This window comes from Bradyrhizobium sp. CB3481 (assembly GCF_029714305.1).
Lineage (GTDB): Bacteria > Pseudomonadota > Alphaproteobacteria > Rhizobiales > Xanthobacteraceae > Bradyrhizobium.
On record NZ_CP121647.1, the window covers coordinates 1 to 57,671 of the forward strand.

The 57,671-nt window shown below is 64.2% G+C and carries 50 protein-coding genes and 2 pseudogenes (1 of these 52 running past the window's edge); 36 read left to right on the top strand and 16 right to left on the bottom strand.

Features of this window, described 5'->3' with window-relative positions; all coding sequences use genetic code 11:
• The 7 genes from dnaA (at position 1) to QA643_RS00035 (ending at position 10,311) form a co-directional block, all read left to right on the top strand.
• The gene (gene dnaA, locus QA643_RS00005) at positions 1-1,431 is read left to right on the top strand and encodes a chromosomal replication initiator protein DnaA (protein WP_283031185.1); all 1,431 of its coding nucleotides are present in this window, start codon (positions 1-3) and stop codon (positions 1,429-1,431) included.
• A gap of 370 nt (positions 1,432-1,801) precedes the next feature.
• Positions 1,802-2,920, top strand: coding sequence for a DNA polymerase III subunit beta (gene dnaN / locus QA643_RS00010; protein WP_283031186.1), 1,119 nt, complete (start codon positions 1,802-1,804; stop codon positions 2,918-2,920).
• 219 nt (positions 2,921-3,139) lie between these two features.
• Positions 3,140-4,279, top strand: a complete 1,140-nt coding sequence (gene recF, locus QA643_RS00015; RefSeq protein ID WP_283031187.1) for a DNA replication/repair protein RecF — start codon at positions 3,140-3,142, stop codon at positions 4,277-4,279.
• Positions 4,280-4,529: 250 nt separating this feature from the next.
• Complete coding sequence (gene gyrB, locus QA643_RS00020; RefSeq protein ID WP_283031188.1) at positions 4,530-6,965, top strand: DNA topoisomerase (ATP-hydrolyzing) subunit B; 2,436 nt, start codon at positions 4,530-4,532, stop codon at positions 6,963-6,965.
• 14 nt (positions 6,966-6,979) lie between these two features.
• The gene (murA, locus tag QA643_RS00025) at positions 6,980-8,278 is read left to right on the top strand and encodes a UDP-N-acetylglucosamine 1-carboxyvinyltransferase (protein WP_283031189.1); all 1,299 of its coding nucleotides are present in this window, start codon (positions 6,980-6,982) and stop codon (positions 8,276-8,278) included.
• A gap of 156 nt (positions 8,279-8,434) precedes the next feature.
• A complete protein-coding gene (locus QA643_RS00030) occupies positions 8,435-9,841 on the top strand; it encodes an MATE family efflux transporter (protein ID WP_283031190.1) in 1,407 nt (468 codons plus the stop codon).
• A complete protein-coding gene (locus QA643_RS00035; RefSeq protein WP_283031191.1) occupies positions 9,838-10,311 on the top strand; it encodes a DUF2867 domain-containing protein in 474 nt (157 codons plus the stop codon). The genes QA643_RS00030 and QA643_RS00035 overlap by 4 nt, the downstream gene beginning before the upstream one ends.
• Positions 10,312-10,370: 59 nt before the next feature.
• On the opposite strand, the gene QA643_RS00040 is transcribed toward QA643_RS00035, so the two are convergent.
• Positions 10,371-11,474, bottom strand: a complete 1,104-nt coding sequence (locus QA643_RS00040; RefSeq protein WP_283035067.1) for an FUSC family protein — start codon at positions 11,472-11,474, stop codon at positions 10,371-10,373.
• Between the two features lie 134 nt (positions 11,475-11,608).
• On the opposite strand from QA643_RS00040, the gene QA643_RS00045 reads away from it, so the two are divergent.
• The gene (locus tag QA643_RS00045) at positions 11,609-12,979 is read left to right on the top strand and encodes an MmgE/PrpD family protein (RefSeq protein WP_283031192.1); all 1,371 of its coding nucleotides are present in this window, start codon (positions 11,609-11,611) and stop codon (positions 12,977-12,979) included.
• A gap of 2 nt (positions 12,980-12,981) precedes the next feature.
• Here the strand turns inward: QA643_RS00045 and QA643_RS00050 are convergent, their stop codons facing one another.
• Both QA643_RS00050 and QA643_RS00055 read right to left on the bottom strand, forming a co-directional pair.
• Complete coding sequence (locus QA643_RS00050) at positions 12,982-13,272, bottom strand: DUF1330 domain-containing protein (protein WP_283031193.1); 291 nt, start codon at positions 13,270-13,272, stop codon at positions 12,982-12,984.
• 37 nt (positions 13,273-13,309) lie between these two features.
• On the bottom strand, positions 13,310-13,606 hold the full coding sequence (locus QA643_RS00055; protein WP_283031194.1) for a DUF1127 domain-containing protein: 297 nt from the start codon (positions 13,604-13,606) through the stop codon (positions 13,310-13,312).
• Between the two features lie 117 nt (positions 13,607-13,723).
• Here QA643_RS00055 and QA643_RS00060 point away from each other — a divergent pair, with 117 nt between their 5' ends.
• A complete protein-coding gene (locus QA643_RS00060) occupies positions 13,724-14,593 on the top strand; it encodes a LysR family transcriptional regulator (protein WP_283031195.1) in 870 nt (289 codons plus the stop codon).
• 22 nt (positions 14,594-14,615) lie between these two features.
• On the opposite strand, the gene QA643_RS00065 is transcribed toward QA643_RS00060, so the two are convergent.
• Both QA643_RS00065 and QA643_RS00070 read right to left on the bottom strand, forming a co-directional pair.
• Positions 14,616-16,046: a serine hydrolase gene (locus QA643_RS00065; RefSeq protein ID WP_283031196.1), complete on the bottom strand. Its 1,431-nt coding sequence runs from the start codon at positions 16,044-16,046 to the stop codon at positions 14,616-14,618.
• 150 nt (positions 16,047-16,196) lie between these two features.
• Complete coding sequence (locus QA643_RS00070) at positions 16,197-17,315, bottom strand: helix-turn-helix domain-containing protein (RefSeq protein WP_283031197.1); 1,119 nt, start codon at positions 17,313-17,315, stop codon at positions 16,197-16,199.
• 241 nt (positions 17,316-17,556) lie between these two features.
• On the opposite strand from QA643_RS00070, the gene QA643_RS00075 reads away from it, so the two are divergent.
• From QA643_RS00075 to QA643_RS00085, 3 genes are all read left to right on the top strand, one after another.
• Complete coding sequence (locus QA643_RS00075) at positions 17,557-18,474, top strand: pirin family protein (protein WP_283031198.1); 918 nt, start codon at positions 17,557-17,559, stop codon at positions 18,472-18,474.
• 69 nt (positions 18,475-18,543) lie between these two features.
• Positions 18,544-19,458 (top strand): phosphoribosylaminoimidazolesuccinocarboxamide synthase, encoded by a 915-nt coding sequence (locus tag QA643_RS00080; RefSeq protein ID WP_283031199.1) that lies wholly within the window; start codon positions 18,544-18,546, stop codon positions 19,456-19,458.
• A 193-nt stretch (positions 19,459-19,651) separates the two neighbouring features.
• Positions 19,652-20,455, top strand: a complete 804-nt coding sequence (locus QA643_RS00085) for a crotonase/enoyl-CoA hydratase family protein (RefSeq protein ID WP_283031200.1) — start codon at positions 19,652-19,654, stop codon at positions 20,453-20,455.
• Positions 20,456-20,610: 155 nt separating this feature from the next.
• On the opposite strand, the gene QA643_RS00090 is transcribed toward QA643_RS00085, so the two are convergent.
• Both QA643_RS00090 and QA643_RS00095 read right to left on the bottom strand, forming a co-directional pair.
• Positions 20,611-22,104 carry an NAD-dependent succinate-semialdehyde dehydrogenase gene (locus QA643_RS00090; RefSeq protein ID WP_283031201.1) on the bottom strand — a complete coding sequence of 498 codons (1,494 nt, stop codon included), beginning with the start codon at positions 22,102-22,104 and terminating at the stop codon, positions 20,611-20,613.
• Between the two features lie 206 nt (positions 22,105-22,310).
• Positions 22,311-22,631: a hypothetical protein gene (locus tag QA643_RS00095; protein ID WP_283031202.1), complete on the bottom strand. Its 321-nt coding sequence runs from the start codon at positions 22,629-22,631 to the stop codon at positions 22,311-22,313.
• A 354-nt stretch (positions 22,632-22,985) separates the two neighbouring features.
• On the opposite strand from QA643_RS00095, the gene QA643_RS00100 reads away from it, so the two are divergent.
• Positions 22,986-24,179, top strand: a complete 1,194-nt coding sequence (locus QA643_RS00100; RefSeq protein ID WP_283031203.1) for a serine hydrolase domain-containing protein — start codon at positions 22,986-22,988, stop codon at positions 24,177-24,179.
• A gap of 382 nt (positions 24,180-24,561) precedes the next feature.
• Positions 24,562-26,256 (top strand): AMP-binding protein, encoded by a 1,695-nt coding sequence (locus QA643_RS00105; RefSeq protein ID WP_283031204.1) that lies wholly within the window; start codon positions 24,562-24,564, stop codon positions 26,254-26,256.
• Positions 26,257-26,703: 447 nt separating this feature from the next.
• On the opposite strand, the gene QA643_RS00110 is transcribed toward QA643_RS00105, so the two are convergent.
• Positions 26,704-26,868: a hypothetical protein gene (locus QA643_RS00110; RefSeq protein ID WP_283031205.1), complete on the bottom strand. Its 165-nt coding sequence runs from the start codon at positions 26,866-26,868 to the stop codon at positions 26,704-26,706.
• A gap of 220 nt (positions 26,869-27,088) precedes the next feature.
• Here QA643_RS00110 and QA643_RS00115 point away from each other — a divergent pair, with 220 nt between their 5' ends.
• Positions 27,089-27,349, top strand: a complete 261-nt coding sequence (locus QA643_RS00115; RefSeq protein WP_283035068.1) for a hypothetical protein — start codon at positions 27,089-27,091, stop codon at positions 27,347-27,349.
• 141 nt (positions 27,350-27,490) lie between these two features.
• On the opposite strand, the gene QA643_RS00120 is transcribed toward QA643_RS00115, so the two are convergent.
• Positions 27,491-28,492 (bottom strand): adenosine kinase, encoded by a 1,002-nt coding sequence (locus tag QA643_RS00120; protein ID WP_283031206.1) that lies wholly within the window; start codon positions 28,490-28,492, stop codon positions 27,491-27,493.
• 288 nt (positions 28,493-28,780) lie between these two features.
• On the opposite strand from QA643_RS00120, the gene murJ reads away from it, so the two are divergent.
• From murJ to QA643_RS00165, 9 genes and pseudogenes are all read left to right on the top strand, one after another.
• Positions 28,781-30,340, top strand: a complete 1,560-nt coding sequence (murJ, locus tag QA643_RS00125) for a murein biosynthesis integral membrane protein MurJ (protein ID WP_283035069.1) — start codon at positions 28,781-28,783, stop codon at positions 30,338-30,340.
• A 203-nt stretch (positions 30,341-30,543) separates the two neighbouring features.
• Positions 30,544-31,596: a tryptophan--tRNA ligase gene (trpS, locus tag QA643_RS00130; RefSeq protein WP_283031207.1), complete on the top strand. Its 1,053-nt coding sequence runs from the start codon at positions 30,544-30,546 to the stop codon at positions 31,594-31,596.
• 491 nt (positions 31,597-32,087) lie between these two features.
• The gene (locus tag QA643_RS00135) at positions 32,088-32,582 is read left to right on the top strand and encodes a universal stress protein (protein WP_283031208.1); all 495 of its coding nucleotides are present in this window, start codon (positions 32,088-32,090) and stop codon (positions 32,580-32,582) included.
• A 116-nt stretch (positions 32,583-32,698) separates the two neighbouring features.
• Complete coding sequence (locus QA643_RS00140; protein WP_283031209.1) at positions 32,699-33,268, top strand: NifU family protein; 570 nt, start codon at positions 32,699-32,701, stop codon at positions 33,266-33,268.
• A gap of 151 nt (positions 33,269-33,419) precedes the next feature.
• A complete protein-coding gene (gene tsaB / locus QA643_RS00145) occupies positions 33,420-34,112 on the top strand; it encodes a tRNA (adenosine(37)-N6)-threonylcarbamoyltransferase complex dimerization subunit type 1 TsaB (protein ID WP_283031210.1) in 693 nt (230 codons plus the stop codon).
• The gene (gene rimI / locus QA643_RS00150) at positions 34,112-34,594 is read left to right on the top strand and encodes a ribosomal protein S18-alanine N-acetyltransferase (protein WP_283035070.1); all 483 of its coding nucleotides are present in this window, start codon (positions 34,112-34,114) and stop codon (positions 34,592-34,594) included. Before tsaB ends, rimI begins: the two co-directional genes overlap by 1 nt.
• A gap of 50 nt (positions 34,595-34,644) precedes the next feature.
• A pseudogene (locus QA643_RS00155) lies at positions 34,645-35,090 on the top strand (Fur family transcriptional regulator).
• A 19-nt stretch (positions 35,091-35,109) separates the two neighbouring features.
• Positions 35,110-35,784: an HAD family hydrolase gene (locus QA643_RS00160; protein WP_283031211.1), complete on the top strand. Its 675-nt coding sequence runs from the start codon at positions 35,110-35,112 to the stop codon at positions 35,782-35,784.
• A 297-nt stretch (positions 35,785-36,081) separates the two neighbouring features.
• The gene (locus QA643_RS00165) at positions 36,082-37,995 is read left to right on the top strand and encodes a glycosyltransferase family 39 protein (RefSeq protein WP_283031212.1); all 1,914 of its coding nucleotides are present in this window, start codon (positions 36,082-36,084) and stop codon (positions 37,993-37,995) included.
• Between the two features lie 209 nt (positions 37,996-38,204).
• On the opposite strand, the pseudogene QA643_RS00170 reads toward QA643_RS00165, so the two are convergent.
• Both QA643_RS00170 and QA643_RS00175 read right to left on the bottom strand, forming a co-directional pair.
• Positions 38,205-38,619, bottom strand: a pseudogene (locus QA643_RS00170) (hypothetical protein).
• Positions 38,616-38,867: a type II toxin-antitoxin system prevent-host-death family antitoxin gene (locus QA643_RS00175; protein ID WP_283031213.1), complete on the bottom strand. Its 252-nt coding sequence runs from the start codon at positions 38,865-38,867 to the stop codon at positions 38,616-38,618. The pseudogene QA643_RS00170 and the gene QA643_RS00175 overlap by 4 nt, the downstream one beginning before the upstream one ends.
• 271 nt (positions 38,868-39,138) lie before the next feature.
• Here QA643_RS00175 and miaB point away from each other — a divergent pair, with 271 nt between their 5' ends.
• From miaB to QA643_RS00225, 10 genes are all read left to right on the top strand, one after another.
• Positions 39,139-40,545 (top strand): tRNA (N6-isopentenyl adenosine(37)-C2)-methylthiotransferase MiaB, encoded by a 1,407-nt coding sequence (miaB, locus tag QA643_RS00180; protein WP_283031214.1) that lies wholly within the window; start codon positions 39,139-39,141, stop codon positions 40,543-40,545.
• Positions 40,546-40,609: 64 nt separating this feature from the next.
• A complete protein-coding gene (locus QA643_RS00185) occupies positions 40,610-41,605 on the top strand; it encodes a PhoH family protein (RefSeq protein WP_283031215.1) in 996 nt (331 codons plus the stop codon).
• A gap of 62 nt (positions 41,606-41,667) precedes the next feature.
• A complete protein-coding gene (ybeY, locus tag QA643_RS00190) occupies positions 41,668-42,192 on the top strand; it encodes an rRNA maturation RNase YbeY (protein WP_283035071.1) in 525 nt (174 codons plus the stop codon).
• 2 nt (positions 42,193-42,194) lie between these two features.
• On the top strand, positions 42,195-43,313 hold the full coding sequence (locus QA643_RS00195; RefSeq protein WP_283031216.1) for a hemolysin family protein: 1,119 nt from the start codon (positions 42,195-42,197) through the stop codon (positions 43,311-43,313).
• Positions 43,310-44,920 (top strand): apolipoprotein N-acyltransferase, encoded by a 1,611-nt coding sequence (gene lnt / locus QA643_RS00200; protein ID WP_283031217.1) that lies wholly within the window; start codon positions 43,310-43,312, stop codon positions 44,918-44,920. The genes QA643_RS00195 and lnt overlap by 4 nt, the downstream gene beginning before the upstream one ends.
• Positions 44,921-45,166: 246 nt before the next feature.
• Positions 45,167-45,583, top strand: coding sequence for a helix-turn-helix domain-containing protein (locus QA643_RS00205; RefSeq protein ID WP_283031218.1), 417 nt, complete (start codon positions 45,167-45,169; stop codon positions 45,581-45,583).
• Between the two features lie 136 nt (positions 45,584-45,719).
• Positions 45,720-46,847: a M20 family metallopeptidase gene (locus QA643_RS00210; protein ID WP_283031219.1), complete on the top strand. Its 1,128-nt coding sequence runs from the start codon at positions 45,720-45,722 to the stop codon at positions 46,845-46,847.
• Complete coding sequence (gene trmB, locus QA643_RS00215) at positions 46,844-47,587, top strand: tRNA (guanosine(46)-N7)-methyltransferase TrmB (RefSeq protein WP_283031220.1); 744 nt, start codon at positions 46,844-46,846, stop codon at positions 47,585-47,587. Before QA643_RS00210 ends, trmB begins: the two co-directional genes overlap by 4 nt.
• A gap of 293 nt (positions 47,588-47,880) precedes the next feature.
• The gene (locus QA643_RS00220) at positions 47,881-48,333 is read left to right on the top strand and encodes a (2Fe-2S)-binding protein (RefSeq protein ID WP_283031221.1); all 453 of its coding nucleotides are present in this window, start codon (positions 47,881-47,883) and stop codon (positions 48,331-48,333) included.
• Between the two features lie 2 nt (positions 48,334-48,335).
• Positions 48,336-50,654 (top strand): molybdopterin cofactor-binding domain-containing protein, encoded by a 2,319-nt coding sequence (locus tag QA643_RS00225; protein ID WP_283031222.1) that lies wholly within the window; start codon positions 48,336-48,338, stop codon positions 50,652-50,654.
• An 8-nt stretch (positions 50,655-50,662) separates the two neighbouring features.
• Here QA643_RS00225 and QA643_RS00230 read toward each other — a convergent pair whose 3' ends face one another.
• From QA643_RS00230 to QA643_RS00250, 5 genes are all read right to left on the bottom strand, one after another.
• Positions 50,663-50,968, bottom strand: a complete 306-nt coding sequence (locus QA643_RS00230; protein WP_283031223.1) for a hypothetical protein — start codon at positions 50,966-50,968, stop codon at positions 50,663-50,665.
• Between the two features lie 91 nt (positions 50,969-51,059).
• Complete coding sequence (locus tag QA643_RS00235; protein WP_283031224.1) at positions 51,060-52,790, bottom strand: methanol/ethanol family PQQ-dependent dehydrogenase; 1,731 nt, start codon at positions 52,788-52,790, stop codon at positions 51,060-51,062.
• A gap of 63 nt (positions 52,791-52,853) precedes the next feature.
• Positions 52,854-53,447, bottom strand: a complete 594-nt coding sequence (locus tag QA643_RS00240) for a Rieske (2Fe-2S) protein (protein WP_283035072.1) — start codon at positions 53,445-53,447, stop codon at positions 52,854-52,856.
• A 412-nt stretch (positions 53,448-53,859) separates the two neighbouring features.
• Positions 53,860-54,165, bottom strand: a complete 306-nt coding sequence (locus QA643_RS00245) for a hypothetical protein (protein WP_283031225.1) — start codon at positions 54,163-54,165, stop codon at positions 53,860-53,862.
• A gap of 35 nt (positions 54,166-54,200) precedes the next feature.
• The gene (locus QA643_RS00250; protein ID WP_283031226.1) at positions 54,201-55,271 is read right to left on the bottom strand and encodes a DUF2336 domain-containing protein; all 1,071 of its coding nucleotides are present in this window, start codon (positions 55,269-55,271) and stop codon (positions 54,201-54,203) included.
• A gap of 340 nt (positions 55,272-55,611) precedes the next feature.
• Here QA643_RS00250 and rimP point away from each other — a divergent pair, with 340 nt between their 5' ends.
• Both rimP and nusA read left to right on the top strand, forming a co-directional pair.
• The gene (gene rimP / locus QA643_RS00255; protein ID WP_283031227.1) at positions 55,612-56,376 is read left to right on the top strand and encodes a ribosome maturation factor RimP; all 765 of its coding nucleotides are present in this window, start codon (positions 55,612-55,614) and stop codon (positions 56,374-56,376) included.
• A gap of 3 nt (positions 56,377-56,379) precedes the next feature.
• Positions 56,380-57,671, top strand: the 5' portion of a protein-coding gene (nusA, locus tag QA643_RS00260; protein WP_283031228.1) for a transcription termination factor NusA. 319 nt of this gene lie beyond the right edge of the window; 1,292 of the gene's 1,611 nt are visible here — the first part of the coding sequence; its start codon is at positions 56,380-56,382; its stop codon lies off the right edge, out of view.

Below are 57,671 nucleotides of genomic sequence, written 5' to 3' on the forward strand. Positions count from 1 at the left end.
ATGACAAATACAGAACAGGATCGCTGGTCGCGCGTGAAGGGACGGTTGCGGACGAGTGTGGGCGAGGACGTCTACACCAGCTGGTTTGCGCGCATGGATCTAGAAGGCGTGCAGGACGAGGCCGTGCATCTGTCGGTGCCGACGCGGTTCCTCAAGAGCTGGATTCAGGCGCATTATGCCGACCGCGTTCTGACCTGCTGGCAGGCCGAGATGCCGGAAGTGCACCGGATCGATCTCACCGTGCGCTCCGCCATGCGCTCGACCGCGCCGGCAAAGGACACGGCCGCGCCGGCCGACCAGCGCCGCGTCGAGCAGGCCAACGGTCGGCCCGCGGCTGAACTGCGCGCGACCGCAACCGCGCCGGTATCCGCCAGCCATGATGCGCTCGGCGGCTCGCCGCTCGACCCGCGCCTGACCTTTGCGAGCTTCGTGATCGGCCGCTCCAACACGCTGGCCCACGCCGCCGCGCGCCAGGTCGCCGAGGGCCGCCGCGGCGACCCCGTGATGTTCAACCCGCTCTATATTCACGCCGGCGTCGGCCTCGGTAAAACCCATCTGTTGCAGGCCGTGACCTGGGCCGGCAATTCGGGCGGCGAACGCAAGGTGCTGTATCTCACCGCCGAGAAATTCATGTACGGCTTCGTCGCCGCGCTGAAGACGCAGACGGCGCTGGCGTTCAAGGAAGCGCTGCGCGGCATCGACGTGCTTGTCATCGACGATCTGCAGTTCCTGCAGGGCAAGTCGACCCAGGCGGAGTTCTGTCACACGCTGAACGCGCTGATCGATGCCGGCCGCCAGGTGGTGATCGCGGCCGACCGTCCGCCGTCCGATCTCGAAAGCCTCGACGACCGCGTGCGGTCGCGGCTGGCCGGCGGCCTCGTGGTCGAGATGGGCTCGCTCGGCGAAGATCTGCGGCTCGGAATCCTGAAGTCGCGTGTGGCGGCCGCCCGCGCGCATCACGCGACCTTCGACGTGCCGGAAGCGGTGCTGGATTATCTGGCGCGCACCATCACCCATAACGGCCGCGATCTCGAAGGCGCGATCAATCGCCTGCTCGCGCACTCCAAGCTCAACAACCAGCCGGTGACGCTGGAGATGGCCGAGCGCGAGGTGCGCGACCTGATCCGGCCGCAGGAACCCAAGCGGATCAAGATCGAGGACATCCAGCGCGTGGTTGCCCGGCAGTACAATGTCAGCCGCTCGGACTTGCTGTCGTCGCGGCGGACGGCGAACGTGGTTCGCCCGCGCCAGGTGGCGATGTATCTGGCCAAGACGCTGACGCTGCGTTCGCTGCCCGAGATCGGCCGCCGGTTCGGCGGGCGCGACCACACCACTGTGCTGCATGCCGTGCGCAAGATCGAGGCGCTGGTGGCCCGGGACACCGCCCTCTCCGAAGAGGTCGAGTCGCTGAAGCGCCAATTGCAGGAATAGCGCGGGCAGCAATCCAGAGGAACAGAGCCGGCTCCTCCTCCAGGACTTGGCTCCAGGACTTTGGCTCCTCCCCAGCCTCTCCCGCCCTGATCCAATCGAAGTCGGATTTATCCGACTTCGATAATTTCCAGCCCAACTCGGGTAAACCCGAGTTGGGCGGGGCGGGAGAATTTTTTTCTGCCGGCATTTTTCGCCCCAAAAGTGGGGGAACGGGGCCTGTCTCCCTTGCACCGGCGGGCCATCCGCGCCAACTTGCGGTCCCCCCGGGGGTTTGATCAAATTCGATCCTGATCCGGCTTTTCGGGTTTCCAATGCCGCGGCGCTGCCTTTGAGAGGCCGCCCGGCTTTTCCATCTCTGGCGGGTATTGCAATGAAGGTCACCGTCGAACGCGCGCAACTCTTGAAATCGCTGGGTCACGTCCATCGCGTGGTCGAGCGCCGCAACACCATCCCGATCCTCGGCAACGTGCTGCTGCGCGCCGAAAATGCCCGGCTGTCGCTGAAGGCGACCGACCTCGATCTGGAGGTCACTGAAACGCTGGCGGCGGAGACGGCAACCGGCGGCTCCACCACGGTGCCGGCGCACATGTTCTACGACATCGTCCGCAAGCTGCCTGACGGCGCGCAGATCGTGCTGGAAGCCGACGGCGACCGTTCGGTGATGGCGATCCGCGCCGGCCGCTCGCGCTTCACGCTGCAGACCCTGCCCGAAAGCGACTTTCCGGACCTTGCCGCCGGCGACATGACGCACTCGTTCGCGCTTCCCGCCTCCGACGTCAAGCGCCTGATCGACCGCACGCAGTTTGCGATCTCGACCGAAGAGACCCGCTACTACCTTAACGGCATCTACCTGCACACCGCCGGCAGCGCCAAGGCCGCGACGCTGCGCGGGGTGGCGACCGATGGCCACCGCCTGGCGCAGATCGATCTGGCGCTGCCCTCTGGGGCGACCGGCATGCCCGGCGTGATCGTGCCGCGCAAGACGGTCGGCGAGGTGCAGCGGCTGATCGAGGACAATGAAGCCGAGATCAAGATCGAGCTGTCGCAGGGCAAGATCCGCTTTACCCTCGGCAATGTCGTCCTGACCTCGAAGCTGATCGACGGAACCTTCCCGGATTATGGCCGCGTCATTCCGCAGAACAACGACAAGGAACTGATCGTCGACAAGAAGGATTTCGAGGCTGCGGTCGACCGCGTTTCGACCATCTCCAGCGAGCGCGGCCGCGCCGTAAAACTCGCATTGTCCGCAGGCAAGCTGGTGCTGTCCGTGACCAACCCGGATTCCGGCAGCGCCACCGAAGAGCTGGAAGTCGAATACGCCTCCGACGCGCTCGATATCGGCTTCAACTCACGCTATCTGCTCGACATCGCCGCCCAGATCGAAGGCGAAGTCGCCGTGCTGCGGCTGGCCGACCCCGGCTCGCCGACGCTGGTGCAGGACAAGGACAACAAGGGCGCACTCTACGTGCTGATGCCGATGCGGGTGTGAGCACGTCCGGCGACAAGGACGCTGAAGTCCCCTCTCCCCTTGTGGGAGAGGGTGGTGCCCGACAAAAAACAGCTGTCGTACCTGCGAAGGCGGGTATCCAGTAATCGCCGGCGCCGGCGAAAACGTTGAGCAGCTCGGCGTACTGGATCATCCGCCTTCGCGGATGATGACACCAGAAGTCGCCGCCATTTTTGCGACGCTCCGGCAATGACAGTTTATATGACCCCCTCCCGCATCCACCGTCTCTCGCTGACGCACTTCCGCAACTACCGCGCGGGAAGTGTGCAGACGCGCGGCGACCTCGTGGTGCTGGTTGGACCGAACGGTGCCGGCAAGACCAATTGCCTGGAGGCGATCTCGTTTCTTTCGCCGGGGCGCGGGCTGCGGCGCGCGACGCTGGAGGATGTCGCCGACAACCAGGGTGACGGCTCCTGGGCGGTCGCCGCCGAGGTCGAAGGTGCGCTGGGGCTTGCGACGCTCGGCACCGGCATCGACACGCCGGGTGTGGAAGGCGCTTCCACCAGCCGGCGCTGCCGGATCGACCGCGAGCCCGTCGGTTCGGCAAATGCGTTCGGCGACCATTTGCGCATGGTGTGGCTGACGCCGACGATGGACGGGCTGTTTCTCGGCGCCGCTTCCGAGCGCCGCCGATTCTTCGACCGTCTGGTGCTGGCGATCGACAGCGAGCACTCCAGCCGCGTCTCGGCACTGGAGCGTTCGCTGCGCTCGCGCAACCGCCTGCTCGAAGTGCGCAACTACGACGACCATTGGTGCGACGCGATCGAGCGCGAGACCGCCGAGCTTGCGGTCGCGGTTGCTGCGACGCGCGGCCAGACCGTGACGCGGCTGGCTGCAATGCTCAGCGAGCGCGGCGCCGCCTCCGCCTTTCCTTCCGCGCAAATCGCGCTCGATGGCTGGATGGAAAACGCCCTCGTCAATGAGCCGGCCACCGCGGTGGAAGATCGTTACCGCGAGATCCTGCGCGCCGGCCGCGCCCGCGATGCCGCGGCCGGCCGCACGCTTGACGGCCCTCACCTCACGGACCTGCAGGTGGTCTATGCGCCGAAGAACATGCCGGCGCGCGACGCCTCCACCGGCGAACAGAAGGCGCTGCTGATCGGACTGGTGCTAGCCCACGCGACGCTCGTTGCGGAGATGACCGGCATCGTCCCGCTGCTGCTGCTCGACGAGGTCGTCGCCCATCTCGATCCCGTCAGGCGCAAGGCGCTGTTCGACGAACTGGCAAAGCTCGGCGCGCAGGTCTGGATGACCGGCGCCGACCCAGCGGCATTCGTCGACATCGGCTCTGGCGGCGAGATTTTCGATGTCGAATCCGGCCAGGTCCGCCGTCGCGCCTGAGGCCCACGGCGGCCGCCGGAGCCCTCGAAAATCGTTCCCTCAGGGGCGCAGAATCGAGGCTCGAATCGCGCTTTTCGACGCCTGCAGAATCGGCCCTCGAACACCTTGAAAAAGAGTAAAAAATCACCATTTATTCAAAGACTTGCGGAAGGAGAGATTGCGCTAGGCGCGATGCCTCTTTCATGGCACAAATAGATCGATCAGCGCCTCATATTGCGCAGCTGATTCGGGACATCCTCGAAGGCTTCACATGACAGAACCTGCCCGGCAGACCCCTGCCGACACTGAGCATCCAATTCCGGTCGAGTACGGCGCGGAATCGATCCGAGTGTTGAAGGGCCTCGATGCCGTTCGCAAGCGGCCGGGCATGTATATCGGCGACACCGATGACGGTTCCGGCCTGCACCATATGGTCTATGAAGTCGTCGACAACGCGATCGACGAGGCGCTCGCAGGCCACGCCACGCGCGTCGACGTCGTCCTGAACGCGGACAATTCCGTCACCGTGCGCGACGACGGCCGCGGCATTCCGGTCGACATCCATAAGGGCGAAGGCATCTCCGCCGCCGAGGTCATCATGACCCAGCTCCATGCCGGCGGTAAGTTCGACCAAAACTCCTACAAGGTTTCCGGCGGCCTGCACGGCGTCGGCGTTTCCGTCGTCAACGCGCTGTCGAGCTCGCTGAAGCTGCGGGTCTGGCGCGACGACAAGGAACATTTCGTCGAGTTCGCCCATGGCGACTCGCTGGCACCCTTGAAGGTGGTCGGCGAGGCCAAGGGCAAGCGCGGCACCGAGGTTACCTTCCTTGCCTCGTCCGAGACCTTCAAGAACATCGAATATGATTTCGCGACGCTGGAACACCGGCTGCGCGAACTCGCCTTCCTCAATTCCGGCGTCCACATCATCCTCTCCGACATGCGTCACGCGGTCGAGAAGCGCGAGGAGATGCGCTACGACGGCGGCGTCGAGGAATTCGTCAAATATCTCGACCGCAACAAGAAGGCGATCGTGCCGGTCCCGATCATGGTGCGGTCGGAAGCCAACGGCATCGGCGTCGAGGCCGCGCTGTGGTGGAACGACAGCTACCATGAGAACGTGCTGTGCTTCACCAACAACATCCCACAGCGCGACGGCGGCACCCATCTCGCCGGCTTCCGCGGCGCGCTGACGCGCCAGGTCAACGGCTATGCCGATGCCAACGCGAAGAAGGAAAAGATCGCGCTGACCGGCGACGACTGCCGCGAAGGCCTCACCGCCGTGCTGTCGGTGAAAGTGCCGGATCCGAAATTTTCGTCGCAGACCAAGGACAAGCTGGTGTCCTCGGAAGTTCGCCCGGTGGTCGAGAACGTGCTCAACGAAGCGCTCGCCGCTTGGTTCGAGGAGCATCCGAGCGAAGCCAAGGTCATCGTCGGCAAGGTGATTCAGGCGGCCGCGGCGCGCGAAGCCGCCCGCAAGGCACGCGAACTGACGCGCAAGAGCCCGCTCAGCGTCTCCTCGCTGCCCGGCAAGCTCGCCGACTGTCAGGAAAAGGATCCGGCCAAGTCCGAACTGTTCATCGTCGAGGGCGACTCGGCCGGCGGCAGCGCCAAGCAGGGCCGCAACCGCGAATTCCAGGCGGTGCTGCCGCTGCGCGGCAAGATCCTCAACGTCGAGCGCGTGCGCACCGACAAGATGCTGTCGTCGGAGCAGATCGGCACCCTGATCACCGCGCTCGGCACCGGCATCAGCGACGATTTCTCGGCCGACAAGCTGCGCTACCACAAGATCATCGTGATGACGGACGCCGACGTCGACGGCGCCCACATCCGCACGCTGCTACTGACCTTCTTCTATCGGCAGATGCGCGAACTGATCGACCGCGGCCATCTCTATATCGCGCAGCCGCCACTCTACAAGGTGACCCGCGGCAAGTCCGAGCAGTACCTGAAGGACGAGCGCGCGCTGGAAGATTATCTGATCGCGACCGGCCTCGACGACTGCGTCTTCAAGCCGGCATCGGGATCGGAGCGCGCCGGCCGCGACCTGCTGTCGCTGGTGGAAGATGCGCGCGTCATCCGCGGCATCCTCAACAATCTGCACAGTCGCTATAACCGCAAGGTGGTCGAGCAGGCAGCGATCGCAGGCGTCTTGAGCCCCAAGATCACGGCCGACATCGCCACCGCCAATGCGGCCGCCGACTATATCGCCAAGCGCCTTGATGCGCTGGCCGACGAGGTCGAGCGTGGCTGGACCGGCCGTTTCGCCGAAGGCGAAGGCTTCTTCTTCGAACGCACCATCCGCGGCGTCAAGGACGTCGCCATCATCGACGAAGCCCTGCTCGGCTCGGCGGATGCGCGCAAGCTCGACGATTACGCCGCGAGACTTCAGGAGGCTTACCCCAAGCCCGGGCTGTTGCGCCGCAAGGATGCGGAGACCGCGATCCACGGCCCCGTCAGCCTGTTCGAGGCGGTGACCGACGCTGGCCGCAAGGGCGTGGCGCTGCAGCGCTACAAAGGTCTTGGCGAGATGAACCCCGATCAGCTCTGGGAGACCACGCTCGATGTCAACGAGCGCTCGCTGCTGCAGGTGAAGGTCAAGGAGGTCGACGAGGCCGACGACATCTTCACCAAGCTGATGGGCGACGTAGTCGAGCCGCGCCGCGAATTCATCCAGGATAATTCGCTCAGCGCCAACGTCGACGTGTGAGGCAGCGTACGCCCGTGTCGCCCATCCAATACATCGTTGAAGGCGGCCACCGGCTCTCCGGAACCATCGAGCCGTCCGGCAACAAGAACTCGGCGTTGCCGATCATCGCCGCCGCCCTGCTCACCGAGCACCCGGTGACGCTGGACAACGTGCCGCGCATCCGCGACACCGAGACGCTGGTCGAACTGATCCGCTCGGTCGGCGCCTCGGCCGAGTGGAAGGAACGCAACACGCTGGCTATTCATGCCAAGGATATCAGCGCCGCCGACCTCGATCCCGAGCTCTGCGCGCGGATCCGCGCCTCGATCCTGCTCGCCGGGCCGCTGCTCGCCCGCTGCGGCGAGGTGGCGCTGCCGCCGCCCGGCGGCGACGTGATCGGACGGCGCCGCCTCGACACCCATTTCCTCGCCTTCGAGCAGTTAGGTGCCACCGTCACCGCCACCCACCGGCTGGAGTTTCGCGCCTCGCGCCTGAACGGCGCCGACGTCTTCCTCGACGAGCCCAGCGTCACCGCCACCGAAAACGCGCTGGTCGCAGCGGTAGCCGCTCACGGCACCACCTATCTGCGCAACGCCGCTTCCGAGCCGCATGTGCAGGATCTCGCGCATTTCCTGGTCGCGCTCGGCGCCAAGATCGAGGGCATCGGTACCAACACCATCATCGTGCACGGCCCGGCGACGCTCGGCGGCACCAGCTATTCGATCCAGCCCGACCATATCGAGGTCGGCTCGCTGATCGGGCTGGCCGCGGTGACCCGCTCGCCGCTGCGCATTGCGAAAGCCGGCGTCGAACATCTGCGCTCGATCCGAATGGGCTTTGAGCGGCTCGGCATCGTCTGCGGCGTCGAGGGCGACGACCTCGTGGTGCCCTCCGGTCAGACGATGAAGATCCACGACGATTTCGGCGGCCACGTGCCGAAGCTCGAAGACCAGCCCTGGCCGGCCTTCCCGGCCGACCTGATGTCGATTGCGATCGTGACGGCGACGCAGTGCGACGGCGTGATCCTGATGTTCGAAAAGATGTTCGAGTCGCGAATGTTCTTCGTCGACAAGCTGATCTCGATGGGCGCCCGGATCGTGCTGTGCGATCCGCACCGCGCCATTGTGGCGGGCCCGAGCCGGCTGCGCGGCGCGCCGATGACCTCGCCCGATATCCGCGCCGGGATGGCGATGCTGCTGGCGGCGGTTGCCGCCGAGGGCACATCCACGATCAACAACGCCGACCAGATCGAGCGCGGCTATGAGCGCATCGAGGAACGGCTCAATGCGCTGGGGGCGCGGATCACGCGCGTGCCGGCACGGACCGGCGGATAGGCGCGGAAAGCGCCGTTACTTTCTCGGCTCTCTCCGCGGTGCTATAGCGTCTGCAAGCGAAGCGGTTCCCAGCTCGCGTGAAGAAAACGTGTCAAAATCAAAGGTAGAGCGTCGGTTCTGATTCAATCAGAACCGATCATGTTCTAATCTCCTGCAATGACCTCGCTCGACAAGATTGAACGCGCATCGGCCGCGCCGCCTGTTTCCGCGGCCGTGCCCGGCCGCCATCTCGCGCTCGAGCTTGCGGAGACGCTGAAGCTTGCGGTGCCGATCGCACTGACCCAGCTCGGGCAGATCGCGATGATGACAACCGACATTGCCATGATCGGGCGTCTCGGCGCGGAGGCCGTGGCTGCGGCGGCGCTGGCGCATACCGTGCTGTTCGTCAGCTTCACCTTCGGCATGGGCCTTGTATCCGCGGTCGCGCCGCTGGCCGCGCAGGCCTTTGGCGCGCGCGATCCGCATCTGATCCGCCGTTCGCTGCGCGTCGGCCTGTGGGCCGCGCTATTGATCTCGCTGCCGCTGATGGCGCTCCGGTTCTGGGCCGAGCAGGTCCTGCTGATGCTGGGCCAGGCGCCGACGACCGCGCATCTGGCGCAGGAATATCTCGCCGGCCTGGTCTGGACCATCCTGCCGGCGCTGTGGTTCATGGCGATCCGCGGCTTCATGAGCGCGATCAAGCGGCCCGAGCCGATCCTGTGGATCACGCTGGCCGCGATCCCGGCCAATGCGCTGCTGGTCTATCTCTTGCTGTTCGGTGCGTTCGGCCTGCCGCAGCTCGGCCTGTTCGGCGCGGGGCTGGCGACCTCGATCGTCAATGTCGGCACGTTCCTGGCGGCCGTGTGGTTTGCTGCTTACCGCCGGCCGTTCCGGAAGTATCACGTGTTCGGCCATTTCTGGCGCGTCGACTGGCCGCTGATGTGGAAACTGATTGTCGTCGGCGCGCCGATCTCGATCTCCTTCCTGCTCGAATACGGCCTGTTCGGCGCCGCCGGCCTCCTGATGGGCCTGATCAGCACGACGGCGCTGGCGGCGCACCAGATCGCGCTGCAGGTCGCGGCTATTCTGTACATGGTGCCGTTCGGCATCAGCATGGCCGCCACCGTTCGTGTTGGCCACGCCATCGGCCGTGCCGATGCTGGCGCGGTCCGGCGTGCCGGCTATGTCGCGACGTGGCTCGGCATTGTCCTCGCCGCCCTCCTGACGCTCGCCGTGATGCTCGGCCGTTTTGGCGTTGCCCAGCTTTTTCTTGGCGAAAGCAGCGATGCGACCGCCGAGCTCTCCGCCATGCTGCTGCTGGTCGGATCGACCTTATTTGTAGCCGACGCCATCCAGACCATTGCCGCCGGCGCGCTGCGCGGCATGAACGACACCCGCGTGCCGCTGCTGTTCGCGGTCCTCAGCTACTGGCTGATCGGCTTCGCCTGCGCCTGCTGGCTCGGCTTCTGGACGTCGTGGGGCGCGGTCGGCGTCTGGATCGGGCTGTCGGTCGGGACGGCGGTCTATGCCGTGCTTCTGCTCTTGCGCTTCCGCCTGCTGGCGGCCAGGCTCACCTTCCCATGACCGTCCGCGAAGTCACGCCTGACGTCGATACCCACGCGCTGCTGGCCGGCGCGCAGTTCGCCGATGCGTTCTGCATTGAAGTCGGCGACCGCGATCTCGACGCCCGCCACGCCGCGGAGCGGATGATGGCGCGGCAGCCGCGCTGGGCCGAGCTACTGGTGCGGCTGCGCAATTTCCTGGTTGCGCCGCTCGGGCTGAAAACCTCGGGCGCCAATCCGGATGCGCCCCGCGACATGATCGGCATTTTTCCGGTCGTGAGCGAAACGCCTGATCGCCTCATCGCCGGCTTCAACGATCGCCATCTCGATTTTCGTGTCGTGGTGGATGTGACGGCAGCCGGCGAGGCCAGACAGGTCACCGCGACGACGGTGGTCAAGACGCATAATCGTCTCGGCCGCACCTACCTCGCGATCATCATGCCGTTTCACCGGCTGATCGTGCCGGCCCTGCTGCGGCAGATTGCGGCCTGAATACACACGATCGCGCCGTCGCGATGCGGCGAAGCTCGAGTTTTCGACATCTATCTCGACTAGCCTTTTGCGCCGGCCGGCTTTTCACCCCAGTCGGCGCGGCAGCGATCGAGATCGTTCAGGTTCTGCCGCATCTGATCGAGCGAGAACCCCAGCGCGAAGAACCTCTCGGCAACGTCGATGGGCACGCCGCGGATCAAGCCTTCGCTCCGGATCGCGGCGACCTCGGCGGCATAGGCCTGCAGCGCCGCATCCACTGGCCCGATGTCCACCGCGCCGGTGCCGCTGCGCAGCGATGTGGCGACCATACGCATATAACCTACAATCGCCTGGCTGACCTCGGCGAGCGGCCGCGCCAGCCGCGCCTGGACATTGGCCGGCAACGGCACGACGCTGGCGCGGCCGATCATCACGACATCATGGCGCAGACGTTGGATGGTGCGCAGCAGGGGCCCGGTATCCGGTCCCGACGACAAATGCGCCGCACGCTCGCGCTCGGCTTCCCTGCCGATCGCATGAAGATTGGTCAGCGCCGTGCCGAGGCCATCCTGGATCCGGTGCAGGGCGTCATTGTCGAGCCCGCGCGTCAGCCCGGCGAGCAGTTCGGCGAAGGCGGCCGCCAGCAGTTCGAGAATTTGCGCCGCATTGACACGGATCTGGCTGACCGCCCGGGACGGTAGCACCAGGAACGAAACCACGAGCCCGGTGAGCGCGCCGACAGCGACCTCGAACAGCCGGTCGATGGTGGAATCCAGCGGATTGGCGTGGTTCATCGCCGGCACCAGCAGCACGATCACGGCCGTCACCGTGGCGGCGCTCAGGCTGGGATTGACGGCACCGATGAAGGCCATCGGTGCGACCGTGAGCACCAGTAGCGCCAGCAATCCGCCCTCGCCGGAATGCGGGATCAGCATCGCAATCGCCCCGCCATAGGACGCGCCGCCGATCGTGCCAAGCATGTAATCGCGGGTTGCCTTCAGCGAGCGCCCGACGCTCATCTGGGTGACGATCAGGGACGTCAGCACCGCCCATAGCGGCAGCATCAGATGCAGCGCGCGGGCGATCGCATAGGCCGCGACCGCGGCAGTCGCGAGCCTGACCGCCAGCGCGAGTTGCGTCTTGTAGTCGCGGAGCGATCCAAGCATGCGTTTTGCGAAGGCCATCATGCGCCGCATTCCAGAAACTGCACCTCGCGCCTGTGCTAAACGACGTCAGCTAAGGCCGGTGGCGCGACCGGAAGGCGGCTTGAAAGCGCTTTTTGGCCCGCCTACGCTATCCGGCAAAACGAGGAAACACGATGGCCCAGGAAACCGCAACGCTCGCCGCTTATGTCGCCGACCTGAAATTTGCGGATATTCCGCCGGAAGTGCTGGAACGCGCCAAGGTACTGACGCTTGATTTCCTCGGCAGCGCAATCCGGGCCCGGCGCGATGCGGAATCCACCCCCTCGCTGCTCAACATGCTGGAAGCGCTGGCGCTCGACGGCAAGGGCGAGGCCACCGTGTTCGGCGATTCCAAGACCTGGACGCCCGCGGTCGCTGCGCTGCTCAATGGCGCGCTCGGCCACTCCCTCGATTTCGACGACACCCATGCCGATTCCTCGCTGCATCCGAGCGCGCCCGTGGTGCCGGCCGCCTTTGCGGTCGGCGAGATGGTTGGCGCCTCCGGGCGCGATGTGCTGACGGCTATCGTCGCCGGTTATGAGGTGTGCTGCCGGCTCGGCAACGCGCTCGATCCGACCTCGCATTATGCGCGCGGCTTCCACCCGACCGCGACCGCCGGAACCTATGGCGCCGCGGCGGCAGCCGGCAAATTGTTCGGCCTCTCCAAGGACCAGATCATCTCCGCGTTCGGCGTTTCCGGCAGCCAGGCGGCGGGCTCGCTGCAGTTCCTGGTCAACGGCGCCTGGAACAAGCGTTATCAAGTCGGCGCCGCCGCGATGAACGGCGTGATCGCCGCGACCTTGGCACGAAATAATTTCATCGGCTCGACCGAATCGGTCGAGGGCAAGCACGGGCTGCTGGTTGGCTACAGCGACGATGCCCATCCCGACAAGGCCATCGCCGACCTCGGCAAGACCTATGAGACGCTGAAGATCGGCGTAAAGCCCTATCCGAGCTGCCGCTACACCCATGCTGCGCTGGATGCGCTGATCGCGATGCGCCGCGAGCACAATCTGACGCCGGACCAGATCAAGCGCGTCGAGATCGGTCTGCATCGCAACGGCATCACGCTGACGGGCGATGCCCCGACCAAGCGGCATCCGACCTCGATCGTCGGCGGGCAGTTTTCGATGTACTTCACTGGCGCACTCGCGCTCGATCAGGGCAGCTTTGGCTGGGACGACTACCAGCGGCTCGGCGACGCCGCGATCAACGCGCTCGCCGACAAGTTCGAGGTGGTGCAGGACGATCGCCTCGAGATCGGCCGCACCCACCCCTTCGGCGCGCGCGTCTCGATCACCACCGACGATGGCGTGCACGAGCGGCTCTATGCCGATCCCTCAGGCGAGCCGAATACGTTCCCAGATGCGCAGGCGATGCAGCAGAAATTCCTCACCCTCGCCCGCCCCGTGCTGAACGGCCGCGCCGACCAGCTCGCGGATGCGATCCTGTCGCTGGAGAGGTTTGATCGTGTCGAGCAGGCCACACAGCTGGGGCGGCAGTAAGCTCAAGCAGCGCCCTCGATGATGATGAAGTCGGCGTCGGCATATTTCTGCCGGATGATTTTTGCCGCGCTGTATTCCGGGCTGTCGTAGCAGGCCCTTGCCGTCGCGCGATCGGAAAACTCGACCACGACGTTGCGGTCGCGCGCCTCGCCTTCCATCACCTCAAAGGCACCGCCGCGCACAATAAAATTGGCGCCAAATTTTTCGAAGGCCGACCGCGCCGCCGCCAGATATTCAGGATAACGCTGCTGATCCCGCACCGAAACGCGGACAATCCAATAGGCCTTTGGCATGATATTTTTCCTTGCGGTGTAAGACGTCGGGCAATTTTTAGCGGGAGGGCTTCAGGTCGGTTCCCGACCGTATCGCGCCGCGAAGCTGACACCGGTTCACGCCGATATCCCTAAGCATCATGTCGTCCATCGCCGAGAGCGTGGCGAGGTCGCGCTCGCGCTGCCGATAATTGAGGACGCGCGCCCACCCGAGCAGCAGCATGCCAATCGCGCGCGAGCGCGCCGCATGCGCGCGGCGCACAAGTCGACGGGTCAGCGTGGCTTGCTGCGCGGGCGAGAGCGCCTCCCAGCATGGAGGCCAGATGACGGGATGACCGTGGTGACCGCAACTCATCGACAATCCTCCGTGCCGCCAACCGGTAATCGGTTCACGGCAAAGGATTTACACCCGCTTCCTCATCACATAAAATGAATAGTTGTGATATTTTTAATCTCAGATTGAGATATAGAGATGGACCTGTCCGACTTGCGAATCTTCACCGCGGTCGTCCGCGAAGGCGGCATCACCCGCGCGGCCGACAAGCTCAACCGTGTCCAATCCAACGTCACCACCCGGATTCGGCAGCTGGAGCTTGATCTGGACGTCGACCTCTTCATTCGCGAAGGCAAGCGACTTCATCTCGCGCCGGCGGGCCAATTATTGCTCGGCTACGCCGAACGCCTGCTCGCGCTCGCCGACGAGGCCCGCGCCTCGATCAAGGACCCGCATCCCCGCGGCGTGTTCCGCCTCGGCGCGACGGAAAGCACGGCCGCCGTCAGGCTGCCCAGTGCAATCAATGAATACAGCCGTCGCCATCCCGAGGTGACGCTGGAGCTGCGCATTGGCAATCCTGTAACGCTCTCTGCTGCCATCCTTGCCGGCGAGATCGACGCGGCGCTGGTCTCCGAGCCAATTGCGGACGCGCCGTTTGAGAAGATTCCGACATTCGAGGAGGAGCTCGTGATCGTGTCAGCAGCGGGCCAGCCGCCGGTCGGCCGCAAAGGTTGCTTTCCCGGCACGATGATCGCGTTCGAGCATGGCTGTCCGTACCGCAAGCGGCTGGAGAACTGGTACGCCAGCCATGGCGAGATGCCGGCGCGGACCGTTGAGCTTGGCTCCTATCACGCGATGTTGGGCTGCATCGTCGCCGGCATGGGAATCGCGCTGCTGCCCAAGAGTGTGCTGACAACTTTCCCCGAGAGCAAGCGACTCACCGTGCATCGCCTGCCGCCAGGCCAGAACCGCTCCAGCACAGTGCTGATCTGGCGTAAGGGTGCCGGCTCTCCAAACATCGAGGCATTGCGCCAGATCCTGTCGCGGTCGAGAAATGGCAAGGCGTGACGGTTGCCGGCGACGAGCGCCGTCAATTCCCGGCCGCCAGCTTTCCTTTGGCTCCCGTCGCCGCAACAACATCGCGCACGAGATCGAACACGCCGTCGGCTTCCGGCGGCCAGTTCGGCGAGCGGCCGAGCCGGACGATCACTAGCCGTTCGGACGGCACGACGATCACGTACTGGCCGATCGTTCCCTTGGCGAAAAACGCATCGCGCGGCCAGCCGCGCTCGGTGCGATAGGTCGCGCCAAAACTGTCGCCTTGATTGGTCCAGAACCCCGCTCCCTGCCCCACCCAGGCGCTCGGCGTCGGCGTTGCCGAATACTTCACCCAACCCTCAGGCAGGATGCGCTTGCCGCCAGCCATGCCGTCATTGAGATAGAGCTGGCCGAAGCGCGCCCAGTCGCGCGCGCTGGCCAGCAGCTGGCTCGAGCCGTCCGCATTGCCCGACGCATCGAATTCGAGCGTGACGTGGCGCATGCCGAGCGGCTCGAACAATTCCTGCCGTGCAAAGCGCATCATGTCGGCGGCGCGGCCACCGGCGGCCTGACGGATCAGATGCGCGAGGATGACGGTATTGCCGTCGTGATAATTCCATGTCTCGCCGGGTGCGGAGGCCAGCGGCATGCTTTCCGCATATGTCGCCATATCCGGCTCCATGAATTTCATGCCATTCACCGGCTCAAGCGCGGAGGCCAGCGATGCCTGCAGCGAGCTGCCGAGCGCGAGCCCCGCGGTGTGGCGCAGCAAATGATCGAGCGTGATCGCACCTCTCGCATCGCCGGCGCCGCGCCATGCGACGATCGGCACGGGCTCATGCAGCTTCAGCGTGCCCTTGTGCACGAGGATGCCGGCCAGTGCCGAGATGACCGACTTGGTCGCGGAGAAGCCGAGCAGCGGCGTATCGATACCGATACCCTCGGCGTAGCGCTCGGCAATGATGCGGCCATCCTTCAGAACCACGATCGCGCGGGTGTTGCGCGGCGTAGATTTGTCCGGCTCGGCAAAGGCGCGATCGAGCGCTGCGGTGAGTTTTGCCGTCTGCGGCAACACGATCGATGGCCCGGCGATTTCCGGCAGCAGCGCCGGCCTGGCCTCGGGCAGCGGCAGCACAATGTCGATTGCTGCGCTACCGTGGTCGAGATAGCAGCCGAGGCCTTCGCCGCGATAGACGGCGTGGCTGCGGCCGAGGCCGAGCAGCGTCACGGTGACGTCCCTGCGCGCACGGTCGACGCGGTAATCGAGGGCCCAGGAGATCAAGCCCGCACCCGGCATGGCGGACGTCGTCTCCGCGAACACCCGCGCCGCATCGAGCCCGGAAACGAAGGTCTCGGTGCAAAGCACATTGGCGACAAAGCCGGTCGCAACCTTCGGCACATCGCGGGCGCGGGCGGCTGTGAGCGCAAGCCCACTGAGGGCCGTCGAGGCGGCGAGGATGAGAATAAGATTTCGTCTGGTCACAGGGTCCTCCGGCAGCACGCATCAGAGCGTGCCGCGGAGGATGGCGAGGCTATCGCGGACAGGCTCGCCACATCTGGAATTAGCGCTGGCCGAAAGCTCGAAACGGTTCGCCGATTCCAAAATACATCAATGATAACAATGAAATGATTGCTAGGCCGCGCTGGCCTTGAGCCGACGGTATTCGGTCGGCGTAACGCCGGTGATGGCCTTGAAGGCCCGGTTGAACGGGCCGAGCGACTGGAAGCCGGCATCCATCGCAATGGTGATGACGGGGACCTCGGCCTGGCTCGGATCAGCGAGCGCCGCCTTCGCCTCCGCAATCCGGTGCTCGTTGAGAAACACATTGAAATTGCGATAGCCGAGCCGCTGGTTGATCAGCCGCCGCAGCCGGTATTCGGGAATGGCAAGGCGGGTCGCGAGCGTGCCGATGGTGATGTTGTCGTGGCGATAGATGCGCTCGTCGGACATCAGGCGCATCAGCGCGTCGATCAGTTTCTGGTCGGCAGCGCTGGATTCGGCGGCGGCCGTTTCGGTTGCGTCGACCTTGGATTCGGGCGCGACCGGAAACAGATCAGCGCCGTCGACGCGCATCATCGCGATCGCGATCGATCCCACCACCGCAGCCAGCGCCGCCGAATTCAAGGTATTAGCAAGTTCGGACGCGCCGTGGCCGGACAGCACGATCTGCAGGACCGCGTTCAGCCCGCCATAGAGTGCGGCAGCACTGACGATGAAGACACGCACCCGGCGGCGACCTTCGACCAGATCGGCCGACCATGAGGCGATGGTCTGCGCAACCGCCAACGCGATGAAGCCAAGCGCGATCACGTTGATCGCAACGAACAATATTCGCATCGTGGAGAAGATGGCCACCGCCCCTTCGCCGACGAAGGTGGTCCCCTTGCTCCCTGTCATCGCGGCTGGTGCAATGAACAGGCAATTCGCCAGGCTGAGCACGACAACCGCAATCCAGATCAGCCCATGCCACCATCGCAACCTGAACTCATCGCCGAACAGCGCGCGGGCAAACAGCCAGAAGACAACCACATTGCCGGTCGCCAGCGCGATCACGGGTGCAAACGCCCCCGACGCCGGCGATGCCGTGCCGATCGACGAGGTCACGGCATGCGCCGCCGATCCGACGGCGAAAGCCGCGGCCAGCCGTCCCGCCAGCACGGTGCCGAAGCCGCGATACAGCGATACTGCCAGCACCAGCAGCAGCGCCACGGTGGCGGCTCGGAAGGCAATGTCGATGGTGGCAAGTGGCATCAAGTTGGGTCCGTTCGCGCGGTTATCGGCGATGCGTGACCCTAGTGCGAATTGCGGCTTGATTCAATTTCTAGGCCCCCAAGTGCGCATGTCAGCCGCCGTCATTGCGAGCGCAGCGAAGCAATCCATAGATCCCCAAGCCGAGAAATGGATTGCTTCGCTGCGCTCGCAATGACGCAGAGAAGCTTTCACCCATGATCGCGATTCCTGCTATGATCGCACAAAACTTCAAGGAGCCCCCATGAGCTGGCAACCTTCCAACGATCCCGTGCTCGGCGATCCCAGAACCTGCGATGCGCTCGACCTCATCATCGTGCCGCGCACCCGCGACCTCGGCGACGGCTTTGCGGTGCGGCGCGCGCTGCCGCATGGCAAGCGGCAAATGGTCGGGCCCTTCATCTTTTTCGATCATTTCGGCCCGGTGCAGTTCATGGCCGGCAAGGGCATGGACGTGCGGCCGCATCCGCATATCGGGCTCGCCACCGTCACCTATCTGTTCGACGGCTCGATCATGCACCGCGACAGCGAGGGCAACATCCAGGAGATCCAGCCCGGCGCGATGAACCTGATGACGGCGGGGCGCGGCATCGCGCATTCCGAACGCACGCCCGACGTGCAGCGCCGCGACGGCCAGAAGATGCTGGGCCTGCAGAGCTGGATCGCACTGCCGGCGGGATCGGAGGAAATCGCGCCGTCGTTCCAGCACTACGCCGCCGAGGCGCTGCCGACCGTGAAGGAGAGCGGCTTCACCGCACGCATCATCGCAGGGAACGGGTTTGGCGTGAAATCGCCGGTCAGCATGGTCTCGCCCTGGTTCTACACCGAGGTGACCGCGCAGGCCGGGACCAGCGTGCCGCTCGACCCCGACCATGAGGAGCGCGCGATCTATCTGGTCGACGGCGAGGTCGAGATCACGGGCGAGCGTTACGAGAGCCCGCGCCTGTTGATCTTCCGGCCCGGCGACCGCATCACCCTAAAGGCCGTGCGGCCGACGCGGATGATGTTTTTGGGCGGCGACGCGCTGGAAGGGCCGCGGCACATCTGGTGGAATTTCGTCTCCTCCAGCAAGGAGCGGATCGAGCAGGCCAAACAGGACTGGAAAACCGGCCGGTTTGCCGCCGTTCCGCAAGAACATGAGTTCATTCCGCTGCCGGAGTGAGCTATTGCTCCGCTTTCCAATTTTCGCCTTCGCGCCAGCGCGGGGGTGCCTGACCGAAAGCTTGCCCCGATGAACGCGATGCTCGCCAGCGATTTGCCTCTGCCCCGGATCGACCGCGGCAAGGTGCGCGATATCTATGCCGTCGGCAGCGACTGCGTGCTGCTGCTCACCACCGACCGCATCAGCGCGTTCGACGTTGTCATGGCCGAGACCATCCCGATGAAAGGCGCAGTGCTGACGCAGATCAGCGCGTGGTGGTTCCGCCAGCTCGAGGGTGTGGTGCCACACCACATGATCAGCGCCGACGCCGACGAGATCATCCGCAAGGTGCCGGCCCTGAAAGATCATCGCGCCGATATTCTGGGGCGCGCGATGCTGTGCAAGCGCACCACCGTCTTCCCGGTGGAATGCGTGATCCGCGGCTATATCTCCGGCTCGGCCTGGAAGGAATATGCCACGTCCGGCACCCTCGCTGGCGAAGAACTCAAGCCGGGCCTCGTCGAGAGCGAGAAGCTGGATGCGCCGATCTTCAGCCCGGCGACCAAGGCCGAGACCGGGCATGACGAGAACATCACGGTCGCGCGGGTGCGCGAGATCGTCGGCAATGACATCGCCGGGAAGCTCGAGAGCATGGCGCGCACGGTCTATAATTTCGGCGAGCGGATCGCCCGTCATCACGGCATCATCATCGCCGACACCAAGTTCGAATTCGGCCGCGCCGCCGACGGCCGCATCATCCTGATCGACGAGGTGATGACGCCGGATAGTTCGCGCTTCTGGGCCGCCGACGTCTACAAGCCCGGCCGACCGCAGCCCTCCTTCGACAAGCAGCCGCTGCGCGACTATCTCGACGCCGAGCGAAAGGCCGGCCGCTGGAACGGCGATGCGCCGCCCCCGCCGCTGCCCGCCAGCGTGGTGGATGCGACCAGCAAGCGCTATCTCGAAGCGTACCAGCGCGTGACCGGGGATGAGTTGCAGATCTAGTCGCGTAGGATGGGTAGAGCGCAGCGAAACCCATCAATCCGCGCGCCGAGAGATGATGGGTTTCGCTTCGCTCTACCCATCCTACAAATCCCCGCCGATGGCAGGCTCCGCTCGCAATGACGCGGATACAGGATTGCCTTATGGCCTTGTTCGGTGCGAAGCTCCCTCCCAGAAAAATGCGATGGAGCGCTACATGTCCGAAGAAAACTCCGTCCTCGTCGAACGCGACGGCCCCATCACCATCGTGTCCATCAACCGCCCGCATTGCCGTAACGCCGTCGACGGCGCGACTGCGCGCAAATTGTATGACGCTTTCCTCGCCTTCGATGCCGACGAGAACGCATCCGTTGCGGTGTTCACCGGTACCGGCGGCTATTTCTGCGCCGGCGCCGATCTCAAAGCCGTGGCGGCGGGCGATCCCAACAAGAAGCGCGAGCTCGGCGGGCACGATTCGATCGCGCCGATGGGGCCGAGCCGGCTGCGGCTGTCGAAGCCGGTGATCGCGGCGGTCGAGGGCTTTGCGGTAGCCGGCGGCATGGAGCTGGCGCTGTGGGCCGATATGCGCGTCGTCGCTGAGGATGCGACCTTCGGCATCTTCTGCCGCCGCTTCGGCGTGCCCTTGATCGATCTCGGCACCATCCGCCTGCCGCGGTTGATCGGCCATTCGCAGGCGATCGACCTGATCCTCACCGGACGTCCGGTCGGCGCACAGGAGGCGCTGCGCATGGGCCTCGCCAACCGCGTCGTCGGCCGCGGCGAGGCGGTGGCGCATGCGATCACGCTGGCGCGGGAGATCGCGGCGTTTCCGCAAAAATGCCTGCGCGCCGATCGGCTGTCGGCGCTGCGGCAGTGGGACCTTTCGGAGGAAGAGGCGATCGACAACGAGATGCGCGGCGGCCTTGCCGTCATCGCCTCGGGCGAAACGCTGTCGGGCGCGACGCGCTTCGCCTCCGGCATCGGACGTCATGGCGCGTTCGCCAGTGACGCCAGCGATTGAAATGAGATGTCATCCCCCGCGAACGCAGGGACCCACAGCCACCGACGTCTGTTGTTGCAGATGATGTGGCTCCAGCCTTGCTCAGCGACAGAAGCCTGTGGTTATGGGTCCCGGATCGCGCCTCGCTTGTCCGGGAGGACGAGGGAGTGTGACTGCTAAACCCCCGCCATCATCACATATTTGATCTCGACATATTCCTCCATGCCGTGATGCGAGCCTTCGCGGCCGAGGCCACTCTCCTTCACGCCGCCGAACGGCGCGACTTCGGTGGTGATGAGCCCGGTGTTGACGCCTACCATGCCCGATTCCAGCGCTTCGGCGACGCGCCAGACACGGCCGAGATCGCGGGAGTAAAAGTAAGAAGCGAGTCCGAACGGCGAGTTGTTGCACATCGCGACGACATCCGCCTCATCCTTGAAGCGGAACACCGGCGCCAAAGGTCCGAACGTTTCCTCATGCGCGACCAGCGCGTCGGGCTTGACATTCGACAGCACCGTCGGCTCGAAGAAGCTGCCGCCAAGTGCGTGGCGCTTGCCGCCGGTGACGATCTTGGCGCCGCCCTTCACCGCGTTATCGATATGTTTTTCGACCTTGAGCACCGCATCCATGTTGATCAATGGGCCCTGCACTACGCCCTGCTCCGTGCCGTCGCCGATCTTCATCGCCGCGACCTTCTTGGACAGCTTCTCGACGAACTCGTCGTAGATCTTGTCCTGGGCGTAGAGGCGGTTGGCGCAGACGCAGGTCTGGCCCATGTTGCGATATTTCGAGACGATGGCGCCTTCCACCGCCGCATCGATATCGGCATCGTCGAACACCACGAACGGCGCGTTGCCGCCGAGCTCGAGGCCGAGCTTCTTCACGCCTACCGAAGCCTGCTGGTAGAGGATCTTGCCGACTTCCGTCGAGCCGGTGAAGCCGACGAAGCGCACGGCCGGATGCTCGCACAGCACCTTGCCGATCGCGGATGAATTGCCGGTCAGGATATTGAACACGCCCTTCGGCACGCCGGCCTTTTCCGCCAGCGCGACCAGCGCCAGCGCGGTCAACGGCGTCTCATTGGCGGGCTTGAGCACGACGGTGCAGCCGGCGGCAAGCGCCGGCGAGACTTTTCGCGTGATCATCGAGCACGGGAAATTCCACGGTGTGATCGCGCCGCAGACGCCGATCGGCTGCTTGATCGCGAGCAGGCGCGCATCCGGACGCTGGGTCGGGATGGTCTCGCCATAGACGCGGCGGGCTTCCTCGGCAAAAAATTCGACATAGGCGCCGCCGATATCGACCTCGCCGAGCGCTTCCGCGAGCGGCTTGCCTTGTTCGGAGGTCAGGATCAGCGCAAGATCCTCGCGATTGGCGGCGATCAGCTCGAACCATTTTCGCAGGATGTTGGAGCGCTGTTTTGCCGTCTGCTTGGCCCAGGACGGGAACGCACGCTCGGCAGCCTCGACGGCCTGCGTGGCTTCTGCCGTGCTGAAGGCCGGCACCTTGGCGAGCTCGACGCCGTTGACGGGATTGGTGACCGGGCGCGACGGCGTGCCGACCCAGGCGCCGTCGATGTAGCAGCGGTCGCGCAGCAGCGTGGGGTCCTTCAGGCGGTCGTGCAGCGATGGCTGGGCGGATTGGGCGCGAGCGGCGACGGGTGGGTTCATGGCGTGCTCCCTGGAGGTTTCTTGGGGTTGGGCGGGAGTATAGGCCTGGATGGGCGGTAATGCATCGGCGGCGGATGCAGCCCTGCTTCAAGCTATGTTGAGGGCGATGGGGAGCTCCGTCATTCCGGGATGGTGCGTAAGCACCAGACCCGGAATCTCGAGATTCCGGGTTCGCCCTTCGGGCGCCCCGGAATGACGGGACATCCTTACGCCGCGCCGCTCATATACGTCTCGCGCCTTCCGATCATGCGCTGGGCGGCGGCTTTGGCGTCGGCTTTGGTGGAGGTGGCGCAGGTGCGGTATTCGAGATCGGGCAATTTCGCCGTATCGCGGCGACCGAACCAGGATTTGGAACCGACCGGCAACAGCGCCAGCGCCTGGGCGACATTGTCGACGGCCTCGAACGAGTGCAGCGCGCCGGTGCCGGCGTAGCGCACCTCGAAAATGCCGGGCGAGATCGGGGCTTCGATATTTTCGCCACGCCCCGCGCGGGGGTAGCGCTTCCATTCACTCCAAGTCGAAATCATTGCGCACCTTTGCACAAGCGGAAGAGACAACCATTTTGATTAATTTGAGCCAGCCAACGCACTACGTTTGTGCTGGAATTTGAACGCCTTACTGGAAAAGATCGGCGAAGGGAATCGCTGGCGCCATCACGTTATCGTGGATGGTGAATCCGGTCACCGGCGTTGCCTTTTCCCAACCGCTGAAAGCAGCAAGGTGTTGCAGTTTTGTTTCGGATCACCCCAACAAAGCTCGCCCACCCGATTACCCATCACGAGATCGCGACACGAGCGCCCGAGCGCGACGCGCGCTTGCCGGATAAGGCCGCCGGGAGGAAGATCGTTCCACTTCCATAAAAATCAAAGCGGGAGGAGACCATGCAAAGCAAAGCTGAGATCGATCAGGTTCTGCGGCAAAAGTGCGAGGCGAAGGAGATCCCCGGCGTGGTCGCGGTGGCGGCGACCGCGAGCGACATCATCTACCAGGGCGCGTTCGGCAAGCGCGACCTTGCCAAGGACGACGACATGACCGCCGACAGCGTGTTCTGGATCGCCTCGATGACCAAGGCGATCACGACCGCGGCCGGCATGCAGCTGGTCGAGCAGGGCAAGCTCTCGCTCGACGAGCCGATCGGCAGGCTGCTGCCGGATCTGGCGGACCGGCAGGTGCTGGAAGGCTTTGACGCCAGCGGCGCGCCAATACTGCGGCCCGCGACAAAGCCGATCACGCTGCGCCATCTGATGACGCACACGGCCGGCTTCGCCTATCACATGTGGAACGGCGACTGCGCGCAATATCTGGAGAAGACCGGCACGCCGGCGATCACCACCTGCCAGAACGCCTCGCTGACATTGCCGATGATGACCGATCCCGGCACGCGCTGGGAATATGGCATCAACATCGACTTCGTCGGCAAGGCGGTGGAAGCCGCAAGCGGCCAGAAGCTCGATGCGTATTTGCGCGATAACATCTTCGCGCCGCTCGGCATGAACGACACCGCGTTCAAGATCAGCGACAGCATGCGCCAGCGCCTCGTCGGCATGCATGCGCGCGGCGAAGGCGGCGTGCTGGCGCCGATCCCGTTCGAGCTCGAACAGGCGCCGGAATTCCACATGGGCGGCGGCGGCCTTTACGGCACGGCGGCCGACTACATCAAGTTCACCCAGATGATCCTGAACCAGGGCCGCGGCAACGGCAACCAGGTGCTCAAAGCCGAGACAGTGGCGCTGATGAGCCAGAACCACATCGGCGAGCTCTCGATGGGCAAGATGACGACGGTGACGCCGATCTATACCAACGACGTCGACCTGTTCCCCGACATCGTCAAGAAGTGGGGCCTCTCCTTCATGATCAACACGGCCAAGACGGCGGAGGGCCGCAGCGCCGGCTCGCTGTTCTGGGCCGGCCTCGGCAACACCTATTTCTGGATCGACCCGGCCCGCGACGTCACCGGCGTGATCCTGATGCAGCTGCTGCCGTTCGCGGATGGCAAGTGCCTGGAGGCCTTCGCAGGCTTCGAGCGCGGGGTCTATGCCGGGCTGGATGCAGGTAGCGGCCAGAAGGCGGCGTAAGGATGAGGAGGGCGGCGACGCGTGCGCGTGTCGCCTGCCCTCGCCTCAGCCCAACCTGTCATGCCCCGCCACCGGGTCTCGCCTCCGGCGAGCCCGATGACAGGCTCCGGCGGGGCACCCAGTACGCCGCGGCATCTCGGCTTGATCACGGCCGTCTCGACGCCACTCAACGGCAGGGCTGCTGCCTCCTCAAACTAAAACATCGAAAACAACCCCATGCACAGTAGCCCGGCGCGAAGCGTCAAAGGCGCAGCCACATGGCAAATCCTCGCCGCAAAGCGTGCCGCAATCAGACCTATCCATATGATATCATTATGATATTATTCCAGGACGGTCCCCCGACGCCCGTCGGCGACCTGCCCTCAATGCTGGGAGGCATGATTTGACCGACACCATCAACAGCTATGTCTGCGGAACATCCGACGCGCCGCTGCTCGGCGAAACCATCGGGCGCTGCCTCGATCAGGCCGCCGCACGCTGGGGCGATCGGGAAGCGCTGGTATCGCCGAGCCATGGCGTCCGCTGGACGTGGAAGGAATTCGCTGAACGCGTCGACGGGTTGGCCGCGGGCTTTCTCGCGCTCGGCCTCGAACGCGGTGCGCGCATCGGGGTGTGGTCGCTCAACCGCCCCGAATGGACACTGACGCAATTCGCGGCCGCGAAGGCCGGGCTCATCCTCGTCACCATCAATCCGGCCTATCGCCTAAGCGAACTCGAATTCGCTCTCGCAAAAGTCGGCTGCGCGGCGATCGTCACCGCCACCGCCTTCAAGACCTCCAACTACATGGAGATGCTGAACACGCTGCTGCCGGAGCTGGCAACCTCGCAAGCCGGCGAATTGAAATCGGTACGACTGCCGCATCTGCGCGCGGTGATCCAGATCGGCGGGCCGAAATGTCCCGGCACCATCGCGTTCGACGACGTGGCGCAAATGGGCGGCGCGCGGCATCGGGAGCAGCTTGCCGCGCTGGCGGCGACGCTGCAGTTCGACGATGCGGTGAATATTCAATTCACCAGCGGCACGACCGGCTCGCCAAAGGGCGTCACGCTGACCCATCACAACATCCTCAACAACGGCTATTTCGTCGGCCGCGCGATGCGCCTGACGGAAGTGGACCGCATCTGCATTCCGGTGCCGCTCTACCACTGTTTTGGGATGGTGATGGGCAACCTCGCCGCCGTTACGCTCGGCGCCACCATGGTCTATCCCGGCGAGGGCTTTGATCCGCTGGCGACGCTGCAGACCATCGAGAAGGAGAAATGCACCGCGCTCTACGGCGTGCCGACCATGTTCATCGCCGAGATCGATCATCCCGAGTTCTCGCGCTTCGACCTGAAATCGCTGCGCACCGGCATCATGGCGGGCGCGCCCTGCCCGATCGAGGTGATGAAGCGCGTCAACAGCGAGATGAACATGGGCGAGGTGACCATCGCCTATGGTATGACCGAGACGTCGCCGGTCAGCTTTCAGAGTTCGACCGATGATCCCCTCGAACGGCGCGTCTCGACCGTGGGCCGCATCCATCCGCATGTCGAGGTCAAGGTCGTCGACCTCCAGGGACGCGTTGTGCCGCGCGGCGAGCGGGGCGAACTCTGCACCCGCGGCTACAGCGTCATGCTGGGCTATTGGGATGAGACGGAAAAGACCGCCGACGTGCTCGACGCTCAGGGGTGGATGCACACCGGCGACCTCGCCGTGATCGACGCCGAGGGCTATTGCAACATCGTCGGCCGCATCAAGGACATGGTGATCCGCGGCGGCGAGAACCTCTATCCCAGGGAGATCGAGGAATTCCTCTATCGCCATCCAAAAATCCAGGACGTGCAGATCTTCGGCGTCGCCGACGAGCGCTATGGCGAAGAGCTCTGCGCCTGGATCCGCACCCGCCCCGGCGAAACCCTCACTGCTGAGGACGTCCGCGCCTTCTGCCAAGGCCAGATCGCCCACAACAAGATCCCGCGCTACGTCGAATTCGTCGACGAATTCCCCATGACGGTGACGGGGAAGATCCAGAAGTTTCTGATGCGGGAAGCAGTGGAGGCGAAGCTGGGATTGAAGGCGGCGAAGACAGCGTGAGGAGAAGTGAGGGCGGCGCTTGTCGTGTCACACGCACTCACCCCACCCACAGCCGTCATGCCACGCGTATGCGGGGCATCCAGTACGCCGCGGCTTCTCTGTTCGATCATGACCGCTCAACGCCTTCATTGAGGAGCGCAACCGACGGCTCGTCCATCGTAGCTCAACAAGCGAAGGCGGAAAGCAATCCATCCTTCAGCATATGCGGCGCAACAAGATGCCACGGCCGCTCCTCACGCCCATCGAGTCTCGGAGCCGTCGCAACATCAGATCAAATTATCGAAAACACCCTCCTGCAAAGTAGCCTCGCGGCTGGATGTCGTCTGAAATGGCGGATCGGGATCCGCCTCTCTAGCTGATTCACTCGCGCTATTTCAGCTACATTTGATGCCGCTCGGAACACAACGGCTTGGCACATCAGCGCGCTTCCGGGCGGCTGAAACTGCCTCACTGCGGCAGATCCTTGCAGAGCTTGATGACAATCATGACCGTTGAGCCGACTGCTACAACGACCGGGCAGATAAAAGGCAACTCTTCGAGCAGGCTGACAAGGGTCGCCCGTATACGGAGAGTTCTCTTCACCTGCGCGAAGCGCCAGCCTGCCACACCCATCGGGAATCTCCGTTTGGCCCCCAGCGGCGGTCTGATCTTTCAATGCGAGGCGCGCGCCGTCTATAATCCGGACGGGTGTTCCCTTGCGCCAAGTGAATTAACTCTTAAGTTCAGAAACGCACGTTGGTTGGGCGGCGCAGGAACGTGGGGCAGTTGTGCTGCCGTGATGGCCACGCGGCTTGGATAGGACATCGTGCACGCCATGGTCATTCATCGCAGCATGCGGAACTGGATGATGCTGATGCTCGAAAGCAATCGCGTGATCGGACTGCGGATCGCGAAGTTGATGCGCGGCGGAAAAGCGGCCCAACGTGAAGCTCAACTCATGGTGAGCGAAAAAATGCTTGCGGCAGCGAAGGCCGGTACAAGCCTGATGGCTGGTGCCTCTGGAGACAAGATTGTTGAGCAGTACAGAAGGAAGGTGGCCGCAAACGGCAAACGGCTCAGCCGGAAACGAACACGGCGCAAGAGATCACGCTGATCGTTCGGATAATCGCGAGACAAAGCTCCGCAAAGTGGTCGGGTCAGATCCTTCGGCATGTCTCCCACCACGCGTATCAAGCACAAGCTTCTTCTCACGCTGGCGCATGACGGCGGAGAGAGCTCGCGTCCCTTTCCGGCCCTACACTCCCAGCCCGTTCTGCCCCGCCAGCTCTTTCAGCGACACCTGTGGCCTTGCTCCGATGTGCTGGATCACTTCCGCCGCGGCCAGCGCGCCCAAGCGCCCGCACATCTCATAGCTTGCATCCCGCACCAGGCCGAACAGGAAGCCGGCGGCGAAGAGGTCGCCGGCGCCTGTCGTGTCGACCAGCTTCTGGATCGGGAAGGCAGGGGCTGGGGTGATGCCGTCTTTGCTCGCTACCACGCAGCCTTTTTCGCTGCGGGTGACGACGCCGAGTTTTGCATCTGCGCGGAGCTGCTTCAGCGCGCCGTCGAAATCGGAGGTCTGGTACAGCGCGTGCAGCTCGGCCTCGTTTGCGAAGACGAGGTCTACGGTGCCCTTGCGCATCAGGTCCAAGAACTCGTCGCGGTAACGATCGACGCAGAAGGAATCCGACAGCGTCAGCGCCACCTGGCGGCCGGCCTGGTGCGCGATTGAAGCGGCCTTGACGAAGGCTTCCTTGGCGTTCTTGGGGTCCCAGAGATAGCCTTCGAGATAGACGATGCGGGATGCCGCGATCTGCGCCTCATCGATATCAGACGGGTTCAAATCCTGCGCGGCGCCGAGATAGGTGTTCATGGTGCGCTCGCCGTCCGGCGTCACCAGGATGTAGGAGCAGCCCGTGGCGGGGCCGCTTTCCGCCGCCTTGGTCTCATAGGCGACCCCGGCAGCTCTGATATCGTGGGTGTAGAGGCCGCCGATCTGGTCGTTCTTGACCTTGCCGATGAAGGCGGCGCGCGCGCCGAAGCCGGCGACGCCGACAATGGTGTTGGCGCCGGAGCCGCCGCTCATCTCGGTCGCCGGGCCCATATCCCTGTAGATCGCCGCCGCCCGCGCCTCGTCGATCAGCGCCATGCCGCCCTTGGTCATGCCGTGTCTGATAAGAAAGCCCTCGTCGGTCTGCACCAGCACGTCGAAGATCGCGTTGCCGATTCCGAGAACGTCGTATTTTGCGGATGTCATTCGTGCGGCCTGTGTGCGATGGTTGCGTTTGGCTCGGGCTAGCAGATCGGGTTCGCGGCAGCAAGGGAAGGTCCCAACCTCGCCCCGCCTGCGGGGAGAGGTCGGAATTCAAGCGCCAGTTTGAAGTCCGGGTGAGGGGGAGTCTCCGCGCACTCATCTACAGCCGTATTCGCGGAGAGAGCCCCTCACCCCGACCCTCTCCCCGCGAAAGGGCGGAGAGAGGGGGAAGAGGCGGCAGTGCGCGGGGCGGTGGTGTTTGTTTGCTTCTCGCTGCTATACAGCGCCTCGATGATCCGCTCCTTTCTCACGGTATCCACGGGAACGCTGGCGTCGCGGCTGTTGGGCTTTGCGCGGGATTCCGTGCTGGCGGCGCTGCTTGGCGCGGGCGCGGTGGCGGATGCGTTTTTGGCGGCGTTTCAGCTTGTCAATGTTGTCAGGCGGCTGCTCACCGAGGGCGGGCTGAATGCGGCGCTGGTGCCGGCGTGGCTGCGCGTGCGCGAGCGCGGCGGCGCGGCAGAGGCGGCGGCGTTTGCCGGGCGCGTGCTCGGCAGCATCGCCTGCCTCCTGATCGTGGCGACCGCCCTGCTCGCGCTCGTGATGCCGCTTGTCATCGCCGTGCTGGCGCCGGGTTTTGTCGGGCGCGAGACCTTGCAGCTTGCTACGGATAATGCGCGGCTGATGCTGCCGTACCTTGCCTTCGCGGGGCCGGTGACGGTCATGATGGCGCTCCTCAACGCGCAGGGACGTTTTGCGCTGACGGCGTTCTCGCCGCTCTTGTTCAACATCGCGCTGATCGCTGTGATGGCCGTGCTGCTTGCGGCAAAACCCGATGCGGCGCGCGCGGCGCAAGTGATTGCCGCCACCGTCGGCATTGCCGGGCTGTTGCAGCTCTCCGTGCTGGTGCTGCGCCGGGGCGAGGCGCTGGCGTCGCCGCTGCGCATTTCCTTCGACAAAGAGATCCGCGGCTTCCTGGCTAAGGCCGCGCCGGGCATGATGGCGTCAAGCGCGCCGCAGCTCCTGATGGTCGCGGGCGCGATCATCGCATCGTCCTCGCCATCGGCGGTGTCGTGGCTGTATTTCGCTGGTCGACTGGTCGAGCTGCCGCTCGGTATCGTCGGCGTCGCCATGGGTACGGTCCTGATCCCGGAATTATCGCGCGCGGTACGGGCGGATGATCGCGCGACTGTCGCGCATGCGGAATCGCGCGCCCTCGAGCTTGCCGTCGGCCTCGCGCTGCCGGCAACCCTCGGGCTGATGGTGCTGGCCGAGCCGATCGTGCGGCTGCTGTTCGAGCACGGCGCCTTCACCGTTGATGATACGCGCGCCACCGCCCGCGCGCTGATGTGGCTGGCGCTGGCGCTGCCGGCGCATGTGCTGGTGAAGGCGCTGTCGCCGGCGTTCTTCGCGCGCGAGGATACGATGACGCCGCTCCTCGCCGCGCTGCTTGGCGTGGTCCTCGCGGTCGCGGCGGCGTTCCTGCTCGGGCGTTGGTATGGCGCGGACGGCATTGCCGCGGCGATCGCGCTCGGCGCCTGGAGCATGGCGCTCCGCCTGATCCACTGCTGCGCGGAGACATTTGGGTTCTCGATCGATACGGATGCCCGCCGGCGGCTGCCGCGCATCGTGCTCTCGGCACTCGCGATGGGCGCGGTTCTCTGGCTTTTGACACGGTCGCTGCCGGCCCTCGCCATGAGCGCGCACGGCCTCGTGCAGGCCGTCCTGCTGCTTGCCGTGATCGCAGCGGGAATTGCGGCCTACGGCCTGTTTCTACAGCTTTTCGGCGTCACCGGCTGGCGTGAGGCCGTTAGCGCCTTGCGGCGCCGGGACCGCTCCGTCCCCTCATCCTGAGGAGCCCGCGACAAGCGGGCGTCTCGAAGGATGAAGGCCCGTCTGTGGCCTCATGGTTCGCCCGGCGATGCGAAGCATCGTCCGGAGACGCGCGTTCCGCGCTCCTCACCATGAGGGGCGCGAACCGGGCCCTAACGGCTTGCGCTGCTACCTCCCGCGTGGCAAACGACGGCGCGAAACAGCCACCCGCAGGAAGCTGACCAATGGCCTTTGTTGAACGGGTTTTCTCCGGCGTGCAGCCGACCGGTAATCTGCATCTCGGCAATTATCTCGGCGCGATCGTCAACTTCGTGAAGATGCAGCAGACCCATAACTGCATCTATTGCGTCGTCGACATGCACGCGATCACGCAAGGCGTCGACGTCTGGGGCGGCCCGGCGGAGCTGGCGCGCAACACCCGCGAGGTCACCGCGGCCTTCATCGCCGCCGGCATCGATCCGAAGAAGCACATCGTGTTCAACCAGAGCCAGGTCGCCGGCCATGCCGAGCTCGCCTGGATCTTTAATTGCGTGGCGCGGGTCGGCTGGCTCAGCCGCATGACGCAGTTCAAGGAGAAGGCCGGCAAGGACCGCGAGAACGCCTCCGTCGGGCTCTATGATTATCCGGTGCTGATGGCGGCGGACATTTTGCTCTATCGCGCCACCCATGTGCCCGTCGGCGAAGACCAGAAGCAGCATCTGGAGCTCTCGCGCGACATCGCGCAAAAGTTCAACAACGACTTTGGCGATTCGATCCGCGGCCACGGTTTCAACGACGGCGCGTTCTTCCCGCTGCCCGAACCCTTCATCACGGGACCGGCGACGCGGGTGATGAGCCTGCGCGACGGCACCAAGAAGATGTCGAAGTCGGATGCTTCGGATAATTCGCGGATCAACCTGACCGACGATGCGGACCTGATCGCGCAGAAGATCCGCAAGGCCAAGACCGATCCGGAACCGCTGCCGTCGGAGGAAAAGGGCCTGGAGAACCGCCCCGAGGCCGACAACCTCGTCGGCATCTATGCGGCGCTGTCGGACAAGAGCAAGGCTGACGTGCTGAGGGAATTCGGCGGCGGCCAGTTCTCCAGCTTCAAGAGCGCGCTGGTGGAACTTTGCGTCGCCAAGCTCGCGCCGATTGCTTCGGAGATGAAGCGGCTGGTCGCCGACCCCGGCCATGTCGACAGCATTCTGGTCGACGGCGCCGATCGCGCCCGGGTGCTGGCGGATGAAACCATGCGCAAGACCATGGATATTGTCGGTTTCATCCGGAAGCGGTAGCGGGCCTTCGATGAGAGCGCCCGACTTCCAAAGGGACGGCTGGTGCTTTGAAGACGGCGAGGAACGCCATCGCAAAGCCCCGGCGACCTTCTTGATTCCGGACCTCGCGTTGAGACAGCGTCTCCAGCCGGGCGATGTTGCCAAACTGATCTTCAGGATTGCCGTTGAGGGTGACGCGTACGGCGCCACGGAGCGGATGTGGGTGATCGTTCGAGAGCGCACGCCGGACGGCTATGTCGGGATGCTCGAGAACGAGCCTCACTCGATTTCCAAAAACGAGCAGTTTTGGCTTGGAACCGAGCTGCCGTTTCGAATACCGCCACATCATTGCCGTCGGCCTCGCCGACGAAGCAACGACCGCACTTGCGAAGGCTCCCGTACCGATCCCCTGGGATCGTTCAAGTTAGGACAGCCTGCTTCATCGACAGCGCTTGTCGAACGTATCAACGCCGTGGCAGCATGCGGCGGTTTGGCGCAGCACCGGGACATGCATGACCACCCAGCGACGAAGCTACGAGACGGGTCACAAGCCAAAATGCCTTGTCATTGTTGACGACACCGCGGAATGGGACCGCGCGGTGTATTACGCCAGCCGCTGGGCGGTGCGCGTCGGCGGCGGCGTGGTGATGCTGCGCATCATCGCGATCGAAGACCAGAACCAGCAGTGGCTGGGGGTCGCCGACATCATGCGCGCCGAGGCCGAGGAAGCCGCCAACGAGGCGCTCGACCGCGCCTCGGGGCGCGCCAATGGCATCGCCGCGATCACCCCGGAGCGGGTGATTCGCGAGGGCGAGCCGACCGCCCAGATCCTGGACGTGATCGACAAGGACGTCGACATTTCCATGCTGGTGCTGGCCGCCAATCCCGGCCCCGAAGGCCCAGGCCCGCTGATCAGCATGATGGCCCAGGCCGCCGGCTCGTTCCCGATCCCGGTCGTCATCGTGCCGGGGGATCTCAGCGATTCGGACATCGACGGGCTGTCTTAAGGCTTGATGCCATTACAGAATTGCTGGTTTGCGCCTCTTGATCGTGCGCCGCCCGTCGCCATCTGCTATGCAGACCCCACGCGCCGGCCTTGAACCGGCGACGCCGGAGAAAACAGATGTTCATTCAGACCGAAGCCACGCCCAATCCCGCCACGCTGAAATTCATTCCGGGCCGCACCGTGCTCGACAGCGGCACGATGGAATTTACCAGCCTTGAGGCCGCCGCCCGCTCGCCGCTGGCCGAACGTCTGTTCGCCGTATCCGGCGTTTCGAGTGTGTTTTACGGCTATGATTTCGTCACCGTGACCAAGAAAGACGGCGACTGGCAGCACCTCAAGCCCGCGATCCTCGGCGCCATCATGGAGCACTATATGTCCGGCGCACCGCTGCTCGCCGATGGCAGCGCTGCAGGCGACGATGCCTCCGACGAGGACGGCGAGTTCTTCAACGAGCAGGACGCCGAGACGGTTGCGACCATCAAGGACCTGATCGAGACGCGGGTGCGCCCTGCGGTCGCCAATGACGGCGGCGACATCACCTTCCGCGGCTTCAAGGACGGCGTCGTCTATCTCAACATGAAGGGCGCCTGCTCGGGTTGCCCATCCTCGACCGCGACGCTGCAGCATGGCATCCAGAATCTGCTGCGGCACTTCGTGCCTGATGTGGTGGAAGTCCGGCCGATGTAATTCCGCATCCGTCATTCCGGGATGGTCCGAAGGACCAGACCCGGAATCTCGAGATTCCGGGTTCGATGCTGCGCATCGCCCCGGAATGACTGCGGCGAACGCGCAGCGCAGCACATGACGCTGCGACCACGTGTCTGCTATATCTCTCCCCATGCTGATCCTCTCCATCGATACGGCGCTCGATGCCTGCGCCGCCGCCGTGCTCGACACCGCGGGCGGCGTCATCGCAAAAGAGTCTCAAGCGATGAAGCGCGGCCACGCCGAAGCTTTGATGCCGCTGATCGCTCGCGTGATGAAGGCATCCGGCGTCGCCTTTGCCGCGCTCGACCGCGTGGCCGCGACGACCGGTCCCGGCAGCTTCACCGGGCTGCGCGTCGGCCTTTCCGCCGCCCGCGGCATCGCGCTTGCCGCCGGCAAGCCGGTCGTCGGCGTAACGACCTTGACTGCATTTGCCGCCCCCATCGTCAGCGAGGACAGCGAACATCCCGTGATATCGGCGATCGATGCGCGGCATGATCACGTCTATTTTCAGGCGCTCGGCGGCGATGGCCGTTCGCTGGTCAAGCCGAAAGTGGCACCGATCGCCGAGGCGCTCGAGGCGGCGCGCTTCGGCACCCCGCATCTGGTCGGCAACGCCGCGAAGATTTTGGCCGAGCGCTGGGCGGCCGATGCGCCGCCGTTCAAGGTCGACCAGCAGGCCGCACCCGACATCGCCTGGGTGGCGTGGCTCGGCGCTGCCGTCAATCCGGAGAGCTCGCCGGCACGGCCTTATTATCTACGCGCGCCCGATGCCAAGCCGCCGAAGGATGCATTGGCCGGCGCATTGCCACCATCCGCATCATGATGAATTGGTTCTCCGGCTGGTGGGGCGGCGGCACGGCGGTGATCGAACCGGCCGGCCAGCGCGACGCAGCGCGCCTGGCGCAACTGCACGGCGCATCGTTTCACCGCGGCTGGGGCGAAGGCGAATTCGAGGTGATGCTGACCGAGCGCAACACGCTCGTTCACCGGCTGAGACTAGGGCGCACGATCATCGGCTTTGCGGTGTCGCGCATCGGCGCCGATGAGGCCGAGCTGCTGTCGATCGCCATCGACGCGGCGCAGCGCGGTCGCGGCCTGTCGCGCAACCTGCTGCTGACACATCTTGGTCATCTCGCCGGCCGCGGCGTGCGCAAGGTGTTCCTCGAGGTCGAGGAAAACAATCAGCCGGCGCGGCGACTTTATGAATGGGCCGGATTTGAGGTCATCGGCCGCCGGGAACGTTATTATCAGCAACCCGGCGGGGAGCAATTGAACGCACTTCTGATGCGGCGCGACTTGTCGTAAGATGCGCGGGGTGGCAAAACACCCCGACCTTCCCCGAGGCGTTTGAGACCATGTCCGCATTGAAATCCCCGTCAGCGCAAAAGAATACCGGCATCGAGGCGCGCTGCGCCGCCACCGGCATGCGCATGACCGAGCAGCGCCGCGTGATCGCGCGCGTGCTCGCGGAATCGGTCGACCATCCTGACGTCGAGGAACTCTACCGGCGCTGTGTCGCAGTCGACGACAAGATTTCGATCTCGACGGTCTACCGCACCGTCAAGCTGAGGACGCCGGCATCATCGAGCGGCACGATTTCCGCGAGGGCCGCGCGCGCTACGAGCAGATGCCCGACAGCCATCACGATCATCTGATCAATCTGCGCGACGGCAAGGTGATCGAGTTCACCTCGGAAGAAATCGAAAAGCTGCAGGCCGAAATCGCCCGCAAGCTCGGCTACAAGCTGGTCGATCACCGGCTGGAATTGTATTGCGTGCCGCTCGACGAAGACAAAACTTAAGTCTCGTGAATCATTTTTCGTGAATTTCGACCTCATCATCTTCGACTGCGACGGCGTGCTGGTCGACAGCGAGGTCATTTCATGCCGCGCGCATGCAGAGACCCTGACGCGTCACGGCTATCCGATCACGTCGGAGCAGGTGTTTCATCGCTTCCTCGGCCGCTCGACGAAGCAGGCCAACTCGGAAGTCGAGGCGGAACTCGGCCGCCCGCTGCCGGATGATTTTCATCTGCAGCTACAGGACACGTTGTACCGGACGTTCGAGGCCGACCTCGAAGCCGTGCCGCACATCCACGAAGCGCTCGATGCCATCACCCAGCCGGTCTGCGTCGCATCCAGCGGGTCGCATCAACGCATGCAGATCAGCCTCGGCCGAACCAGGCTCTATGGCCGGTTTGCGCCGAATATCTTTTCGGCCTCGCAGGTCGATAATGGCAAGCCGGCGCCTGATCTGTTTCTGTTCGCGGCCAAGCAGATGAATGTCGCGCCCGTGCGCTGCCTCGTGATCGAGGACAGCGTCGCCGGCATCGCCGCCGCAGTCGCGGCTAACATGCCCGTACTCGGCTTCCACGGCGGCAGCCATTGCCGGGAAGGTTATGGCAAGAGACTATACGGCGCCGGGGCGGCCGTGATCTTCGACGATATGCGGCAACTGCCTGAGCTGATTGTGCGCCTCGGTCGCGCTACAGAATAACATTCGAAGCCCACCTTCGCGCTCTCGTTCCCCGGATGCTGCGCAGCGCGCCGCCCTTGCGGCGTGGTGCGCTGCTGATCCGGGGCCCACAGGCTGCTGCAGCGATGGGTCCCGGCTCTGCGGAGCACCGCTTCCGGACGATGCTGCGCACCGCCTAGACTGCACCGCGCCCGGGACACGATACCTTGCCGCGAGTTAACTGGCCGCGGAATCCGCAGGTGATAATTTCAGGCCAGCCTTGCGCAAGGGGAGCGGCGCATTCTGAAATCGCCCGACAGCCAGATGTTGAAGCGGGCCGTGCCGCTCACGCTCATCGTGGCGCTAGCCGCGCTGGCACGCACCTGGCAGCTTTCGCAGAACGAGTTCGGCCGGCAGTATTACGCCGCGGCCGTGCGCAGCCAGCTCGATAGCTGGCATAATTTCTTCTTCAACTCGTTCGACCCGGCGGGCTTTGTCTCCGTCGACAAGCCGCCGGTGGCGATCTGGTTGCAGGTCGCCAGCGCCAAGCTGCTCGGCTTTGGCGCACTTTCGATCCTGCTCGCCCAGGTGATGGCGGGATTGGCCGCGATCGCCCTCCTCTACGTGCTCGTGCAGAAGGTCTGGGGCCGGACGGCAGGCACTGTGGCCGCGCTGGCGCTCGCGCTCAGCCCGGTCAATGTTGCGGTGGACCGCTCCAACAATACCGAGAGCTGCCTCATCCTGGTGTTGCTAGCAGCGGCGTGGCTCGCGATGCGGGCCGCCGAGAGCGGCCGGCTTACGCTATTCTGCGCCGCGATGGCGACGATCGGCGTCGGCTTCAACGTCAAAATGGGAGCGGCGCTGGTGCTTGCGCCCGTCGTCGCCCTGACGTTCAGCCTTTCCCGCACGGCCGCGCCCGTTGCGTGGCACGTCCAGCGGCAGGTGATCGCCGGTGTCGTCCTCATTGTCGTCTCGCTGTCATGGGCGATCTTGTTCGACCTCACGCCGGCTCGCGACCGGCCCTATGCGGGAAGCACCCGGCATAATTCCATGCTGGAGCTTGCCCTGGTGCATAATGGCGCGGCGCGTTTCATCGGGTCCACGCCCGCCGCCGATCAAGCCGCCGTCCCTGACGCAGCCGCGCCGACAGGCACGGAAGTCCGCCAGCCCGTCCTGACCGACGATTCGCCGACCGGCCCACTCCGCCTGTTCCGGCCGCGGGCCGCGGCACAATTCGCCTGGCTGCTGCCGCTCTCGCTTTTCGGCCTCGTGCTCGCCTGGTCGGATGGGTGGAGAGCGGGCGCGCCGGCATCACGCCGCATCAGCGCTGGTCTATGGACCGGCTGGCTTGCGCTGTACTGGATCGTGCTCAGCTTCGCCGGAGGACTGATCCACACCTATTACGTGGCCGTGTTGGGTCCGCCAGTCGCGGTCTTCTCCGGCATCGCCGCTGCCGGACTGTGGTCGAGATGGAAGGAAGGCAAGCGGATATATTTTCCGCTGATCGTTACGGCCACCGCCGCCTGGCAGGCCTATCTCTGCATCGCGCAGTCCACGACGTTCGGGTCCGACTGGCTCAGTCGCACCTGGCTCACATCGATTGTTACGGCGACGATCTGCGGCGCTCTGCTTTATGCACTTCCGCGCCAGAACAACGGTTTGGCAAAGCTGCTCGCGGTCGCGTCGATCGGCGCATTGCTCACAGCACCGATCCTGACCGCCGCGAGCCTCGTTCTGCGGCGTCCGAACGTTGCCGCACCGGTCGCCAGCATGACCGCATTGCTTGCGCCGTCCGATACCGAGCGGACGGCGGTGAGAACGTCACGGCTGGAAGCGGCCCGCCAGAAGCTCGTGGGCTATCTGATCGCCAATCGGGAGGCCGCGAACCTTCTCGTCGCGGTTCCCAATGCTAACGTCGCCGCTCCGCTCATCATTTCCACCGGCCAGCCTGTGATGGCGATGGGCGGGTATCTCGGCGACGACCCGATCGTCACGCCCGCGGAGCTCGAACGGCTCGCTTCCGACAAGAAATTGCGCTTCGTGATGCTTGGCGGATTTACCCTGGCGCCCGCCAAGCAGGCGGCGGCGATGGAGCCGATCGCGCGATGGGTGCGCGCCAACGGTCGCCCGGTCGACCCAAAGCTGTGGCGCCTGTCCGCATCCCCCGGCACGCCCTACCGCATTAATTTAGGTAACGAGTGGGTGGAGGTCCCGCCGCCAGAACTGTTCGATTTATGGGGGAATGGGGATTGAACCCTGCTGTCATTCCTGGATGGTCCGAAGGACCAGACCTCAGATGCGCCCTTGCGCATCGGGGAATCTCGCAATTCTCAGAAGAGCCCCACGTCGTGGTCGGACCGCAGAGCTATCACCATCTGCCGCAGCTACTGGCGCGCGCCAAAAGCGAAGGCCGCGCGCTCGAGACCGAATTCCCGGATCTGATCTCTTGGCAGGCTCGTCCGTCAACGCTGACGGTTAACGCCGCGCGTTTTGGCGCGGCGGACAATGAATTCTTTCATCAACGGCAGAAAAAACGCCTTGCTGAAGTGGCCGAGTGCCGGCTCCGGCTCAAGGTAGAATGACTGGCTGATGACGTCCTGATTGTATTCATCAAGGATGATCCAGAGGCGCAGCGAAGCATCGAGACCGGCGCGACGCTTTTCCATCTCAGGAATTTCGGCTGCAAAACGATCGGAGGAGGGCGGCTGGCTGGTGATCGGAAACAGCACCAACAAGTCCTCACCTTTCGGCTTGGCAATCCGCACCCACGGCCACCGGGCGAGGCTTGCGGCCTTCCGTCTCCCCGAGCTCAGCTTCGCGCACCCACAAATAGGGAAATCGGATAACGCATCCGGTGCGAAGCTCGTCCCGGCTCACGTCTCATCGCCTTCCCGCTCATAGGCGTCGATCGCCTGCTTGACGTCCTCAAACAGCTCGTCAGGCATTGTCTCCAGCCGGCCGGCATTCCGGGTATCGGCTCTGGCCGTAAGCTTGCGGTAGTCTTCGATGCTGAGCAGCACCAACCGCGGCTTGTTCCGCTGGGTAATGGTGACGGGCCGGCGCAGGGCTTCGGCGATGATGTCTCCCGATTTTCGGGAAAGATCACTGGTGGAATATTGCGTCATCGATCGACCCCAATTACTTATTGCTGTAATATACAGGAATGATGTAATTGCTGCAACCACGCCGGGCTCGGCTATGCCGAGGCGGATAACTCCTGAAAACGAACCTTCGGCGGGCAGGCGCGTCCTTGCGCGCCGGAGATCTCGCGATTCCGGGTAGGGTTCTGGCGCACCGGCCCCGGAATTGACGCCATCACGCTGGATTTCCCGCGCCTTAGCCTATACTTGACCCCTGACGCCGGAATGGCGCTATTCTCACCACCACTCAGGTTCCATGAAGCCGCCGCGCAAGCTGCACATCAAATCCTATGGCTGCCAGATGAATGTCTACGATGCGCAGCGCATGGTGGACACGCTGGCGGGCGAGGGCTTTGTCGAGACCGCAAGCGCCGAGGATGCCGATCTCGTCATCCTCAACACCTGCCATATCCGGGAAAAGGCGTCCGAAAAGGTCTATTCCGAGCTGGGCCGGCTGCGCGTTGCCAAGGATGAGGCCGCGCGCCATGGGCGCGACATGCGCATCGCGGTCGCGGGCTGCGTGGCGCAGGCCGAGGGTGAGGAGATCATCCGCCGCGCGCCGACGGTCGATGTCGTGGTCGGGCCGCAGAGCTATCATCACCTGCCGCAGCTATTGGCGCGCGCCAAAAGCGAGGGCCGCGCCCTGGAGACCGAATTCCCGGTCGAGGACAAGTTCAGCTTCCTGCCCCAGCCCAGGCCCGCTGCGATCCGCGCGCGCGGCATCTCGGCCTTCGTCACGGTGCAGGAAGGCTGCGACAAGTTCTGCACCTTCTGCGTGGTGCCCTATACACGCGGCGCGGAAGTCTCGCGCCCGGTCGCCAAGATCGTCGACGACGTGAAGCGGCTCGCCGACAACGGCGTGCGCGAGATCACCCTGATCGGCCAGAACGTCAACGCCTATCACGGCGAAGGCCCTGATGGACGCATCTGGCCGCTCGGCAAGCTGTTGCACCGGCTTGCCGAAATCGACGGCATCGTGCGGCTGCGCTACTCCACCAGCCATCCGCGCGACGTCGAGGAGACGCTCGTAGCGGCGCACCGCGATCTTCCCGCGCTGATGCCGTTCGTCCACCTTCCGGTGCAATCCGGCTCCGACCGGATTCTCGCCGCCATGAACCGCAAGCATACCGCCGATGATTATCGCCGTGTCATCGACCGTTTTCGTACCGCCCGGCAAGATATTGCGTTTTCATCGGATTTTATCGTCGGCTTCCCCGGCGAAAGCGCGGGAGAATTTGCCGCCACCCTCGCGCTTGTCCGGCAAATCGGATACGCTGCAGCTTATTCGTTCAAATATTCGCCGCGGCCCGGCACGCCGGCGGCGGACCTGCAGGAGACGGTGTCAGCGGCTGAAATGGACGAGCGATTGGTGCGGCTCCAGGAATTGATCGACAGTCAGCAATCGGCCTTCAACACGGCCATGATTGGCAACACTGTCGATGTGCTGTTCGAACGCGCGGCCCGCAATCCCGGCCAGATCGTCGGACGCACCGCCTATCTCCAGCCCGCCCATGTGTTCGCCTCATCAGACATCATCGGGCAGGTGCTGCCGGTCAGGATCGACAGCCTCGAACGTTACAGCCTGCTCGGCGAGCTTGCCGGCCCCGCGGCCTCGCGCGCGGTTCAGACAACCCTTTCTTCTCAAGAAACGTTGGGAGCCTGAACCCTTGCCAAAAAGTGCATCGGATTCGTCTTCGCTCGCTCCCAGCCGCAAATTTGATCGCGACATGCAAATACCGCCCGAGACCCAGGTCGTCATCGATTTCGACGACAACCGAGCCGCTTCCGCCCTGGTCGGCCCCTACGGCCAGAACCTGGCGCTGATCGAACGGCGGCTCGGCATCGTCGTCGATTCCCGCGGCAATCACATCACCATCGCCGGCACCCGCGACGGCTGCGATGCCGCGCGGCGCGTGCTGGAGACGCTCTATGCGCAGGCGTTGCAGGGCCATGACCTCTCGCAGGGCGAGGTCGAAGGCGCGATCCGCGCCGTGATCGCGCAGGGTTCGCTGTTCGAGTTCGATGCCAAGACCGCAAAGCCGCAGTTCGAAACCATCAACCTGCGCAAGCGTCCGGTGCGCGCCCGCACCGCCGCGCAGGATTCCTACATCCGCGCGCTGAAGCGCCACGAGCTGGTGTTCGGCATCGGCCCGGCCGGCACCGGCAAGACTTGGCTCGCGGTAGCGCATGCCGCGCAATTGTTCGAACGCAAGGAAGTCGACCGCATCATCCTGTCGCGGCCCGCGGTCGAGGCCGGCGAGCGGCTCGGCTTCCTGCCCGGCGACTTAAGGGAAAAGGTCGACCCTTACCTTCGGCCGATCTACGACGCGCTGTACGATTTGATGGATGCGCGGATCGTGGAGCGCGCGCTGCAGGCCGGCGAGATCGAGATCGCACCGCTCGCCTTCATGCGCGGCCGCACCCTCACCAATGCCGTCATCATCCTCGACGAGGCGCAGAACACCACCTCGATGCAGATGAAGATGTTTTTGACCCGGCTCGGCGAGAACAGCCGCATGATCGTCACCGGCGACCCCTCACAGGTCGACCTGCCGAACGGCCAGGCTTCGGGGCTCGCCGAGGCCTGCAAGCTGCTCGACAATGTCGAAGGCATTGCGCAGGTGAAATTCACCGCGGAAGACGTCATCCGCCATGAACTGGTGGCGCGGATCGTCGCCGCCTATGAGGGGTTGCCGCAGAAGCCGGCAACCGGAAAATCTTGACCCAGAAATTGTCGGCGCCGGACCTGCTACAGGCGGGCCCGGGCCGTAACCCGAACATTGCAATGCAAAGCGCTGGAACGCTCGTGTCCTCCGTCCTTCCGCTCACCGAAGTTCTCGTCGTCGCCGATTGCTGGCAGACCGAGCCGGATGCCGAGGCGGTGATCCATCGCGCCATCAATGCCGCCGCCGAAATTGCCGATGCCGATGTCGGCGAGGCTGAACTGGCGGTCATGCTGACCGACGATGCCGGCGTCCGCACGCTCAACAACAACTGGCGCGGCATCGACAAGCCGACCAATGTGCTGTCGTTCCCTGCGCTGCAGCCGACCGCGAGCGCACCGGCGGACGCGCCGCGCATGCTCGGCGATATCGCCATCGCCTATGAGACCACGCGCAAAGAGGCCGATGAGGAAGAAAAACCGTTCGATCACCACCTAAGCCATCTTGCGATTCACGGGTTCCTGCATTTGATCGGATACGATCATGAGAAGGACGCCGATGCCGAGGAGATGGAGAGCCTCGAACGGGAGATCCTCGCCCAGCTCGGCATTCCCGACCCCTATGCGGACCGGGAGCGGATGGACTGAAAATGCCGGACTCCGACCCAATACAGGATAATCCGCGCGATACGCGCAACCTGCCGGTCGTCGTACAGGAAGGCGAGGTGCTGCGGCCGCCGGCGGAAAACTGGCTGCTGCGGGCGATCCGCACGCTGTTCGGCTGGAAGTCGGGATCGGTCCGCGCCGATCTTCAGGTCGTGCTCGACGCTTCGACGCCGGACGATGTCGGCTTTTCCGCCATCGAGCGCACCATGCTGCGCAACATCCTCGACCTCAACGAACGGCGCATCGCCGACGTGATGGTGCATCGTGCCGACATCGTCGCGGTGAAACGGGACATTCCGCTTGGCGAGTTGATGAGCCTGTTCGAGAGCGCGGCGCATTCGCGGCTCGTGGTCTACAACGAAACGCTCGACGACCCCGAAGGCATCGTTCACATCCGCGACCTCCTGGCGTTCATGACCGCAAGGGCGCGTGTCGGCGAGACCGCCAAGCCGAAACGGAAAAAGCCGTTTCCGGCCGGCCTCGACCTGCGGGCGGTCGACCTCGCGATGCCGCTCGCCGAGGCCAACATCATCCGCAAGCTGCTCTATGTGCCGCCGTCGATGCGGGCGATCGACCTGCTCGCGCAGATGCAGGCCTCGCGCATCCATCTGGCGCTGGTGGTGGACGAATATGGCGGCACCGACGGGCTGGTGTCGATCGAGGACATCGTCGAGCAGATCGTCGGCGAGATCGACGACGAGCACGACAGCGACGAGCCGCCGTCGATCGTGCGGCAGGGCGACCACATGTTCATCGCGGATGCCCGCGCCAGCCTCGAGGACGCCCGCAAGATGATCGGCGAGGAATTCGACACCGGCGAAGCCAGCGACGAGGTCGCCACCCTCGGCGGCTATCTGGTATCCCAGGTCGGACGGCTGCCGGTACGCGGCGAGGTCATCGCCGGCCCCGGCAATTTCGAGATCGAGGTGCTCGACGCCGATCCGCGGCGGGTCAAGCGGCTGCGGATCGGAATCCGAAAAGAACGTCCGACGCCGCGCACCACGCGTGACCGAGGCCGCCGCGAGGCCACACCCGATACAAGCGTGTCGCCGACCAACGACAACACGCCGCCGGCCTCCGGCGATGGAGCCGGCTCGCAGTGATCCCATCCAGCAAATTCCGCCTCACGGGACTTTCGATCATCCTGGCCTGGGGCTGGAAGCGTGCGGTGATCGCGCTTTCCGCCGGCGCGCTGTCGTCGCTGGCGATGGCGCCGTTCAACGCCTGGCCGGTACTGTTCGTAACCTTTCCGATCGCCGTCTGGTTGATCGACGGCGCGGCGGCCGGAAAATCGCGCGGCCTGCCGGCTGCGGCCATGTCCGGCTTCTGGTTCGGCCTCGGCTATTTCGTGCCCGGGCTTTACTGGATCGGCAACGCCTTCCTGGTGGATGCCCCGACCTTTGCCTGGTTGATGCCGTTCGCGGTGCTCGGCCTGCCGGCCTATCTCGCGCTGTTTCCCGCGCTCGGCTTCGCGCTGGCGCGCCTCCTCTGGACGCGGGATGCCTCGCGGGTGCTGGCGCTCGCGATCGGGCTCACGGTCAGCGAATGGCTGCGCGGCCATGTGTTGTCGGGTTTCCCGTGGAATGCCTTCGGCTACGCGCTGTCGGAACCTCTGGCGCTGGCGCAGGCCGCCTCGCTGATCGGGCTGTGGGGCATGACCTTCGTCGCAGTCGCGATCTTTGCCAGCCCGGCCGTGCTGATCGACGGATCTTCGCGCGGCCGAAAGCCCTGGATCGCGCCGGTCGCGGCGCTCGCGCTGCTGCTGGCCATGGGCATTTTCGGCGCCGTGCGGCTGTCGCTGCAGCCGACCGCACTGACCAAGGTGAAGCTGCGCATCATGCAGCCGAACCTGCAGCAGGACGTCAAATTCAACTACGGCGCCAAGGCCGAGGTGATGCAGAAGTACCTCGCGCTGTCCGACCGCGCCTCAGGTCCGCAATCCACCGGCGTGCGCGACGTGCAGATCCTGATCTGGCCGGAATCGGCTTTCCCCTTTTTCCTGACGCGGGAAGCCGACGCGATGGCAGAGATCGCCGAGCTCTTGCCCAAGGGCACCGTGCTGTTGACCGGCTCGGTGCGCGCCCCCGACGGGCCGCCCGGGATGCGCGTGTCGCGCGCCTACAATTCGATCTATGCGATCGACCATGACGGTGGCGTGCTGTCCGTTTACGATAAGCTGCATCTAGTGCCGTTTGGCGAATACCTGCCGTTTCAGGAATGGATGGAAAAGCTCGGCTTCGTGCAGTTGACCAAGGTGCATGGCGGCTTCATTCCCGGTACACGGCGCCGCGCCATCGAAGTCCCGGACGCACCGCCCGCGCTACCGTTGATTTGTTATGAGGCGATTTTTCCCGGAAATGTGGCAGCACGCGACGAGCGTCCCGGCTGGATCATCAATGTGACCAATGACGGCTGGTTCGGCAATTCGACCGGCCCCTATCAGCATTTGCAGCAGGCGCGCCTGCGTTCGATCGAAGAAGGCTTGCCGATGGTGCGCGCCGCCAACACCGGCATCTCGGCGGTGATCGATCCGTCGGGACGAATTGTGGCACGCCTCGATCTTGGCATCGACGGCGTGCTGGACGCCAGCCTGCCGTCGGCGCTGCCGCCGACGGTTTATGCTCGTCTTGGAGATATCCCGGCAGCCGTGATTGTGGCGGCGGCGCTACTGCTCGTCGTCAGGCGCCGCACAACGAAGCACGCTGCCTGAGATTTACGCGTAGCAAGTTGGCACTGGTTTACTAAAAAACGTCGCGCGCCCGGTTCCCCCAGTTGACAGACAGCCTGCAATTCGCTTTCTGCGGTTGCAAGCCAAGAACAACAACCAGTCAACTTCGTTGCTCAGATCGTCCGCAATTTAACCCGATCCTCCGAGCAGGATTTGACGGTACCGGTGCCTGAGGCATTGCGCTTCCACTGCCTCATCCCCGTCATGCAATCCCAGGAGTGATGCAAGATGTCCACGAAAGCGCCTAATCCCGTAGACAAATATGTCGGGAGCCGCGTCCGGATGCGCCGCATCATGCTGGGCATGAGCCAGGAAAAACTGGGCGAAGCGCTCGGCCTCACCTTCCAGCAGGTGCAGAAATATGAAAAAGGCACCAACCGGGTCGGCGCCAGCCGTCTGCAGCAGATTTCCGAGATCCTGCAAGTGCCGGTGTCGTTTCTGTTCGACGGCGGGCCGAGCGGTGCGGTTAACGGCGACAGCTTCGGTGAAGGCGCCTCCCCGGCCTATGTGTCGGATTTCCTCGCGACATCAGAGGGCTTGGCACTGACACGCGCCTTTACGCGCATCACCGATTCGAAAATGCGGCGCTCGATCGTCGAGCTGGTCGAACAGATCGCCTCGCGAGACGGGCCTGATCCACGCTGATCCTTGTCAGCCGCCCGTTTCAACTACCCGTTTGATAATTTCGTATTCTGGAATATGCCATAATTCCCCGGCGCGCACCTGCGCCGCTTGCGATGTGCAATTGCACATCGGGGAATGACGACGTATCGGATACGACATGACGACATCAAATCCATTCGATCCCGCACCGATCCTCGAGGGCATTCGCCGCTGGGTCGAGATCGAGACCCCGACCGAGGCCCCCGAGCAGGTCAACAAGCTCGCCGCCCTCGTCGCCGAAGGCTATCGCGACCTGCCTGCGACGGTCGAGCGGATCGCCGGACATTCCGGCTGCGGCGATCATCTGCTGGCGCGCTCGTCCTGGGGACAGGACGCACCGGGAATCCTGGTGCTGAGCCATCTCGATACGGTGCATCCGATCGGCTTCATCGAGCGGCTGCCGTTCCGCATTGCGGACGACAGCGCCTTCGGTCCAGGCATCTACGACATGAAGGGCGGCGCCTATCTCGCCTACCATGCGTTCCGGCAGGTTTGCGCCGATAGCGCACGGCCGCCGCTCGGCATCACCCAGCTCTACGTCTCGGACGAGGAAATCGGCAGCCCGACGTCGCGCGCACTGATCGAGGCCGAGGGGAAAAAGGCGAAATACGTGCTGGTGACCGAGCCGGCGCGCGACGGCGGCAAGATCGTCACCGGACGCAAGGGCGTCGGCCGCTTCGAGGTCTTCATCAAGGGCGTGCCCTCGCATGCCGGCTCGCGGCCCGAGGACGGCCGCAGCGCCATTCGCGAGCTCGGCCATGTCATTCAAACGCTGGAGGCGATGAACGACCTTGCGCGCGGCATCACCGTCAATGTCGGCGTCGTCCGCGGCGGCACGCGGCCGAACGTGATCGCAGAGGAAGCTTATGCCGAGGTCGACATGCGCGTGCCGACGATGTCAGATTCGGAGGAGCTGGTCGCCAAGATCCGCACTCTGAAACCGCGCACCGAGGGCGTCACTGTCAAAGTGATCGGCGAGTTGAATCGCCCGCCTTATGAGAAGAGCAATTCGGGCGCTGCGCTCTACGAGCACGCCAAGACGCTCGCTGCCGAAATCGGTTTCGATCTCGTCGATATGTCGACCGGCGGCGGCTCCGACGGCAACTTCACCGCGCCGCATACCGCAACGCTCGACGGGCTTGGCGTCGACGGTCAGGGCGCGCATACCCATTACGAGCAGATGTACATCTCCTCGATCGAGCCGCGCGCGCGGCTGCTCTACCGTCTGTACCAGACGCTGCGATGATGACCGCCCCGCGCGACAACGGCGATGCCGACGCGCCGCCGGATGCGGGCGCGTCGGCGCATGCGCGCGGTTCGTTTTTCGGCCGCCGCAAGGGCCACAAGCTGCGCCTCCACCAGGCCGACTTGATCGACAATCTGCTGCCGCGTCTGTCGCTCGACATCTCTGCGCCGGCGCCGGCGCGGCTCGTTGATCTGTTCGATGGCAAGGCGGAGGACATCAGGCTCGAAATCGGCTTCGGTGGCGGCGAACATCTGATCGCAGAGGCGCAGGCCTTTCCGAACATCGGCTTCATCGGCTGCGAGCCTTACGTCAATGGCATGGCGAAGATCCTGACGCAGATCGAGGCACACAACATCGGCAACATCCGCCTCTACGCGGGCGACGCCGCCGAGCTGCTCGCCTGGGCCCCGCCGCAATCGCTTGTTCGCATCGATCTGATCCATCCCGATCCCTGGCCGAAGCGGCGGCACTGGAAGCGGCGCTTCGTGCAGGACGCTACCGTCAATGCCATGGCGCGCATCCTCAAGAAGGATGGCGAGTTCCGCTTCGTCAGCGACATCGACGATTACTGCGCCTGGACACTGGCGCACCTGATGCGCAGCTCCGAATTTCGCTGGACCGCCGAGCGCGCCAGCGACTGGAAGATGCCGTGGGACAGCTACACCATGACGCGCTATGGCCGCAAAGCCGAGCGCGAAGGCCGCGTTGCGACTTACTTGCGGTTTCGGCGGGTCGGCTGACGACCGCTTGTCGAGCAGCGCGCGTCTCACGTCGCGGAGAACCCAGTTCTTGCAAAAAGCAAAACAAGGCATTGTGAATTCTATTCGCGCCGCATTGTTGTAGTTTTCTGCAACCCTCTTTTGAATAAGAAAAATTCAAAAAGGAGGACGGGCGCGACGCAGATATTCAACAAACATTGAAGTGCAGAGCCTGCAGTTTCTCGGCGGGGTGAGTTTGCTTGGGATCATGTGCTGATCTCCGGGAACAGGTCCTCGCTCCCGACACCAACAGCTTATGAAGAGCGAGGCATGTCATGATCAAATTGAAGATCAATGGTCAGGAACGGAACTGGGATGGAGATCCGGATCTCCCGCTGCTGTGGTTTCTCCGGGATGAGGCGGGCCTGACGGGCACCAAATATGGCTGCGGCCAGGCATTGTGCGGCGCATGCACCGTGATCGTCGACAAGCAGGCCACCCGCGCCTGCATCACCTCGGTGTCCGACGTGGTCGGCCGCGAGGTCACGACGATCGAAGGCCTGCATCCGACCGGCGATCACGCGGTTCAGAAGGCCTGGCGTCAATTGAACGTCCCGCAATGCGGTTTTTGCCAGGCCGGCCAGATCATGCAGGCCGCGGCGCTCCTGATCGAAAATCCAAAACCCAATCACGACCAGATACGCGAAGCGATGGCTGGGAACATCTGCCGCTGCGGCTGCTACCAGCGCATTGAAAATGCGGTTCACCTCGCATCGACGGGGGTTTGATCATGAACATTCTTACCAATCCGAAAAAACTCCGTGGCTTTGAGCGCTACGTCAAGGTCGAGAATATTTCCCGTCGCAACATCCTGAAGGGCCTCGGCCTCGCCGGCGGTTTCGTGCTGGCCGCGCCCGTGATGTCACGCCCGGCGCTTGCCGCGTACCAGACTGGCGCCGACAAGATGCCGCACGGCACCGTGGTGGATCCGCGCGTGTTCGTCGCGATCGCACCCGATGGCACCGTCACAATCGTCGCACACCGCGCCGAGATGGGAACCGGAGTCCGCACCAGCCTGCCGATGATCGTGGCCGAAGAGATGGAAGCCGACTGGTCGCGCGTTCGCGTCCAGCAGGCCCATGGCGACGAGGTCAAATTCGGCAACCAGGACACCGACGGCTCCCGCAGCACGCGTCACTATCTCATGCCGATGCGGCAGATCGGCGCTTCGGCGCGTGCGATGCTGGAGACCGCCGCCGCGAAGCGATGGGGTGTGCCGGCGGCGGAGGTGAAGGCGGTCAACCACGAGGTGGTCCACAGCGCGACCAGCCGCCGCCTTGGCTTTGGCGACCTAGCCGCCGATGCCGCCAAGGAATCGGTACCCAGCGTCGAAGGCCTGAAGCTGAAAGACCCGAAGGATTTTCGTTATCTGGGCAAAGGCCAGATCAGCATGGTCGACCTGCGGGACATCACGGTCGGCGCCGCGCGTTACGGCGCCGACGTTCGCCTGCCCGGCATGAAATACGCCGTGATCGCCCGGCCGCCGGTGACCGGCGGCAAGGTCGCCTCGTTTGACGGCGCGGAGGCGATGAAGGTCTCGGGCGTCGAGAAGGTCATGGAAGTGAAGGGTTGGCCGTGGCCTTCCAAATTCCAGCCGCTCGGCGGGGTCGCGGTGATCGCGCGCAACACCGGCGCCGCGATCAAGGGCCGCGACGCGCTCAAGATCGTCTGGGACGACGGCCCCAACGGCAAATACGACTCTGTCGCCTACCGGACCGAGCTCGAGGAAGCGGCACGCAAGCCCGGTCTCGTGGTGCGCAAGGAAGGCGACGTCGAAGCCGCCTTGAAGGGCGCCGACAAGGTGATCGTCGGCGAATATTATCTGCCGCACCTCGCCCATGTCGCCATGGAGCCGCCGGTGGCGGTCGCCGACGTCAAGGGCGACAGGGCGGAGATCTGGGCGCCGGTGCAAAGCGCCGGCGGAACGCGCGAGGACGTCGCCAAGACGCTCGGCATTCCCGAGGCGAATGTCACCGTCAACGTCACGCTGCTCGGCGGCGGTTTCGGCCGCAAGTCGAAATGCGATTACGCCCTCGAAGCGGCGCTGCTCTCAAAGGAACTCGGCGCGCCCGTCAAGGTGCAATGGACGCGGGAGGACGACATTCGCAACGGCTTCCTGCACACCGTCTCGGTGGAACGCATCGAGGCCGGCCTCGACAAGAGCGGCAAGGTGACGGCCTGGCGGCATCGCAGCGTCGCGCCAAGCATCGCCTCGACCTTTGCCGCCGGTACGAAAAATCAGGCGCCGTTCGAACTCGGCATGGGGCTGGTCGACATGCCCTTCGAGATCGCCAACGTGCAGTGCGAGAATCCGGAAGCGGCCGCGCATACCCGTATCGGCTGGTTCCGCTCGGTGTCGAACATTCCGCGCGCCTTTGCGGTGCAGTCCATGGTCGGGGAAATCGCCCATGCCACCGGCCGCGACCAAAAGGACATGCTGCTCGAACTGATCGGCACGCCACGGATCGTCAAGCTCGATTCCGTAAAAGACCTCTGGAACTATGGCGAGCCCTATGACAGCTATCCGATCGACACCGCGCGGCTGCGCAAGGTCGTCGAGCTGGTCGCCGACAAGGGCGGCTGGGGCCGGTCTGTCCCCAAGGGGCATGGGCTCGGCATTGCCGCGCATCGCAGCTTCGTCAGCTATATCGCGACGATCGTCGAGGTCGCCGTCGACGACAAGGGCAAGCTGACTGTGCCGCGGGTCGATACCGCCATCGATTGCGGAACCTATGTCAATCCGGAGCGGATCCAGTCGCAGATCGAGGGTGCAGCCATCATGGGCCTCAGCCTCGTCAAGCACGGCGCGATCACCTTCAAGGACGGCAAGGTGCAGCAGGGCAATTACGACGACTTCCCTGTCATCCGGATCGACGAGGCACCGGCCGTGACCAACGTCTACATCGTGCCTGCCGGCCCTGATACGCCGCCGAGCGGCGTCGGCGAGCCGGGCGTGCCGCCCTTTGCGCCGGCGCTGATCAACGCGATCTTCGCCGCGACCGGCAAGCGCATCCGCACGCTGCCGATCGGCAAGCAGTTGGAGGCGTAACAGGAACCTTAGGCGGCACCGGCCGTTTTCATCGATCCGACAGGAGCGAGATCGATGAAACCGAACTCAACAGCGCTCGCGGCGTCGCTGCTGTCGAGCGCTCTTTTATTGTTTGCCCAGGCAGCCGCCGCCCAATCGACGTCGCCGCCCGCCGCGACCGCAACGCGGCCGGCAACGACGCCGCCGGGGCAATCTTCGCTGCCCAACGCGAGTCCGCCGGCCACGACGACGCAGACCACCGGCGAAGCGCCCCGGGATCCGGCCGTCAAAAAGATGAACGAAGACGAGAAATACAAGGTCGAGACGAAGGGCAAATAGCGTTGGCCCCGACCGCACAAAACGGGCGCCGAACATTTCGTTCGGCGCCCGTCTCATTTCCGATCGAACCTAAGCGACGTCCGCCAATTACTTCTTGACGGCAAACACCCAGACGACGCCGCCCTGCGGCACGTTGTTCTCGATGCCGACATTGTTCTGGGTCGCGAGCGCATCCTGGATGCGCTGCGCGTCAACGCCCCACCCGGACTGCACAGCGATATATTCTGTGCCGTCGACCTCGTACGCGATGGGCATACCCATGATGCCGGAGTTGGTCTTCTGCTCCCACAGCAGCTCGCCCGTCTTGGCGTGGAAGGCGCGGAACATCCGGTCATTGGTGCCGCCGACTAGCACCAGATCGCCGGCGGTCACCGTCACTGAACCGAACAGTTGCGATTTCGGGAAGTTGTGCGACCAGACCTTCTTGCCGGTCGCCGGATCCCACGCCTGCAACTCGCCGAAATGCGTGGCGCCGGGCCGAACCTTCAGGCCGATATCTTCGGGCTTGGTTCCGAGCCATAGCTGGCCAGCCACCAGCGGCACCTTCTCGCCGGTGAAGCCGCCGCAGAAATTCTCGTTGGCGGGGACGTAGACGAGCTTGGTGTTCTGGCTGTAGGCCGCCGACGGCCAGTCCTTGCCGCCCCACAACGAGGGACAGAATTCGACCCGCTTGCCCATGACGGGCTTGTGGGCCGGATCGACGATCGGCTTGCCGGTCTCCGCTTCGACGCCTTTCCAGACGTCGGTATGAACGAACGGCCAGCCGGCGACGTAATTGATCTTGTCCGGCTTGCGCTCGAGCACCCAGAAGATCGCATTGCGTCCCGGATGGATCAGGCTCTTGAAGGTGCGGCCGTCCCGCTGCAGGTCGACCAGCATTGGCGCATCCACCTCGTCCCAATCCCAGGAATCGTTCGGATGATACTGGAAGTGGGTTTTGATCTTGCCGTTATCAGGGTCGAGCGCGAGCACTGAGGTCGTGTAGAGGTTGTCACCGGGGTGGCTGTCTCCCGGCCAGGGCGCGGCGTTGCCGACGCCCCAATAGATCGTCTTCGTCTCGGGATCGTAATTGCCCGTCATCCACGCCGAGCCGCCACCCGATTTCCAGTCGTCACCGGTCCATGTTTCATGGCCCGGCTCGCCCGGCCCCGGTATGGTGAAGGTGCGCCAGAGTTCCTTGCCGGTGTCGGCATCGAACGCGACGACATAGCCACGCACGCCCAACTCGCCGCCCGAACCGCCGACGATCACCTTGCCGTCGACCACCAAAGGCATCAGCGTCAGGTACTGGCCCTTCCTGTAATCCTGAACCTTGGTGTCCCACAGCACCTTGCCGGTCTTGGCGTCGAGGGCCACCACATGATCGTCCGTCGTGGCCAGGTACAATTTATCCTGCCACAGCCCGACGCCGCGGTTGGTCGGATGCAACTGGAACAGATCGTCCGGGAGCTGCCGCTTGTATCGCCAATACTCATCGCCGGTCTTGGCATTAAGTGCGATCACCTGCCCCATCGGGGTCGTGATGAACATAATGCCATTGTTGACGATCGGCGGCGCTTCATGCCCCTCGACCACGCCGGTCGAGAACGTCCACACCGGCCTCATGTCTTTGACGTTCGAGGTGTTGATCTCTTTGAGCGGGCTAAAGCCCTGGCCGTCATAGGTCCGGCGATAGAGCATCCAGTTGCCGGGTTCCGGATTCTTCAGACGATCCGATGTGACCGGACTGTAGTTCTCGATGGGGCCGGCACTGCAGGCGATTGAGAATAGGCATGTTGACGCGAGCAAGCCCGGCAACAGCCACTGCTTCATGGTCATGGACGCTCTCTCCCTGTTTGTTTTTCTTCACTTTTGTCGTTGAGCGGCATCTGCCGGCTGACATCATCCTCCCTGCTGTGCGCCGATCTTTCCGATGAATGGTCCGGCAATGGTGAGCGAACCGTCAGCGATTACGAGCGGCAGCGCGGCGAGGCGCCGGGGCGCCGGTCCAAACACCACTTGCGCGCCCTGCCGGGGATCGAACTCGGAATTGTGGCACATGCATTTGAGAACTTCTTTGTCGCCCTGCGCCGCTTTCATCCAGGCCGTGATCGGGCACCCGGCATGAGAGCAAATCGCCGAATACGCAACGATGCCGTCGGCCGAGCGCGGGCGCGTGTCGTCGTCAAGTTCCGCAGGATCAAGCTTGACGATCACCACCTCGTTCAGCCGCGAAGCTTTGCGCACCACCGAGGTCTTGGGGTCCTTGGGCCAGGCGCGCACGGGCGGGCCGCCCGGTTTCAGGTCATCCGGTTTGATTACCTCACCTTCGTGATCGCCCTCGGCAAAAACCAGGACGTCGGCTTTTTGCGGCCGCAGATCACTTCCAGGGGGATCTTCCTCGGCGCCGGCCGATCGCAGTGCAGATGCGTGCACCGCAGTAGCGAGGGCGGTCAGGATAATCGTGCGCCGTGTCTTGTTGGAAGGCGATGACATTTCCGTCTCGCTTTCTGCACTGATGCCATTGCGGTGGCGATTGCGCGAACAGCTAACAAACTGAAGGGCTGAACCCGGCCAAAAAGAGGCGACGGGCAAGTTTGTCCCACGCAACCGCCAACTTTTTTCAACGCGGCTGATTTCATCTACGCACTTGCAGCATGCCGCGTTCGCTTCACCGTATGCGTGATGCAAGACGCCAGATCGCAAGTCGAGCTTGTTCTGCTCGAATCATGCGGAGAAGAGAACGCTCTATAGCTGCATAGTTCCTGCAGGCGCCGCGGAAAGCGTTTGCCGTTTCCCCGGGGGTAATGCCGAGCTCCAGATTCGCCTGCCGTTATTGCGAAGAACGCAAGCAATGAAGCGTTATTCCACGCCGGAGCCCAACGACTGGCGTAGCTGAAGGCAATGACTAGTCACCGCTCCGCGTACCGACTTCGTGGGAAATCAGACCGAGAAGAATCCAGCCCAAGTAGCAGACCCCTGCGAGGGACGTTACGAAAACAAAGACGAACAGGCCGCCTTCTTCCCGGTACGTAACCCAATGAAGCGGCGTGAGCCTTCCGGCGTAGAACACCTTCTCCGCGAAGATAGCGGATAATACTTCGGCGAGAAGGAGCAGCCACAATGCGCCGATCGGCGCCAATAACGCGAAAGACTTGAGCGCGCGCGTCCCCGCGCTGGTTTTGAGTGTGATCCTGACATCTCGGTCTGGCATGGCCATCGCTCACGAGAGGGCTTAAAGCCACGTCGCTACCGCGTCTTCCAGAACGCCAGGACGCGCTGGGCGGTCGAGGGCATCAGGCGCATATAGTTCAGCCGCGCGTCTTCGATGTCGGTCGGAGACGCCGTCCGGCTCGGGCCGAGCCGAAGCAGAATCAGTGCGCGCACTGTCGCCCATTCGAGATCGATGGATTTGCCGGCGATCAGGATCGGATCGTAGCGTTCGCCGCTGATCAGGCGGTGCAGCGTTTCGATCTTGACGCCGGTCATCGCCGACAGCGCGGCGATCGCTTCCTCGTATTTGAACACCCTGGCGAAGTTGAGCAACGCGCCTTCGCCAAGCGCGCCTTCGCGGTGAAGCTTGATCACCGTCCGCTGCGCCGACGAGAAGTCGCGCCGTTCCTCGCGCTCGGATGGGGTCTCGATGATGGTCATCGCCTGCTTGATCTCGGCCTGCCGTTCGGGCTTGACGACCTGGAACAGGCGGCGGCGGATGACGTCGATGGAGCCGGAGAGCAGTTCCCTCAAGTGATCGGGCGAGAGGTCGTCGCGCTGGCCGAGCCGGATCGTCAGCACGCCGTCCTGGCCGGCCCGCTTGATCAGCGTCGAATAACTGCTTGTCGAGAAGGCCGCGCCGGCATTGCCCGCCGCGCGCCGGATGACATCGCGGTCGCCGCGGGCGACCATGACGTCGGTGAGCTCGGTCGACAGCGTCGGCCGTTCCGCCATCGCCAGCAGATGGCCCTGCCCCTTTTCGGAGGCGATTTCGATCAGCGTCTTTTCGTCGATCAGTGGCGAGCGGCGCAGCAGCGGCCCGGCGATGGCGATTTCATCGTCATGGGCGAGCTGGCCGACCAGGCCGCGCGGCGCGTTGTCCAGCAGCGACAGGCGCTCCGCCAGTTGGGCGCGCTCTTCGAGTTCGGCATGGGGGACGAGGCTGGTCAGAACGCCGTCGAACAGTTCGACATGGTCGGACCGGAAGTTCGCTGCGTTCTGCAGGAAAAGCTCGCTGACACGGCGCGCGGCATCGGCGCGGCGTTTCGGATCGCCGCGACTGACGATGTCGTCGAGTTCCGGGATCAGCGATGGTGAACCAGTCATAAACCCCACCCAAACCGGCCGAATTGGCTGGTTTTTCGGGCAATCTAGGCACCGTCTATGAATGAAGGGTTAGACGGTGTCCGCACTCGCAAAGCGTGGCAAAATCGATCTTAACGGAATCGCGGGCCTTGTCGGATTGCGGAAAAACCGCTATATCCGCGGCAACTTATGGTTCTCATACGATCGCGTATTGAGAGTGGGCCCCCCGGGACCCGCTCTTTTTTATTACCTGAACCTGCCCTGCCCAGAACGGGCGCGAGGGGCGGTTTGGGGAACCGGCCGGACACCCGGTTAAGGCCCGGCCTAAACCCATGCAAGTAAGACGCTTTTGACCCTGGACATGACCGATCCAACAGCTGGTTCCGTGGATGCCGAACTGCTCGCCGAGCCCCGTCTCGTCGTCGAGCCGGGCGTGGCGGCGCGGGTATCGGCTGTCGCCGGTCCGGTGCTGCAGGGAATGGGCTACCGGCTGGTCCGGATCAGGATATCGGGCGAGGCCGGCTGCACCGTGCAGATCATGGCCGAGCGGCCTGACGGATCGATGCAGATCGAGGATTGCGAGGCGATCTCGCGGGCGCTGTCGCCGGTGCTCGACGTCGCCGACCCGATCGACCGTGCCTACCGGCTGGAGATATCCTCGCCGGGCATCGACCGTCCGCTGGTGCGCCGTTCCGACTTCGAGCGCTTCAACGGCCATCTCGTGAAGATCGAAATGGCCGTCGCCCATCAGGGCCGCAAGCGTTTCCGTGGTACGCTGGCCGGCGTCGAAGGCGACACCGTGCGGCTACATCGGGATGACACACGCGCGGACGAAGATGCCGACGTGCTTCTGGTGATGGAAGACATCGCCGAGGCGCGCCTTGTTCTGACCGACGAATTGATTGCGGAATCGATGCGCCGCGGCAAGCAGGCCGAGCGCGAATTGAAGCAGAATCTCGGCCTGGCGCCGCCGTCTCCGCCGCACGCGAAGAAGAGCGACCCAGCCAAAAGCAACAAACCGAAGTCGAAGTCCGGCAAGAAGCCGGCTCCGACCAACACCAAGAAACACCGCCTCGCCGCAGAAAGGCTGCGCAGAGGCGACATCGATCCTACCGAAGGAGACTAGGCCATGGCAGTCAGTGCCAACAAACTCGAACTGCTGCAGATCGCAGACGCGGTCGCCCGCGAAAAGTCGATCGACCGCGGGATCGTGATCGCTGCGATGGAAGACGCCATCGCCAAGGCGGCCCGCGCCCGGTACGGCAGCGAGACCGACGTTCACGCCGAAATCGACGCCAAGAAGGGTGAGCTGCGGCTGTCGCGCCACATGCTGGTCGTCGACCAGGTCGAGAACTCGGCGAACCAGATTTCGCTGGCGGACGCGCAGCGCGCCAACCCCGGCGCCCAGGTCGGCGACACCATCGCCGACACGCTGCCGCCGCTGGAATATGGCCGCATCGCCGCGCAATCCGCCAAGCAGGTGATCGTGCAGAAGGTGCGCGAGGCCGAGCGCGACCGGCAGTACCAGGAATTCAAGGACCGCATCGGCGACATCGTCAACGGCGTCGTCAAGCGCGTCGAATATGGCAGCGTGATCGTCGATCTCGGCCGCGGCGAGGCCATCATCCGCCGCGACGAAATGCTGCCGCGCGAAGTGTTCCGCAACGGCGACCGCGTCCGTGCCTATATCTTCGACGTCCGCCGGGAGACCCGCGGACCGCAGATCTTCCTCTCCCGCACCCATCCGCAGTTCATGGCCAAACTGTTCGCGCAGGAAGTGCCCGAGATCTATGACGGCATCGTCGAAATCAAGGCGGTCGCCCGCGATCCCGGCTCGCGCGCGAAAATCGGCGTGATTTCCCGGGATTCCTCGGTGGATCCGGTCGGCGCCTGCGTCGGCATGCGCGGCTCACGCGTGCAGGCGGTCGTGAACGAGCTGCAGGGCGAGAAGATCGACATCATTCCGTGGTCGCCTGATATCGCGACCTTCGTCGTCAACGCGCTGGCGCCGGCCGAAGTCGCCAAGGTCGTGATCGACGAAGACCGCGAGCGCATCGAGGTCGTCGTTCCCGACACCAACAATCAGCTCTCGCTGGCGATCGGCCGCCGCGGCCAGAACGTGCGCCTCGCCTCGCAGCTCACCGGCTGGGATATCGACATCCTGACCGAGCAGGAAGAATCCGAGCGGCGCCAGGCCGACTTCGAGAATTCGACGCGCGTCTTCATGGAAGCGCTGAACGTCGACGAGGTGGTCGGTCAATTGCTGGCGTCGGAAGGTTTTACCTCGGTCGAGGAGCTGGCACTGGTCGACGTCAAGGAGTTGGCCGGCATCGAGGGCTTTGACGAGGAAACCGCCAACGAGCTGCAGAGCCGGGCGAGGGAATATCTGGAACAGCTCGAAACAGAGCTGGAAAACAAGCG

Excerpts from the sequence above, each read along its gene's own strand:
- QA643_RS00115 (WP_283035068.1), top strand. The coding sequence starts at position 27,089 with ATGCGGAACTGGATGATGCTGATGCTCGAAAGCAATCGCGTGATCGGA.
- QA643_RS00240 (WP_283035072.1), bottom strand. The coding sequence starts at position 53,447 with ATGTCATCGCCTTCCAACAAGACACGGCGCACGATTATCCTGACCGCC.
- QA643_RS00055 (WP_283031194.1), bottom strand. The coding sequence starts at position 13,606 with ATGAGTTGCGGTCACCACGGTCATCCCGTCATCTGGCCTCCATGCTGG.
- QA643_RS00120 (WP_283031206.1), bottom strand. The coding sequence starts at position 28,492 with ATGACATCCGCAAAATACGACGTTCTCGGAATCGGCAACGCGATCTTC.
- QA643_RS00075 (WP_283031198.1), top strand. The coding sequence starts at position 17,557 with ATGAGCTGGCAACCTTCCAACGATCCCGTGCTCGGCGATCCCAGAACC.
- ybeY (WP_283035071.1), top strand. The coding sequence starts at position 41,668 with ATGCAAAGCGCTGGAACGCTCGTGTCCTCCGTCCTTCCGCTCACCGAA.
- dnaN (WP_283031186.1), top strand. The coding sequence starts at position 1,802 with ATGAAGGTCACCGTCGAACGCGCGCAACTCTTGAAATCGCTGGGTCAC.
- QA643_RS00250 (WP_283031226.1), bottom strand. The coding sequence starts at position 55,271 with ATGACTGGTTCACCATCGCTGATCCCGGAACTCGACGACATCGTCAGT.
- murJ (WP_283035069.1), top strand. The coding sequence starts at position 28,781 with ATGATCCGCTCCTTTCTCACGGTATCCACGGGAACGCTGGCGTCGCGG.
- trpS (WP_283031207.1), top strand. The coding sequence starts at position 30,544 with ATGGCCTTTGTTGAACGGGTTTTCTCCGGCGTGCAGCCGACCGGTAAT.
- QA643_RS00040 (WP_283035067.1), bottom strand. The coding sequence starts at position 11,474 with ATGGCCTTCGCAAAACGCATGCTTGGATCGCTCCGCGACTACAAGACG.
- QA643_RS00235 (WP_283031224.1), bottom strand. The coding sequence starts at position 52,790 with ATGACCATGAAGCAGTGGCTGTTGCCGGGCTTGCTCGCGTCAACATGC.
- rimP (WP_283031227.1), top strand. The coding sequence starts at position 55,612 with ATGACCGATCCAACAGCTGGTTCCGTGGATGCCGAACTGCTCGCCGAG.
- QA643_RS00095 (WP_283031202.1), bottom strand. The coding sequence starts at position 22,631 with ATGATTTCGACTTGGAGTGAATGGAAGCGCTACCCCCGCGCGGGGCGT.
- QA643_RS00090 (WP_283031201.1), bottom strand. The coding sequence starts at position 22,104 with ATGAACCCACCCGTCGCCGCTCGCGCCCAATCCGCCCAGCCATCGCTG.
- QA643_RS00225 (WP_283031222.1), top strand. The coding sequence starts at position 48,336 with ATGAACATTCTTACCAATCCGAAAAAACTCCGTGGCTTTGAGCGCTAC.
- QA643_RS00175 (WP_283031213.1), bottom strand. The coding sequence starts at position 38,867 with ATGACGCAATATTCCACCAGTGATCTTTCCCGAAAATCGGGAGACATC.
- trmB (WP_283031220.1), top strand. The coding sequence starts at position 46,844 with ATGATGACCGCCCCGCGCGACAACGGCGATGCCGACGCGCCGCCGGAT.
- QA643_RS00085 (WP_283031200.1), top strand. The coding sequence starts at position 19,652 with ATGTCCGAAGAAAACTCCGTCCTCGTCGAACGCGACGGCCCCATCACC.
- dnaA (WP_283031185.1), top strand. The coding sequence starts at position 1 with ATGACAAATACAGAACAGGATCGCTGGTCGCGCGTGAAGGGACGGTTG.
- recF (WP_283031187.1), top strand. The coding sequence starts at position 3,140 with ATGACCCCCTCCCGCATCCACCGTCTCTCGCTGACGCACTTCCGCAAC.
- rimI (WP_283035070.1), top strand. The coding sequence starts at position 34,112 with ATGAATTGGTTCTCCGGCTGGTGGGGCGGCGGCACGGCGGTGATCGAA.
- gyrB (WP_283031188.1), top strand. The coding sequence starts at position 4,530 with ATGACAGAACCTGCCCGGCAGACCCCTGCCGACACTGAGCATCCAATT.
- QA643_RS00220 (WP_283031221.1), top strand. The coding sequence starts at position 47,881 with ATGATCAAATTGAAGATCAATGGTCAGGAACGGAACTGGGATGGAGAT.
- QA643_RS00185 (WP_283031215.1), top strand. The coding sequence starts at position 40,610 with ATGCAAATACCGCCCGAGACCCAGGTCGTCATCGATTTCGACGACAAC.
- QA643_RS00245 (WP_283031225.1), bottom strand. The coding sequence starts at position 54,165 with ATGCCAGACCGAGATGTCAGGATCACACTCAAAACCAGCGCGGGGACG.
- QA643_RS00110 (WP_283031205.1), bottom strand. The coding sequence starts at position 26,868 with ATGGGTGTGGCAGGCTGGCGCTTCGCGCAGGTGAAGAGAACTCTCCGT.
- QA643_RS00205 (WP_283031218.1), top strand. The coding sequence starts at position 45,167 with ATGTCCACGAAAGCGCCTAATCCCGTAGACAAATATGTCGGGAGCCGC.
- miaB (WP_283031214.1), top strand. The coding sequence starts at position 39,139 with ATGAAGCCGCCGCGCAAGCTGCACATCAAATCCTATGGCTGCCAGATG.
- QA643_RS00080 (WP_283031199.1), top strand. The coding sequence starts at position 18,544 with ATGAACGCGATGCTCGCCAGCGATTTGCCTCTGCCCCGGATCGACCGC.
- tsaB (WP_283031210.1), top strand. The coding sequence starts at position 33,420 with ATGCTGATCCTCTCCATCGATACGGCGCTCGATGCCTGCGCCGCCGCC.
- QA643_RS00030 (WP_283031190.1), top strand. The coding sequence starts at position 8,435 with ATGACCTCGCTCGACAAGATTGAACGCGCATCGGCCGCGCCGCCTGTT.
- QA643_RS00140 (WP_283031209.1), top strand. The coding sequence starts at position 32,699 with ATGTTCATTCAGACCGAAGCCACGCCCAATCCCGCCACGCTGAAATTC.
- QA643_RS00135 (WP_283031208.1), top strand. The coding sequence starts at position 32,088 with ATGACCACCCAGCGACGAAGCTACGAGACGGGTCACAAGCCAAAATGC.
- QA643_RS00045 (WP_283031192.1), top strand. The coding sequence starts at position 11,609 with ATGGCCCAGGAAACCGCAACGCTCGCCGCTTATGTCGCCGACCTGAAA.
- QA643_RS00050 (WP_283031193.1), bottom strand. The coding sequence starts at position 13,272 with ATGCCAAAGGCCTATTGGATTGTCCGCGTTTCGGTGCGGGATCAGCAG.
- QA643_RS00210 (WP_283031219.1), top strand. The coding sequence starts at position 45,720 with ATGACGACATCAAATCCATTCGATCCCGCACCGATCCTCGAGGGCATT.
- QA643_RS00100 (WP_283031203.1), top strand. The coding sequence starts at position 22,986 with ATGCAAAGCAAAGCTGAGATCGATCAGGTTCTGCGGCAAAAGTGCGAG.
- QA643_RS00035 (WP_283031191.1), top strand. The coding sequence starts at position 9,838 with ATGACCGTCCGCGAAGTCACGCCTGACGTCGATACCCACGCGCTGCTG.
- QA643_RS00070 (WP_283031197.1), bottom strand. The coding sequence starts at position 17,315 with ATGCCACTTGCCACCATCGACATTGCCTTCCGAGCCGCCACCGTGGCG.
- QA643_RS00195 (WP_283031216.1), top strand. The coding sequence starts at position 42,195 with ATGCCGGACTCCGACCCAATACAGGATAATCCGCGCGATACGCGCAAC.
- QA643_RS00060 (WP_283031195.1), top strand. The coding sequence starts at position 13,724 with ATGGACCTGTCCGACTTGCGAATCTTCACCGCGGTCGTCCGCGAAGGC.